This window comes from Methanococcoides orientis, from assembly GCF_021184045.1.
GTDB classification, from domain to species: Archaea; Halobacteriota; Methanosarcinia; order Methanosarcinales; family Methanosarcinaceae; genus Methanococcoides; species Methanococcoides orientis.
Window position 1 is genome coordinate 401,072 of sequence record NZ_CP073710.1, and the last position, 57,321, is coordinate 458,392.

Annotated in this window: 61 protein-coding genes and 2 tRNA genes (2 of these 63 only partly in view); 42 read left to right on the top strand and 21 right to left on the bottom strand. The window is 41.9% G+C overall.

Annotation, left to right across the window (positions count from 1 at the left end):
• The 3 genes in view from J7W08_RS02160 to J7W08_RS02170 are tightly spaced (at most 36 nt apart) and all read right to left on the bottom strand, a layout consistent with a single transcriptional unit that may run on beyond the window.
• Window positions 1–316, bottom strand: partial view of an AMP-binding protein gene (locus tag J7W08_RS02160; protein WP_233085019.1) — the beginning only. 1,328 nt of this gene lie to the left of the window's left edge; only the first 316 of its 1,644 coding nucleotides appear in the window; the start codon lies at window positions 314–316; its stop codon lies off the left edge, out of view.
• 36 nt (window positions 317–352) lie between these two features.
• Window positions 353–754: an acyl-CoA thioesterase gene (locus J7W08_RS02165; RefSeq protein WP_233085020.1), complete on the bottom strand. Its 402-nt coding sequence runs from the start codon at window positions 752–754 to the stop codon at window positions 353–355.
• A gap of 10 nt (window positions 755–764) precedes the next feature.
• The gene (locus J7W08_RS02170; protein ID WP_233085021.1) at window positions 765–1,343 is read right to left on the bottom strand and encodes a helix-turn-helix domain-containing protein; all 579 of its coding nucleotides are present in this window, start codon (window positions 1,341–1,343) and stop codon (window positions 765–767) included.
• A gap of 136 nt (window positions 1,344–1,479) precedes the next feature.
• Between J7W08_RS02170 and J7W08_RS02175 the strand changes: the two genes are divergently transcribed.
• The 4 genes from J7W08_RS02175 to J7W08_RS02190 all read left to right on the top strand — a co-directional run bounded on the left by J7W08_RS02175 (window position 1,480) and on the right by J7W08_RS02190 (window position 4,543).
• Window positions 1,480–1,926: a cupredoxin domain-containing protein gene (locus J7W08_RS02175; RefSeq protein WP_233085022.1), complete on the top strand. Its 447-nt coding sequence runs from the start codon at window positions 1,480–1,482 to the stop codon at window positions 1,924–1,926.
• A gap of 29 nt (window positions 1,927–1,955) precedes the next feature.
• Entirely contained in the window at window positions 1,956–3,116 is a 1,161-nt protein-coding gene (locus J7W08_RS02180) for a tRNA (guanine(10)-N(2))-dimethyltransferase (RefSeq protein WP_233085023.1), read from the top strand.
• Window positions 3,117–3,250: 134 nt separating this feature from the next.
• Window positions 3,251–3,829: a helix-turn-helix domain-containing protein gene (locus J7W08_RS02185; protein ID WP_233085024.1), complete on the top strand. Its 579-nt coding sequence runs from the start codon at window positions 3,251–3,253 to the stop codon at window positions 3,827–3,829.
• Between the two features lie 24 nt (window positions 3,830–3,853).
• Window positions 3,854–4,543: a DUF2110 family protein gene (locus tag J7W08_RS02190; protein WP_233085025.1), complete on the top strand. Its 690-nt coding sequence runs from the start codon at window positions 3,854–3,856 to the stop codon at window positions 4,541–4,543.
• A 2-nt stretch (window positions 4,544–4,545) separates the two neighbouring features.
• On the opposite strand, the gene msvR is transcribed toward J7W08_RS02190, so the two are convergent.
• A complete protein-coding gene (gene msvR, locus J7W08_RS02195) occupies window positions 4,546–5,280 on the bottom strand; it encodes a transcriptional factor MsvR (protein ID WP_233085026.1) in 735 nt (244 codons plus the stop codon).
• A 148-nt stretch (window positions 5,281–5,428) separates the two neighbouring features.
• On the opposite strand from msvR, the gene J7W08_RS02200 reads away from it, so the two are divergent.
• The gene (locus J7W08_RS02200) at window positions 5,429–6,472 is read left to right on the top strand and encodes a class I SAM-dependent methyltransferase (protein ID WP_233085027.1); all 1,044 of its coding nucleotides are present in this window, start codon (window positions 5,429–5,431) and stop codon (window positions 6,470–6,472) included.
• 107 nt (window positions 6,473–6,579) lie between these two features.
• Here the strand turns inward: J7W08_RS02200 and J7W08_RS02205 are convergent, their stop codons facing one another.
• Together J7W08_RS02205 and mch are read right to left on the bottom strand one after the other, a co-directional pair.
• Window positions 6,580–7,053 carry a DUF2124 domain-containing protein gene (locus tag J7W08_RS02205; protein ID WP_233085028.1) on the bottom strand — a complete coding sequence of 158 codons (474 nt, stop codon included), beginning with the start codon at window positions 7,051–7,053 and terminating at the stop codon, window positions 6,580–6,582.
• 63 nt (window positions 7,054–7,116) lie between these two features.
• On the bottom strand, window positions 7,117–8,079 hold the full coding sequence (gene mch / locus J7W08_RS02210) for a methenyltetrahydromethanopterin cyclohydrolase (RefSeq protein WP_048194034.1): 963 nt from the start codon (window positions 8,077–8,079) through the stop codon (window positions 7,117–7,119).
• Between the two features lie 408 nt (window positions 8,080–8,487).
• On the opposite strand from mch, the gene J7W08_RS02215 reads away from it, so the two are divergent.
• Window positions 8,488–11,361, top strand: a complete 2,874-nt coding sequence (locus J7W08_RS02215; RefSeq protein WP_233085029.1) for a NosD domain-containing protein — start codon at window positions 8,488–8,490, stop codon at window positions 11,359–11,361.
• Between the two features lie 156 nt (window positions 11,362–11,517).
• Here J7W08_RS02215 and J7W08_RS02220 read toward each other — a convergent pair whose 3' ends face one another.
• Window positions 11,518–11,874: a hypothetical protein gene (locus J7W08_RS02220; RefSeq protein ID WP_233085030.1), complete on the bottom strand. Its 357-nt coding sequence runs from the start codon at window positions 11,872–11,874 to the stop codon at window positions 11,518–11,520.
• A 149-nt stretch (window positions 11,875–12,023) separates the two neighbouring features.
• Complete coding sequence (locus J7W08_RS02225) at window positions 12,024–12,263, bottom strand: hypothetical protein (RefSeq protein WP_233085031.1); 240 nt, start codon at window positions 12,261–12,263, stop codon at window positions 12,024–12,026.
• A 355-nt stretch (window positions 12,264–12,618) separates the two neighbouring features.
• Here J7W08_RS02225 and J7W08_RS02230 point away from each other — a divergent pair, with 355 nt between their 5' ends.
• Entirely contained in the window at window positions 12,619–13,374 is a 756-nt protein-coding gene (locus J7W08_RS02230; RefSeq protein WP_233085032.1) for a potassium channel family protein, read from the top strand.
• A gap of 546 nt (window positions 13,375–13,920) precedes the next feature.
• Complete coding sequence (locus J7W08_RS02235) at window positions 13,921–14,328, top strand: DUF6864 domain-containing function (protein ID WP_233085033.1); 408 nt, start codon at window positions 13,921–13,923, stop codon at window positions 14,326–14,328.
• 168 nt (window positions 14,329–14,496) lie between these two features.
• Here the strand turns inward: J7W08_RS02235 and J7W08_RS02240 are convergent, their stop codons facing one another.
• Window positions 14,497–15,606 (bottom strand): DUF7544 domain-containing protein, encoded by a 1,110-nt coding sequence (locus J7W08_RS02240; protein WP_233085034.1) that lies wholly within the window; start codon window positions 15,604–15,606, stop codon window positions 14,497–14,499.
• Between the two features lie 129 nt (window positions 15,607–15,735).
• Between J7W08_RS02240 and J7W08_RS02245 the strand changes: the two genes are divergently transcribed.
• The 8 genes from J7W08_RS02245 (at window position 15,736) to J7W08_RS02280 (ending at window position 22,829) form a co-directional block, all read left to right on the top strand.
• Window positions 15,736–16,227 carry a GbsR/MarR family transcriptional regulator gene (locus J7W08_RS02245; protein ID WP_233085035.1) on the top strand — a complete coding sequence of 164 codons (492 nt, stop codon included), beginning with the start codon at window positions 15,736–15,738 and terminating at the stop codon, window positions 16,225–16,227.
• A complete protein-coding gene (locus tag J7W08_RS02250; RefSeq protein WP_233085036.1) occupies window positions 16,224–17,456 on the top strand; it encodes a COG1361 S-layer family protein in 1,233 nt (410 codons plus the stop codon). The genes J7W08_RS02245 and J7W08_RS02250 overlap by 4 nt, the downstream gene beginning before the upstream one ends.
• Window positions 17,457–17,468: 12 nt before the next feature.
• Entirely contained in the window at window positions 17,469–18,680 is a 1,212-nt protein-coding gene (locus tag J7W08_RS02255; protein WP_233085037.1) for an ABC transporter permease, read from the top strand.
• A 1-nt stretch (window position 18,681) separates the two neighbouring features.
• Window positions 18,682–19,377 carry an ABC transporter ATP-binding protein gene (locus J7W08_RS02260; protein WP_233085038.1) on the top strand — a complete coding sequence of 232 codons (696 nt, stop codon included), beginning with the start codon at window positions 18,682–18,684 and terminating at the stop codon, window positions 19,375–19,377.
• A gap of 276 nt (window positions 19,378–19,653) precedes the next feature.
• Window positions 19,654–19,845, top strand: a complete 192-nt coding sequence (locus J7W08_RS02265; protein WP_048194214.1) for a TRAM domain-containing RNA chaperone — start codon at window positions 19,654–19,656, stop codon at window positions 19,843–19,845.
• Between the two features lie 392 nt (window positions 19,846–20,237).
• Window positions 20,238–21,650, top strand: a complete 1,413-nt coding sequence (locus J7W08_RS02270) for a DEAD/DEAH box helicase (RefSeq protein ID WP_233085039.1) — start codon at window positions 20,238–20,240, stop codon at window positions 21,648–21,650.
• Between the two features lie 125 nt (window positions 21,651–21,775).
• Window positions 21,776–22,132, top strand: coding sequence for a CidA/LrgA family protein (locus tag J7W08_RS02275; protein ID WP_233085040.1), 357 nt, complete (start codon window positions 21,776–21,778; stop codon window positions 22,130–22,132).
• A complete protein-coding gene (locus tag J7W08_RS02280; RefSeq protein ID WP_233085041.1) occupies window positions 22,125–22,829 on the top strand; it encodes an LrgB family protein in 705 nt (234 codons plus the stop codon). Before J7W08_RS02275 ends, J7W08_RS02280 begins: the two co-directional genes overlap by 8 nt.
• Before the next feature lie 220 nt (window positions 22,830–23,049).
• Here the strand turns inward: J7W08_RS02280 and J7W08_RS02285 are convergent, their stop codons facing one another.
• From J7W08_RS02285 to J7W08_RS02295, 3 genes are all read right to left on the bottom strand, one after another.
• Window positions 23,050–24,147, bottom strand: a complete 1,098-nt coding sequence (locus J7W08_RS02285; RefSeq protein WP_233085042.1) for a sensor histidine kinase — start codon at window positions 24,145–24,147, stop codon at window positions 23,050–23,052.
• A gap of 304 nt (window positions 24,148–24,451) precedes the next feature.
• Window positions 24,452–24,769: a helix-turn-helix domain-containing protein gene (locus J7W08_RS02290; protein WP_233085043.1), complete on the bottom strand. Its 318-nt coding sequence runs from the start codon at window positions 24,767–24,769 to the stop codon at window positions 24,452–24,454.
• A gap of 116 nt (window positions 24,770–24,885) precedes the next feature.
• On the bottom strand, window positions 24,886–25,506 hold the full coding sequence (locus tag J7W08_RS02295) for a class I SAM-dependent methyltransferase (RefSeq protein ID WP_233085044.1): 621 nt from the start codon (window positions 25,504–25,506) through the stop codon (window positions 24,886–24,888).
• Between the two features lie 118 nt (window positions 25,507–25,624).
• On the opposite strand from J7W08_RS02295, the gene J7W08_RS02300 reads away from it, so the two are divergent.
• Window positions 25,625–26,305 (top strand): molybdopterin-dependent oxidoreductase, encoded by a 681-nt coding sequence (locus tag J7W08_RS02300; RefSeq protein ID WP_233085045.1) that lies wholly within the window; start codon window positions 25,625–25,627, stop codon window positions 26,303–26,305.
• A gap of 22 nt (window positions 26,306–26,327) precedes the next feature.
• Here the strand turns inward: J7W08_RS02300 and J7W08_RS02305 are convergent, their stop codons facing one another.
• Window positions 26,328–26,525 carry a hypothetical protein gene (locus J7W08_RS02305; RefSeq protein ID WP_233085046.1) on the bottom strand — a complete coding sequence of 66 codons (198 nt, stop codon included), beginning with the start codon at window positions 26,523–26,525 and terminating at the stop codon, window positions 26,328–26,330.
• A gap of 206 nt (window positions 26,526–26,731) precedes the next feature.
• Here J7W08_RS02305 and J7W08_RS02310 point away from each other — a divergent pair, with 206 nt between their 5' ends.
• Genes J7W08_RS02310 through J7W08_RS02320 form a run of 3 tightly spaced genes read left to right on the top strand, consistent with a single transcriptional unit; the run spans window position 26,732 to window position 28,134 of the window.
• Window positions 26,732–27,511, top strand: coding sequence for a hypothetical protein (locus J7W08_RS02310; RefSeq protein WP_233085047.1), 780 nt, complete (start codon window positions 26,732–26,734; stop codon window positions 27,509–27,511).
• Between the two features lie 27 nt (window positions 27,512–27,538).
• Window positions 27,539–27,703: a hypothetical protein gene (locus J7W08_RS02315; protein ID WP_233085048.1), complete on the top strand. Its 165-nt coding sequence runs from the start codon at window positions 27,539–27,541 to the stop codon at window positions 27,701–27,703.
• Window positions 27,704–27,723: 20 nt separating this feature from the next.
• The gene (locus tag J7W08_RS02320; RefSeq protein WP_233085049.1) at window positions 27,724–28,134 is read left to right on the top strand and encodes a hypothetical protein; all 411 of its coding nucleotides are present in this window, start codon (window positions 27,724–27,726) and stop codon (window positions 28,132–28,134) included.
• Between the two features lie 134 nt (window positions 28,135–28,268).
• Here J7W08_RS02320 and J7W08_RS02325 read toward each other — a convergent pair whose 3' ends face one another.
• On the bottom strand, window positions 28,269–28,421 hold the full coding sequence (locus tag J7W08_RS02325; RefSeq protein ID WP_233085050.1) for a hypothetical protein: 153 nt from the start codon (window positions 28,419–28,421) through the stop codon (window positions 28,269–28,271).
• A 103-nt stretch (window positions 28,422–28,524) separates the two neighbouring features.
• Between J7W08_RS02325 and J7W08_RS02330 the strand changes: the two genes are divergently transcribed.
• Window positions 28,525–29,202, top strand: a complete 678-nt coding sequence (locus tag J7W08_RS02330) for an ABC transporter permease family protein (RefSeq protein WP_233085051.1) — start codon at window positions 28,525–28,527, stop codon at window positions 29,200–29,202.
• A gap of 145 nt (window positions 29,203–29,347) precedes the next feature.
• Here J7W08_RS02330 and J7W08_RS02335 read toward each other — a convergent pair.
• Both J7W08_RS02335 and J7W08_RS02340 read right to left on the bottom strand, forming a co-directional pair.
• Window positions 29,348–29,433 (bottom strand) — tRNA-Ser (locus J7W08_RS02335).
• 90 nt (window positions 29,434–29,523) lie between these two features.
• The gene (locus J7W08_RS02340; protein WP_233085052.1) at window positions 29,524–30,246 is read right to left on the bottom strand and encodes a peptidylprolyl isomerase; all 723 of its coding nucleotides are present in this window, start codon (window positions 30,244–30,246) and stop codon (window positions 29,524–29,526) included.
• 383 nt (window positions 30,247–30,629) lie between these two features.
• Between J7W08_RS02340 and J7W08_RS02345 the strand changes: the two genes are divergently transcribed.
• From J7W08_RS02345 to J7W08_RS02360, 4 genes are all read left to right on the top strand, one after another.
• Window positions 30,630–32,306 carry an ATP-binding protein gene (locus J7W08_RS02345; RefSeq protein ID WP_233085053.1) on the top strand — a complete coding sequence of 559 codons (1,677 nt, stop codon included), beginning with the start codon at window positions 30,630–30,632 and terminating at the stop codon, window positions 32,304–32,306.
• A 293-nt stretch (window positions 32,307–32,599) separates the two neighbouring features.
• On the top strand, window positions 32,600–34,102 hold the full coding sequence (locus J7W08_RS02350; RefSeq protein WP_233085054.1) for a homocysteine biosynthesis protein: 1,503 nt from the start codon (window positions 32,600–32,602) through the stop codon (window positions 34,100–34,102).
• A gap of 2 nt (window positions 34,103–34,104) precedes the next feature.
• Window positions 34,105–34,491, top strand: a complete 387-nt coding sequence (locus J7W08_RS02355; RefSeq protein ID WP_233085055.1) for a 4Fe-4S binding protein — start codon at window positions 34,105–34,107, stop codon at window positions 34,489–34,491.
• Window positions 34,492–34,500: 9 nt separating this feature from the next.
• Window positions 34,501–35,214 (top strand): UPF0280 family protein, encoded by a 714-nt coding sequence (locus J7W08_RS02360; protein WP_233085056.1) that lies wholly within the window; start codon window positions 34,501–34,503, stop codon window positions 35,212–35,214.
• Window positions 35,215–35,272: 58 nt separating this feature from the next.
• On the opposite strand, the gene J7W08_RS02365 is transcribed toward J7W08_RS02360, so the two are convergent.
• Window positions 35,273–35,971 (bottom strand): AIM24 family protein, encoded by a 699-nt coding sequence (locus J7W08_RS02365; protein WP_048194074.1) that lies wholly within the window; start codon window positions 35,969–35,971, stop codon window positions 35,273–35,275.
• Window positions 35,972–36,672: 701 nt separating this feature from the next.
• Here J7W08_RS02365 and ftsZ point away from each other — a divergent pair.
• The 7 genes from ftsZ (at window position 36,673) to J7W08_RS02400 (ending at window position 42,757) form a co-directional block, all read left to right on the top strand.
• Entirely contained in the window at window positions 36,673–37,863 is a 1,191-nt protein-coding gene (gene ftsZ / locus J7W08_RS02370) for a cell division protein FtsZ (RefSeq protein WP_233085057.1), read from the top strand.
• A gap of 114 nt (window positions 37,864–37,977) precedes the next feature.
• On the top strand, window positions 37,978–39,444 hold the full coding sequence (locus J7W08_RS02375) for a dihydropteroate synthase-like protein (RefSeq protein WP_233085058.1): 1,467 nt from the start codon (window positions 37,978–37,980) through the stop codon (window positions 39,442–39,444).
• A gap of 12 nt (window positions 39,445–39,456) precedes the next feature.
• Entirely contained in the window at window positions 39,457–39,918 is a 462-nt protein-coding gene (locus tag J7W08_RS02380; RefSeq protein WP_310742507.1) for a hypothetical protein, read from the top strand.
• A 209-nt stretch (window positions 39,919–40,127) separates the two neighbouring features.
• Window positions 40,128–40,322: a TRAM domain-containing RNA chaperone gene (locus J7W08_RS02385; RefSeq protein ID WP_048194224.1), complete on the top strand. Its 195-nt coding sequence runs from the start codon at window positions 40,128–40,130 to the stop codon at window positions 40,320–40,322.
• A gap of 256 nt (window positions 40,323–40,578) precedes the next feature.
• Window positions 40,579–41,769 (top strand): geranylgeranyl reductase family protein, encoded by a 1,191-nt coding sequence (locus tag J7W08_RS02390; RefSeq protein WP_233085059.1) that lies wholly within the window; start codon window positions 40,579–40,581, stop codon window positions 41,767–41,769.
• The gene (locus tag J7W08_RS02395) at window positions 41,766–42,125 is read left to right on the top strand and encodes a gamma-glutamylcyclotransferase family protein (protein ID WP_233085060.1); all 360 of its coding nucleotides are present in this window, start codon (window positions 41,766–41,768) and stop codon (window positions 42,123–42,125) included. The genes J7W08_RS02390 and J7W08_RS02395 overlap by 4 nt, the downstream gene beginning before the upstream one ends.
• Window positions 42,126–42,136: 11 nt before the next feature.
• Entirely contained in the window at window positions 42,137–42,757 is a 621-nt protein-coding gene (locus tag J7W08_RS02400) for a TatD family nuclease-associated radical SAM protein (RefSeq protein ID WP_233085061.1), read from the top strand.
• A 200-nt stretch (window positions 42,758–42,957) separates the two neighbouring features.
• Here the strand turns inward: J7W08_RS02400 and engB are convergent, their stop codons facing one another.
• The 3 genes from engB to J7W08_RS02415 all read right to left on the bottom strand — a co-directional run bounded on the left by engB (window position 42,958) and on the right by J7W08_RS02415 (window position 46,508).
• A complete protein-coding gene (gene engB / locus J7W08_RS02405; RefSeq protein WP_233085062.1) occupies window positions 42,958–43,581 on the bottom strand; it encodes a GTP-binding protein EngB in 624 nt (207 codons plus the stop codon).
• Between the two features lie 67 nt (window positions 43,582–43,648).
• A complete protein-coding gene (locus tag J7W08_RS02410) occupies window positions 43,649–44,902 on the bottom strand; it encodes a hypothetical protein (RefSeq protein WP_233085063.1) in 1,254 nt (417 codons plus the stop codon).
• 13 nt (window positions 44,903–44,915) lie between these two features.
• A complete protein-coding gene (locus J7W08_RS02415; RefSeq protein ID WP_233085064.1) occupies window positions 44,916–46,508 on the bottom strand; it encodes a BatD family protein in 1,593 nt (530 codons plus the stop codon).
• A 271-nt stretch (window positions 46,509–46,779) separates the two neighbouring features.
• On the opposite strand from J7W08_RS02415, the gene J7W08_RS02420 reads away from it, so the two are divergent.
• Window positions 46,780–47,100, top strand: a complete 321-nt coding sequence (locus tag J7W08_RS02420) for a transcriptional regulator (RefSeq protein WP_233085065.1) — start codon at window positions 46,780–46,782, stop codon at window positions 47,098–47,100.
• Between the two features lie 53 nt (window positions 47,101–47,153).
• On the opposite strand, the gene J7W08_RS02425 is transcribed toward J7W08_RS02420, so the two are convergent.
• A complete protein-coding gene (locus tag J7W08_RS02425; protein WP_233085066.1) occupies window positions 47,154–49,448 on the bottom strand; it encodes a sensor histidine kinase in 2,295 nt (764 codons plus the stop codon).
• Between the two features lie 344 nt (window positions 49,449–49,792).
• On the opposite strand from J7W08_RS02425, the gene J7W08_RS02430 reads away from it, so the two are divergent.
• The 9 genes from J7W08_RS02430 to J7W08_RS02470 all read left to right on the top strand — a co-directional run.
• Window positions 49,793–49,863: transfer RNA gene (locus J7W08_RS02430), tRNA-Cys, on the top strand.
• Between the two features lie 38 nt (window positions 49,864–49,901).
• A complete protein-coding gene (locus J7W08_RS02435; protein ID WP_233085067.1) occupies window positions 49,902–50,759 on the top strand; it encodes a sulfide-dependent adenosine diphosphate thiazole synthase in 858 nt (285 codons plus the stop codon).
• Window positions 50,760–50,975: 216 nt separating this feature from the next.
• A complete protein-coding gene (locus J7W08_RS02440; RefSeq protein WP_233085068.1) occupies window positions 50,976–52,145 on the top strand; it encodes a cysteine desulfurase family protein in 1,170 nt (389 codons plus the stop codon).
• 31 nt (window positions 52,146–52,176) lie between these two features.
• Window positions 52,177–52,812: an iron-sulfur cluster assembly scaffold protein gene (locus tag J7W08_RS02445; protein WP_233085069.1), complete on the top strand. Its 636-nt coding sequence runs from the start codon at window positions 52,177–52,179 to the stop codon at window positions 52,810–52,812.
• A gap of 59 nt (window positions 52,813–52,871) precedes the next feature.
• A complete protein-coding gene (locus J7W08_RS02450) occupies window positions 52,872–53,159 on the top strand; it encodes a hypothetical protein (RefSeq protein WP_233085070.1) in 288 nt (95 codons plus the stop codon).
• 277 nt (window positions 53,160–53,436) lie between these two features.
• Entirely contained in the window at window positions 53,437–54,030 is a 594-nt protein-coding gene (locus J7W08_RS02455; RefSeq protein ID WP_233085071.1) for an FmdE family protein, read from the top strand.
• Between the two features lie 16 nt (window positions 54,031–54,046).
• Entirely contained in the window at window positions 54,047–55,069 is a 1,023-nt protein-coding gene (locus tag J7W08_RS02460) for a 4Fe-4S binding protein (RefSeq protein ID WP_233085072.1), read from the top strand.
• On the top strand, window positions 55,069–56,823 hold the full coding sequence (locus tag J7W08_RS02465) for a formylmethanofuran dehydrogenase subunit A (RefSeq protein WP_233085073.1): 1,755 nt from the start codon (window positions 55,069–55,071) through the stop codon (window positions 56,821–56,823). Before J7W08_RS02460 ends, J7W08_RS02465 begins: the two co-directional genes overlap by 1 nt.
• A 4-nt stretch (window positions 56,824–56,827) precedes the next feature.
• Window positions 56,828–57,321, top strand: partial view of a formylmethanofuran dehydrogenase subunit C gene (locus J7W08_RS02470; RefSeq protein ID WP_233085074.1) — the 5' portion only. It continues 316 nt past the right edge of the window; 494 of the gene's 810 nt are visible here — the first part of the coding sequence; its start codon is at window positions 56,828–56,830; its stop codon lies beyond the right edge, outside the window.

Here is a 57,321-nt window from a genome sequence, read left to right on the forward strand (position 1 = left end):
TGTCAGACTGCTTCATTACATAGGCAAGCTCATGGCTTTTGTATGCCGTATTAACTGTTACAAGTACGGCTCCTATCTTTGCGGTTGCAAACATGAATGTAAGCCAGTCAGGCACATTACGTGCCCATATGCCGACATGGTCACCTTTTGTGATCCCTATGGACAAGAGTCCTTTTGCAAGGTCATCGACCCTGTCGTTGAACTCATGGTACGAAAAGCGCAGGTTTCGGTCAGGATAGACAATAAAGTCCCTGTCCGGTTCCTTTCTAACCTGTTCCTCAAAGAACTCACCAATAGTAGATTCAGTAAATAGCATGATATCAGGTCCTTTATGTTCTGTTATTCGTTCTTATCAATCTGCGACGAGGTGTTCACTTAATGATTCTCTGATGTCGTCCGGTAAAGGAACTGACTTCTTGTTGATGAAATCATAATGTACTATAACGGCAGTTCCCCTGGTCTTTAGCTCTCCTTTCTGCCAGGCCTCATGTAGCAATGTGAAAGAACTGTTGCCTATTCTCTGGACATATGTCCTTATTTCAACATCTCCGTCAAAGAACATTTCTCCGAGGAAATCAAAGTCTATCCTTGCCATAATAAGGTTCCACTTTTCATGGTTCAGGTCAAGGTTTGGGCTGAACATCCTGAATAAGGGATTTCTTGCCAGTTCGAACCATTCCGGAAGTACGGTGTTGTTTACGTGGCCAAGGCCATCGATATCGCCAAATCGCGGTGTCACAGTTGTAACGAACATTTTTCATCCCTTAGATAGGTGTGTAAACTACTGCCAGTATCCTTGCTTCACTTTCTGTTGCATGTAGGTCATGTGGCACAACGGAGTCATAATAGATGCTGTCACCTGCGGATAATGTATAATTTTCCTTTCCATAGGTCACTTCTATATTGCCGTTAAGCACATAGATGAACTCCTCTCCTTCATGGGATGACAGTTCGTGCTCTTCTTCGGTCTTGAATGGGTGGACATCAATGATGAAAGGCTCCATGTTCCTGTCCTGCTTGTCTGCTGCAAGTGAATGGAAATCGAGTGCGCTTTCTTCAGAGCTTTTGGATTTTCCGGAAAAGCGAACCACGTTGGATGAAGCTCCGTTTCTTACTACGACAGGGCCGGTCTGTGGCATGTCATCAAGGAATGTGCCCAGGCGTACTCCCAGTGCACGTGCGATCTTCAAAAGAGGTGTCAATGATGGAATCAAATCGCCTGCTTCAAGTTTTTCTATAAGTTCCACACTGCTCTGACTTTCTTTGGCCAGCTCTTCCACGGTCATCTCATGATTCTCACGGAACTGGCGTATCTTCTCTCCGACGCTGTTTTTTTCTGTCAATGTATTCACCTCTTTTGCGCAGATCAACGCAAATAAATGGTATTTCAAATTAGAATCGTAACTTAAATAGGTATCTGTTATGGTTTACAGGCAACGTTTATAATATATTGAACACCAAATATCATTGTGAATTCACATGAAAAGTAAAATGCTGATATTGATATTGGTGCTATCATCTTTATTGATGGCAGGGTGTATCGGGGATAATGGGGATGAAGTTCCTGTCGATAATGAAACTCCTGTAGATGTTCCTGATGAGAACATCTCAGAAGATGACGATGTTCCTGTTGATGAGAACGGCGAGGTCATCGAACCGCAAGACTACGTAATAAGGCTTGGAAGGTTGGATAGGTATACTGCCATTCCAAATAATCTAGAGGTCAACAGGGGCGATACTGTCCTCTGGAGAAACGAGATGAAGGAAAGGAAGCTTATATTCCCAGTCATTAGTGAAGATGGCCTCTGGGAAGAGCAGAGGATTGCTCCAGGAATGCAATTCAACTACACCTTTACAGAGTCAGGAACCTATGATTTTACAGTTCCTCCATGGAATGCTATGAACCATACCGTTATTGTTAAATGATGGCGGACTGTACATCGTGAAATATGCAGATGAAGAGCACAAAGGTAACCGAAGGTAATACTACGGTCCTTGTACCGGTACCTCCTGAAGGCGTTCCATTCCCGCCATCAGAAGCACCGGTATTCTACAATCCTCATATGGAACTGAATCGCGATATCTCCGTAGCGGCGACCTTAGCATATGCAAGGAGACTGGCATCCCAGAAGGAGATCGAGATCTCGGATATACGGTATGTTGATACAATGTCCGCATCAGGTATCAGGGGACTTAGGATCGCCAATGAGGTTGGTGTTTCAACAACATTGAATGATTGGAGCGATGAGGCTTTTGAACTTATTCTTGAGAATATTGAATTGACCGGTCTATCGGGGACTGCAGAAGCCACATGCAAGAACGCAAATGTTCTGATGCATGAGAGGCGCTTTAATATTGTGGACCTTGATCCTTTTGGAAGTCCTGCACCTTATCTGGATGCTGCGACAAGGTCAGTTGTTCACCTTCTTGAGGTCACTGCAACTGATACTGCTCCACTTTGCGGTGCACATTTTAATTCAGGGATGCGAAAATACGCTGCTGTGCCTTTGAACAATGAGTTTCATAGCGAGATGGGCGTGCGTATCCTTCTTGGTAAAGTTGCAAGGGAGCTTGCAAAGCATGACAAAGGCATGACTCCACTGCTTTCACATGCTACAAGACACTATGTTCGTGCCTATCTTCAGGTTAAAAAAGGTGCTAAACAGGCCGACAGGTCCCTCAGGGAACTTGGATTCCTGACCCATTGTGAGAAATGCGGTCAAAGGAGATTTTTCCATGGTCTGGCTGTTTCGATCGATGATACATGTCCTTCATGTGAAAACAAAATGCAGATCGCGGGTCCTCTGTGGTTGGGACAACTGCATGAAAAGGAGTTCTGTGATGAGGTTCTGGCAGAGATGGAATCTCTGGATCTTGGTAAGAAAGAGCAGGCAAAGAAGATCATTATTGCCTGTAGGGATGAATTTAACATACCTTTCTTCTATGATCAGCATCTGATATGCAAAAGGATCGGTATTTCGGCACCTGCGATGGAAGGCTTCATTGAAGCGCTCAGGTCAACTGGCGCAAGTGTTTCAAGAACACATTTTAGCGGCACCTCTTTTAAGACCGATGCAGAGCTTGATAGCATAAATGAGGTCCTTAGATCAATGTGATCTAATAGGGCTACATTATCATAGATTCTCATATACGATCGATGTACTATAGAAAGTAATATATATCAAATTAGATAATGATTGTTTAATTCGAAAAATATTGAATTATTTATATATATTCAGAGGAGATTAGATTGGCAAAGGAAAATCCGGAATATTTGTTCTTGCAGGAGAAGCCAACACTTGCTTTATTGGCTATTTGGTTCTATGGAAGAACATATGCCTCTGTTATTACAAAAGAGATCAATTCCACATTCGCACACACAACAAAGATACTGTCAAGAATGGAAGAGGATGGTCTTGTAGTTTTTTCTGTTGAAGGGCGTATCAAGTATGTTGAGTTGACCGAAAAAGGTCACAATGTTGTTTCTCTCCTCAAGGAACTTGTTGTTTCTCTGGGTGGGGAGCTTCCGGATGAATATGATCTTGAGGGCAGGCATGAAGTTAGTGAGGCTGAACTTGATCCTATTTCTGCTGAGATCCTGGATCGGATCAAAAAATTGCGTATCAAGGTTGAGAACATTTACAAGGAACTTGTGGACTCTGATGCCGATGTCGAGACTTCTAAAAGAAAGCTTGGGCCATTTAGCCGTGAATTGGCGATGATAGGTGATGTGATCGATTCTTCTGAAACGCCCGTTAATGACGAGGTTATCAGTGCTTTTGATGCTACAAGAGAAGTATTCCTATCCCTTCTGAACAAAAACGGTTAAATGCTTGCTGTTCAATGAGTAGCCATGGAAACAGCAATCTTAACTATCAAACTATATGCTAATTTAGAACGTGCATTAAGCTCTGCAGCGTTCATGCTGGAAAACGAGCTTAAGGATATTGATGCTACTGTCGAAGTTTCCGTAAATTCAGAAGGCTGGCTTCAGGCAAATGTTTCAGGTGAGGATGAAGTATTTGCAGCCAATTTCCTGATAGATAAATACGGAACTCCTGTTACCAAAGTGGAAGATACTGTTGCCTACAAAGGCTCTATTTCTTCAATTGATGATGATGGAATAACTGTTGATATCGGTACTACTGTAAAGCTCCTGCCGGAGGCTCTAAAAGCCCTTGGTGTGGGTACAGTTTCACAGATCGCATCCCGCTTTGGCTTGATCCCGCATCTTCCTGTTTCTGTCAGGATCGAAGGGCAGGATGATATGATCACAGGCCGTTTTACTAAAGACCAGCTCGATCTTTTCTGGGGATGGAAAAAAGCTGCTACAGACAGGTTGATCGTGAACTCTGTGACACGATCTGAACTGAAAAGTGCCATCAAGAAAAAGGGTCATGGAAGGGATATCTACGGCATCGAGAGGATCGGCCTGCTGGAAAGTATAGTTGTTTGCCGTGAGAAAACTGATGGTCCGGGAATTGTGGCGGAAATAGGTCCTCTTTTAAATGCAGAGATCGGTGTGGTAAGAGGTACTCGTTGAGTTTATTGCATTACAAAAAGGCAGTGGCCATCGCCATTGCCATGACATTCTATCTCCACAAGATTACACTGCATGTTAAGTTTCTGGTATATTATTCCCTGAAGAAGTCCTTCACTAAAAGAGCAGAGTTTTTGTCCGATGTCAGGTGCGCCTTTGCACACAAAGCAATCATCGATCTGTATTGCAAGGGGGTCATAGGATGGAACAGAAAGGTAGCCGAGCTTGTGCGTTTCCCAATAATCTGCGACTTCTTCAAAAAGCCCCTCAAGATTTGTGGATGTAAAATTTTCAGCGACCCGTATGCCGACATCCTGTCCGATGGTTTCCATTATTGGCCTGTGGTTAATGCCCTGAGCCTCAAAGCCGCTTTGCACTGCATGAAGAATAGATGTTAAAAGTTCTCTTTCACTATCGAATGTGGTCGTGAATTTTTTCAGTGCTGCATGGTAGTGCTCCACGATCGGCTTCTGTGAACATGCTGTATACTGGGAACACATCACATAGGTTTTCTTGCGTTTGTCCTTTGGATCGATCCTTTCTTCAAGAAGGTTATTTTGCTTAAGGTCACTCAGGTGCACGGAGATCGTGGATTTTGCTTTCCCTGTATATTTTACGATCTCATCGAACGATCTTGAACTATCTTTCAACAGCTCCATTATCTGGAGCTTTACCGGACCCTCAATGGCAATAATGCCATCCCTGTTTGAAAATAGTGCAGTGTGACCTTCGCTTTTCATATCTAGTAATTACTTAATGGATATATAAAAGTTCGGTAGTATCCGAATGAACCTCTGTTTCTCTCCATATTCTGCTTGTTCCAGGCACACATATCCACCTGTCTGACCGTTAGTTTATTTTCCTCCTACGATAGATTCAGGCAGGTCTATGAAAGCAGTAATAGTTCCTGTCAGGGATGTGGAAAAAGTAAAGACTGAACTTATTTCCATGGGTGTTTTGGATAAAGATAGAAAGATAAGGATAGTTGAACATCCGGATGGCAAATTTGCTGAGATCCCGGTAATTTCTGGTATGGATCTATCTGATATTGATGGATCAAATATTAGTGAATTTGATATTGTTGAGCAGGATGAACCAGATTTCTACCGTTCTACTATGTCCTTAAAAGAGCATCTAAGTGGAACAGTCCCTGAAGAACTGATCGAACGTATTCCATCAGGATGGCAGGTACTCGGTGATATTGTGATCGTGAGCATTCCTGAGGAGCTGAAAAGCTACAGGGAGGACATCGCAAGGAAACTCCTTGTGATCAATCCAAGGTGCAGGTGTGTATTGCAGGACTTTGGTATCAAAGGCACTTTCAGGGAACCTGAACGTGAGGTCATCATCGGCGAAGATACAGAGACTATACAGAAGGAGCATGGTTGTTCTTTCAAGCTGGATGCTACGAAGATCATGTACTCAAAAGGCAATCTTGCTGAAAGAAAGCGCATGAGCAAGCTTGGTAAGGATGAGGTTGTAGTGGATATGTTTGCAGGCATCGGTTACTTCTCGATCCCTCTTGCAGTCCATGGTAAGCCCAAAAAGGTCTATTCAATAGAGCTGAATCCGGTATCCTACCATTATCTGCTTGAGAATATACAGCTGAACTACCTTGAAGGGATCGTTCGGGCAATTAATGGTGATTGTGGTGAGGTCACACCACAGGGGGTTGCTGACAGGGTGATCATGGGTTATGTGGGGATCACTCATCACTATCTGGACAAGGGCATCGGAGCTATTCGAAAGGAAGGTGGTATGCTCCATTATCATGAAACCACTCCAGAGGTCCTTGTGTTCGAGCGTCCTATTCAGAGGATAAAAGATGCTGCTTCTGCTCTTGGCAGGAGTGCCGAGATACGTGCATGTCACCGCATCAAGAAGTATTCTCCTGGCGTCTGGCATGTTGTGGTGGATGCTTTCATTAAATAATGGCTGATGCCGTGATACGTCATAAAATGATGATCGCATAATTGTAGTGATCATTGCCATTGGTAGCCAAAATACTAAAAATAAGAAAGGTAAGTTGTGTCCTTAGTTCACAACTTGATCGTACTTGCGGAAAGGTCGGAATCGATAATATAGTCGAAGTTGATCGGTCCGATCCAGCACTGAGTATCGAACATTGACTGGAAACATATGCCGATCACATTTGTGTTCTCAGCACCTTCGAGAATGTCATCCAGATTTTGTTTTATTGTTTCAACATCGATCTTCATCTTTGGCATTGCAAGGCCGCCAAGCAGGACGACAGTATCTGCATGATAGTCGATGTCATCGCCAATCTGCATGCCACTGGGCGTGGATATTATTGCTTTTGCTTCATGGTGCCTGATGTCAGGAATGAAACCGACTTCAATTGATGCATCCCTTATCACATATGCCATGAGTTCTGCAAAAGGTGTGCAAAAACCGGTTGTTCCGATGAACATCACTTTCTTAGAATCCTTGACCAGCTCTCGGAAGGATGTCAGCAGTCCACCGATTCCACTAGCGTTATTGATTACTTCCATGATCACTCCAATAAAAAAAGAAGTTATGCAGCCGTAAAAAGGCTGCATGTCGAATTATTAAATTTATACGTTCTTGATGCCGAAGGATTCGAGCAGAATGCCAGGGTTGGTGCGTCCGCTTGTGAATGACTTCTTGGTTGCAACATCGTTGATGGTGATCTTTGCAGGGGCGAACATACCAGCATCGACCTTGAAGAAGTCGAAGCCTGCTTCCTTGAAGGTTGTGTAGAATGGCTTACCAAAGTCCCTGGAGGTGTTGGATGGTGCCTTCTTCACGAAGTCCTCGAGCTTCTCTGCGTCTCCGAAGTCAACGGTGTAGTAGGTCTCACCACAGTAGATGATACAGTCATTGGTTGAACCCATGCACTTTGTGTCATCTCCGACGATAGGTGCGATAGGTGCGACACCGAAACCGCTCTTGATGGTGTTGATGTCAAATCCGATGGACTCGAGCTTGTGGATACCTGTCTCAACGACCCTTGCGGATATCTGTACTGAACCTGCGATGGATGAGGTTGGTGCAACTGCGATGTAAACGTTCTGTGGGTCGACACTGCAGTGCTTTGCGATGTACTCAACGATCTCTTCGGTTGGGAGCTTGTCGGATTCCATTACGAGAACTGCTGCATCTGCATCGTCCTTGTAGCCGATCTCTTCGTAGAGCTCTTTTGGCTTAAGACCAAGGCCTCTTGCAGGACCGGAGCCCATGCCGAAGTAGTCCCCGACTGCAATTCTCCAGCCTGCGTACTGGGATGCCATACATGCGATGGTAGGGTGGTCTGTAGCAACCTGAATAGCTGGTACTGGAAGACCATCGAGATCGACCTTTGTGTATGAGATCTCTGCAAGGTCTGCAAGGCAGAGGCGTGAGAGGTACATACCTGCATCGTATCCACCTTCTACATTGACACCACAGTCAATGATGGTAGCGCCGTTTTCAAGTTCCTTTGATTCGACTTTGATCTCTTCTTCCCAGTCTAACATCTCATCAATAATTGCTAATCCCTTTTCGTTGACACTTATCATATTAATCACTCTACACGGTTTGGTGTCAATGATTGGGTTGGTTAGAATATGAATTTATCGGTGTTTGGAAAGTTGGTGGGAGGGTGGTTTTTGGTGATGGTGTAAATAGTTTCCGGGTAAACAAAACAAGAACATTTCTTAGAGGATCCATTTTATTATTTGTTTTGTTTGCAGTGCTACATTTGTATGGTCTCCTATATATTATAGGATATTTTATATTATTTTACAGAATCTTCTTATAATACAAAATGCAATGTTTATACTATGGGTATGTTTGGCTGTGGGGATTGGAAAGTAGCATTGCCTTTATTGTATCTGAAGTTTTTTGGCACTACTGTTTTTTTGATATCAATCTCTCCAGATGTAGATGATTTTTGAAATCTTTGTATTAATAAGGTAGTGGATGAAATGAGTTTGAAACAAAGTATACTGATTTGTTTTGGAATAACTTTAGTATTGATGGCTGCAGGTATTGCTGCTGCAGCGACCCTCAATGTGACCAGCACTGTGGGTCCACAGAATTATACAACTATCCAGCAAGCGGTAAATAACTCTGCGGCTGGCGATACTATTTTGGTGTATCCGGGTACGTATAATGAAAACGTGAACGTGGATAAACAACTGAACATTACGTCAACAGGCGGTGCTGCCGTCACGAATGTCACTGCTTTATTATCTAACGACCATGTTTTCGAGGTTACTGCAGATAATGTTACTATCCGTGGGTTCAATGTGAGTGGTGCTACCGTTGAGGGTAATGCGGGTATCTTTCTATCTTCTTCCAACAACAGCACGCTGACCGACAACACGGTGATGGGTGACTATGAAGGCATCTATCTTGTAGGCTCAAACTACAACATGGTGACAAACAACATGCTGAAGTACTGCGGCAGTGACGGCATCGATATGGATCACTCTAACTACAACTCGTTGATCGATAACACGGCGTCGTACAATGACGACGATGGTATCGAGCTGAGTGACTTTAGCAACTACAACACGGTGACCGACAATACGGCGGAGTACAACAGCAATGACGGCATCTATCTGAATGTATCAAGTAACAACAATCTGATTAGCAACACAGTGTCGAACAACTCTATCGCTGGTATTAAGTTAAAATTGTCTAGCAACAATACGCTGATCGACAACACGGCGTCGAGCGATGATTCCTTGAACAATTACGTCGAGCTTATTCATCTGTTAAATTCTTCCTACAACACGCTGACCGGCAACACGGCTTTTGGTGGCTGGCACGGTATCTATCTGTATATATCCAGTAACAATGACTTAACCAACAACAATGCATCGAACAATGGTAATGACGGTATTGAGCTGGAATGGTCTGGCAACAACACGCTGACCAGTAACACGGTGTCGTACGCTGCCGAAGATGGTATTGAGGTGGACTGGTCTGGTAACAATGACCTGATCAACAACAAGGTCTCAAACAACCATTATGAGGGCATCCGGATAGTTAATTCCAGCTACAACACGCTGACCGGCAACACGGCGGAGTACAACACCAATGACGGCATCGATCTCAAAAACTCCAGCTACAACACGCTGACCGACAACACGGCGGAGTACAACGGCAATGACGGCTTCGATATCAAAGAGTCCAGCAACAACAACATGCTGAGCAACAACACGGCGGAGTACAACGGCAATGATGGCATCTATTTGGGTTATTCCAGCAACAACACCCTGATTGGCAACATGTTGTCGCATAATACTAGGGATGGCATCGATATGGATTACTGCAGCATCAGCAATCTAACCGACAACAAGGTGTCGTACAGCGGCGAGGAAGGCATCGATGTGGATAGCTCCAGCAACAATCGCATCTACAACAACTACTTCAACAACACGATTAATGTTGGATTTATTGGCATCAATGTTGGAAACATATGGAATATCACAAAAACCGCTGGTACAAACGTCGTGGGAGGTCCCTATATTGGAGGTAACTACTGGTCAGATTATAGCGGTGTTGATAATGATGGAGATGGAATCGGCGACTCCCAGATTGATCTTAATGCCAGTAACACAGACTATCTGCCACTGTTGCTGGATACCACGGCTCCTGTGATCGCAGTGGAACTTCCGCAGAACAATGCAGACTATTCCACAAGAACAGTTCCGCTCAACGTTACCGGTGACGGGACCGTGAATAAGTGGTGGTACAGCCTCAATGGCGGAGCCAATGTCACATTCACACCCAACATAACATTGCCTGAACTGCCTGACGATGATTATTTCATCATGGTCTATGCCAATGACACTGTAGGTAATGAGGTTGCATCAGCCCTGATCAATTTCAGTATCGATACCGTACCTCCTGCAAATATTACGAATCTCACGGTTGCATCAAGAACAAGAAGTTCCATCACCCTTTCATGGGACGTTTCTCACGATGCTGATCATGTGGAACTGTGGAGGAACAATGTCTACATTACCGATGTGTTTGGTGTCAGCCATGAAAATACAGGATTGGCTTCTGCAACATCCTACAATTATGGTCTGCGCCCGGTTGATACTGCTGGAAATGTGGGCAACTGGTCAAATATCACGGCATCGACCCAAACCAGTAGCACTTCAGGTAGTACAAAATCCTCTAGTAGTGGGGGTGGTAGTGGATCAAGTGGTGAAGCCTTTGAGAACATCGCCTTCAAGGACGTGAAGACAGAGAACATCATAAGTGGACTTGAAATCAGTTATGTCTTCGATGAAGAACAGAATGCAATTCAGTACATCAACTTCTCTGCATTGAGAAACTACGGAAGGGTTTCAACAACTATCGAAGTGCTTAAGGGCAGATCTACACTGGTTGATGAAAGTGCTCCGGGAATTGTTTATAGCAACCTTAACATCTGGGTTGGTATCTCAGGATTTGCTACAGAAGATAACATTGCTAATCCGGTAATAGGTTTCCGTGTAGCAAAAGAATGGTTGACAGAAAATGGACTTGATGAGAAATCAATTGTATTATATCGTCACAGTGAAGGCAAATGGAATGCTCTTGATACAAAGAAAGTTGGAGAAGATGATAAATTCTTGTACTTCGAGGCAAAAGCAACAGGTTTCTCATCATTTGCAATTTGCGCTTTGAAGATGGATACTACTCCGATTATAGCCCCATTCCCATCTGATGACGATGTAATTACTGAAGTGCCTGAGTTAGAAAATGAGGCAGTGTCTACTGGTCTGCCAGGTTTCAGTTCACTTCTCGCGATTGGAGTTCTCGGTATGGTTTATACCTTATTCAGAAGAAGAACTTAAGTGCAGTGATTAATTCTGCACTTCTTTTTTATTTTTAAAACACTGGCTATTTTATTATTAATTTATATTTATGTTCTTGAGGTTCTTCTGAGGCACGACACTCCTCACAGAAAGTGTAAAGTTCTCATGATCGGAGTTGAAGCATTCTTTTAGATTTCACATTCCTACTACAGCAGATGGTAAATAGCCATCAACCGCATCTAAAACATTCCAAAAGGCCTTTGCATCCTCGAAATTATCAAAGAAAAAAATCTTATCATGGTAAGAGGTTATAAAGAATGTTACACCAAAAGTTATCTCTTGATCGTAGGGTATGGGAGCTTCTCCGCCAAGATGGCAATACTCGATATATTCCGTAACTGGCTCCACAAAAAGTTTTCCTTCGGGGGAATACTTTCCACCATGGCAGGAAACACCTTCTTCACTTTGAAATTTTTGATAAGCCTCTACCGCTTCTTCAAACTTTTCATTGTCAATTCCAAAGTTCACAATCTCTATTTTCTGTTCTCTCATAAATTTCCATCCCTTTCTGAGAACATGTAGGTTTATGTGCATATATATTTATTTGAGTATTCGAATAATTATATACTAATTCGTTTTATTCTATTTATTTTAAAATAGTCTGGAACTTAAGCTTTCATAAAGTGCAAATGGTGCCTATCTCACCAATAACGAATCCCTTTATCCCTTCTTGCCTCGATGTCTTCAATATCTTTGATTGTTTGGGATATTTGTATGCTGCTTTTTAAGTATGATCTAATAAACGCAGAGTCACCAAAAAGTTCCTTTGCTGCTTCCGGATTATCATCAATTGCTTTAAGATGTTTTGACAGACCCTCAATGGTTTTGTCAATTTCACCCTTATCCGAAATCCCTAATAATTCACGTATCCAATCTAACATCGTATTCATTCCTGTAATTCAACTGTTTTATTCACATCACTATCTTAACTTCATTGTATTTTTTTCGGTTTTTTACTGATAGCAATAGAACCATCTGTATATTTTCGATTCTTGTGCACAAAAATAGCAATTCTACATTTAAAGCTTTTGAAGAATACTCCTGTTGTGTTTCTTTTTTGAAATATCTATCTCCTTGGAAGATTATATGGCGAGGAATATATTCGAACCTCAAGCTTCCGGGAAATACAGATGCTACCTATTCGGATGTTACATGTCTAGTTCAATCTTCATATTTCGAATAGATTAGCAATAAAAAACATTACTTTTAAATACTTTTGTACAGTTCGGGAGTTTGATGGCTTTAAAAAATGATACATTGGCAAACAAGATTGAAAGCAAGTTAGAAACTCCAATGATCATCATTGCTATTTTTGTATTGCCTCTTGTTCTTATAGAGTTAGAAATCGTACGGACAACTCCTCAAATAGTTCTGACAGCACAATTGTTAGATGATGCAATATGGTTTATTTTTCTTGCAGAATTTGTATTGTTATTTAGCCTTCACTCAATGAAGGTGGAGTATGCAAAAAGTAATTGGTTCATGCTGTTGTTGTTAATACTTACTCCACCAATTGTTGTACCAGAAGGTTTCTCTTCACTTAGATCTTTGAGATCATTGCGTATTTTTCGAGCTTTAAGGAGTTTTAGAGTCATTATCGCAATAAAGAGAGGGATAAGTCCAATATATCAAATATTTCAAAAAAATTCTATGCAGTATGTCACAGCTTATTCTTTAGTTTTAATTGTTTTGTCTGGAACACTTTTTAGTCGCATCGAAAATCTGAAGTTTTCAGAAGGTGTATGGTGGTCACTTACAACTGTAACAACCGTAGGTTATGGTGATTTATATCCCGAAACTTTAGCTGGTAAGTTTTTAGCATTTTTTGTTATGATTGTTGGGATTGGATTTGTTTCAGTACTGACAGCAAATGTAGCTGCATATTTTGTAGAAAATGATCTTGAGAATGAAAGTAATGGCATGCTTATGGAAAAAATAAATGAGTTGTCTGATAAAATAGATGAACTTGATAGGAAAATATCAGATAAATAATTTTCAAGCTTCCACGAAATACAGATGCTACCTATTCGGATGTTACATATACAACTCTATCTTCATCTTCTGAATCCGATCACAATAATACCTCGCAGCAACTCCAAGATGCTTCTTTGGTAACTTACCGAACTTATCAATCGTAATCTCATCATACATGTAACTGGTCATCTTGTGAAAGGTACAAATCACATTTTTCCAAAAAAATAATACAAAAAAATCATAGCAAAAAAATCATAGCAAAAAAATCATAGCAAAAAAATCATAGCAAAAAAAGAAGGATGCATTACCTCCTCTTTTCATAAATCTCTTCTTCATGGTTTCCTTTGGTGTTATGTAACTCCTATAAATGAAAATCCACTTTTGCAAAATATTTGATAATGCCCACTGTTTTGACAAATCTGATCTGCAATCAATATCTTCCAATAACCTCCTAGTTTGAAGCGCAAAAAATATATCTTGTAAAATTATAATTTATATGTTGTGGAAAATAGTCATCAATGTTTGATGGATTATTTAATAAGAAATCATAGGTGAGGGTAAATTATGCAGAGCATTGCTATTGAATCAGGTCCTGTTAGAGTAATATCATCCGGTACGGTTATTTCTTTTGACAAGAATCCGATCGAGATAACGATGGGAGGTTCGGGCAGATGCAAGGTTATCATGATCTTTCATGATGAAGATGGAGAAGGCAAATCATTTGTCAGGCCAAGAGTTATAGGTTCCAGGACCATTGAATTAACATTTGTTAACTTCAAGGATCCTCTGGGTTCCGGGAACGTAAAGCCGATCCATTTTGCAACTATTGGTGGGCGTACTATATTTATGAATTACAGGATATATTCTTATTTGGATAGCGATAAAACAGTTCACTATACATTCTATTGTTCACAGGAAGACTCCCTGGACAAAGTGCATACAGAAGGCTTCAATGAATGGATAGTTGAGTGATAAAATGAATTGGTCGGTGGACAAATTTACTCTGAATTTATGAGTTAATATGCAATTGCAGGGGATGGCAGGAGCATCCCTTGCAAGCCGCAGCTATTTGTGTGACATGTGGGCATATATTCATATGCTGTTTCTGTGATACTCAAGCATTGATCTCAGTAACTTCTGTTATATGTCCTCTGATCGATCTTCTATGGCTGTATCCTCTTCTTCTTTTTCTTCTCTTGCTTCTTTCTCATCGATCTGCTCCACATCAAACACAGGTATCTCCATTTCAGGATACCATTGTTGCAGGAACGTTATCATGTGATACTTCATGAATACCCTTCCAGGCAGAGCGATAAATGCAAGCAGAAATATGAGGGAGACCAGCTCGATCAGGATTATCGGTGCGAGGAAAATCCATATGGCGAGATCTGATCCGGGCAGGACTGTTGAAAGGATAAAGTATAACAACAGATCTGCAAGCAGAAGGAAGAGACCAACTGCGATCATCACTATCAGCATAAGTATGCCTATTATGATCGCAACGGCAATTCCGAGAATAATTCTTCCAAACCAATAGCCGATTATTTGCTTCCAGTCTTTCCTGAACTGTCCAAAGACGTTGACAAATGCGCGGAAGATGCCGGTCTCGGTGTAAATGGCAACAGGGATTGAGAGATTAACAAATGAACTGATGATGCCTCCGATTATTGCTACCACCAGAATTATGCCGATCAGCAGGAAGATTGCGGAAATAATGGCAACTATTATGGTCTCTTCTAAGTTCTGGCCTGAAGAGGCTATCAATGGCAGTACAATTGGAAGGGCCATGGCCACAATGATGGCAAGCAGAAGAATGCCTGCCAATAGCCTGAATGCGAATAGTCCCAGGCCTTTTCTCAGGTACTTGCGGGAGTATTCCCAGAATTTTACTTCGTTGCTCACAAGGGAGTCAACGAATACGAATTCCATCACGCTTGAGACGTATGAGAAGAACAGGATCAGGGCAAATATGAGTAGTATTATTGCGATTATCAATCCCAGTTCCGGGGCACTGGTGGGGATCTGGTCGCTCAGTCCTCCGAACGAGTCGGCGAATCCTTCGAACGGACCTGAATCCTGAAGGTTGTAATTATTGGATGAGTAGCTATTACTGCCACCACCTCCGCTTCCGCCGATAAGCATAATGATGATCGCAAGTTTCATCCATTTCCAGAAATCAAAGGGTTCAAACAGGCATTTCTTTGTTCTGGATACTGCTTTATCCACAGCTTCGACTACAAACCAGTCCATATGGCTATATATCGCAAGATGGCATAAGTAGTTTATGATGTAATGTCTAATCTTTTATTATCGTAACATATATATCCCACATTCACAATATCTATTAATTACTGGAAATAGCAAAAATAAGGTATTGAAATGGAAACTGCAAAGAAAGAATTTCAGAATCTTGTATACCAGAGCATGAAGTCCTATGGACTTGATGAGCTATCTTCTAAGTTACTTGCAGCACTTTATTCCGCACCGGAGCCACTTACTCTTGATGACCTTTCTAAAAATTCCGGGTATAGTTTTTCAGCGGTTAGCGCGGCAATGAAACTGCTTACCGGAGTAAAATTGGTGGAGAAGTCAAAGCGTTCCGGTTCCAAGAAACTGTATTTCTCGATCCAGCGGGATATGCTGACACTGAGCATCAATGCGATTCGGTCCAAGAATGAATGCATGGTGGTTCCTGCGCTCCAGACTCTCCCTTCAATGATAGAAAGGTGCAGGGATAGTGAAGCTGAGGACTCTGAAGAGATGCTCAACATCATCGAGAACTATTACCAGCAGATGGTTGCACTGGAATTGATCTTCAAGAAATTGATCGAATATACAGAAATTATCAGGGCTGAGGTGAATAAAAGATGAATCCGAAAGTAAGACCTTTATGTTTGTTCCTGTTCGTTCTTGCTATTGTTTTAACAGGAGTGGCTGCAGCTGAATTTACCGGCGGGGAGATATGCGTAAACGCAGAGATAAAGGAATTAATTCCCAGTTCGGTAGGCATTGATGAAGAATTCACCCTTGCTATTGATCTTGAGAGCTGTGGTTCCAAAGCCCCTGAAGACATTACCTTTGAAATCATCAGTATTCCTCCGGATATCATCGTCACAGAATCTCTGGTCACCAGAATTGCTGAATTCTCATATCCTACAAGTGAAAGGCACCTGGTATACCACATGAGGACAACTCCTGGTGCAAATCCCGGCCCTCACATTATCAAGATGAAACTGACATATGCAAATAAAGAACTTGAAACCACAAAATATTATGAAGTTGATGTCAGAGTGACAGGTGAGGATGCAGAACCAAGGATCTCATCGATCACTACTAATCCTGAATATATCTATGAAGGGGAGACTGTCGATCTGACACTGGGTATCGAGAACTTCGGAGAAGCTATTGCAAAATCCGTCTCCGTTAGCGTTGATCATGGTTTTAAAGGGATCAAGAACTCTACGATCGGAACCCTTGACCTGAATGGCAGTCAAACTGCATTGTTCAAGTTCAAGGCAGACCGTGCCGGGGAATTTAACATCCCTGTAATCATTAAATATGAGGATGATTTCGGAAAGCAAAGCGATGAATATGACATTACAATAACCATACTTGACAAAAAAGGAAGCCTTAACCTTGCATCTGTAAAGGTCGATCCTGTTATACCTTATGTTGATGACACTGTCGAGCTGACTATGAGGATCGAGAATTCCGGTGACCGGAAAATAAATTCGATAAGGGTCTATGCCGACCATCCATTCATGGGTTTAAAAGAATCCTTTATCGGAACCCTTGATCCTAATGAGGATGGCCCTGCAGTTATCACTTTCATAGCTGATGAGGCAGGGGAATACGAGATCCCTGTTACCATAACCTATATCGATGATTTTGGTGAAGAGCAGGTTGAAACGAAGATCAGCATCATCGTAATGGAAAGCAATAGCGGGATAGGGTCAGCTGTGCTCGTTCTGCTCGTTCTGGCAGTTATTGGAGGATTGGTCTACTATAATTACAGGACAAAAAGGTCAAAGGATGAGATTATCAAGCAGTTAATGGAAGGTAGTAATAATTCTGCTGGCAAAAAAGAAGATGAAGAATAAGAGGTCTTCAATATGATGGACGATATAAGGGTGGGAGCTCTCATTGCAGCAAGTACTGTAAAAAGAGGGAACAAAAAAACACTTATGTTCATAGTTTTTGTTCTCTCGCTCATTTTTATGAACTTAGTGTTCCTCCCATCAATGATAGGGGGAATGATGGTTCTATTTACTGGTATAATGCAGGACTATCCTTACGGGGACATTGTAATTGAACCATCGGGCGACAATGCATACATTAATGATGCAGATAGCGTTTTGCAGAAGGCGCGGGCTGTGGAAGGAGTAAGGGCTGCAACAAAAAGACTGGATGTTGGAGCATCCATTGAGCATAAACAAAACGTTGTGGGGGTGACGATAACGGGTTTAGTTCCCACAGAGGAGTATGAGATATCACAATACCCCTATAGTATCATTGAAGGAGATTTTCTGGGGGAGCTTTCCCAGGGTGAGATCATCATTGGTGCTGCAATCGCAGGCACAAGTACAATCTTTGGAGATATATATGATGATCTGGGTGAAGCCAGAGTTGGATCACTTGTTGAAGTAACATACAGTAACGGTGTGAAAAGGACCTATAAGGTCAAGGGTATCATGGAAGGAACATTTGAACTTGTTGACCTTAATGCATTGGTCCATTACAAAGAGATCGAAGATGTATATGGTCTGGAAGGGGGAGAAGCTACCAGTGTGGTTGTAAGGGTTGATCAACCGGGGAGTGAAGATCAGGTGAAGTACAAGATAAGGGACGCCGGAGTGAACGAGCAGGTTTTCACGTGGGCTGATAAATCCGAGACCATCATAAGACAAGCATTACAAAGTCTTGGTGCTCTGGACATAATGTCAAAGTTTGTGGGTTTGATCGTAGGGGCAGCATTGATTCTGATCATAATCTACATCAACATACTTAACAGGAAAAAAGAGATCGGCATATTAAAAGCAATAGGCATTACTCCAAGATCGATAGTACTGTCTTATGCTTTCCTTAGCATGTTCTATGTTTCTTTAGGGATACTAGCGGGATTGGTCCTATACCTCTCACTTATGCTTTACTTCCAGGCAAATCCTGTGTCATTCTATGAGACCATGGAAATAAGACCTGTGATAGATCCTATACTGGTGATCCGGAGCATGCTTTCCATGCTAATAATATCTGTGATAGCTGGCACACTTCCTGCATGGAGTGTATCAAAAGAGAGCATACTCAAAGCTATATGGGGTAGATGATATGATCGTTGTGAAGGATCTCAAAAGGTACTATGGATCAGGGGTGACTACTGTCAAGGCTCTGGATGGTGTTTCTTTCGAGATAAAGAAAGGTCAGTTCGTAGCGATAATGGGTGCCTCCGGTAGTGGAAAGACGACGGTCCTAAGGATACTGGCACTACTGGATGATGCAACTGATGGTGAATATACCATCAGGGGATTGGAGGTTTCCAAGCTTCCTGAAGCAGAACGAAGTTATTACAGACTGACGCAGGTAGGTTATGTGTTCCAGGACTATGCGCTCATCAATGAAATGACGGCTGCAGAGAATGTCTATGTTCTTTCTATGATGGAAGGTAAGTCCAAAAAGGAATCCTATGAAACTGCTCTTGAAGCACTGGACAAGGTCGGGCTGAAGGACAAACACGACAGGATCCCTGATGAACTGTCCGGCGGAGAAAAGCAAAGGGTGGCCATTGCAAGGGCCATTGCAAAGAAACCAGACATCATGTTTGCTGACGAGCCGTGTGCAAATCTGGACACAAGAAACTCAAAACAGGTTCTGGAAGTGTTCAAGGATCTGAATGATAATTATGGTCAGACAATTGTAATGGTAACACATGAGCCATGGCATGTTGAGTATGTTGACAGGGTTATCACTCTTGAAGACGGGAAGCTGGTCAGTGACGAGCTGACTGAAGAAAGCGGTAGTGACTGAAAATAACTTCAGACACCTGCCTTTAATTTCATAAAAGTTTAAGGATTCGATAGATGTATTTCTAACAAGCAAGCAAGATATGTGTACTCTGTACGAAAAGGCTTATATAACATCATTACTTGGTAAGAGTGCTTTTAGAGGCAAAAACTAATTTAATAAATTATAGGTCTAGATGGTATTTCCTTAACTGTATTTACTATTTTTTCGTATGTTTACTAGAGTCTGTTTATTATCTTTTTAAGCACTTTAAAGGAAGTGAAATATTTGTTCAACAACATGGAATCAACTGCTCCAGTAGAAGCTGGCGAAACATACGACGTAACAATTGAAGATACCGCAAGAGAAGGCGATGGAATCGCTAGAGTAAGCGGTTTTGTAATCTTTGTCCCAAGCACAAAAGTTGGCGATGAAGTAACAATCAAGGTTACCAAAGTAATGAGAAAATTCGCATTCGGCGAACTCGTTTAATTACTTTAATTAATTAAACATGTTTGGAAGATCAAGTTTTTGATCTTCCATTCTTATTTTTCTTACATTTTTATTATTTTTATCTGGGCATCTTGTCCTGTTAAACATTTACTTATCAGAATCAACAAGCAAAAAGTGATCGATCATTTACTCATGAGGGAGATATAAGTATACATATGGTAACTTTTAATGATCGGACCTATAGGATCTGCTTTGTGATTCCTGTTAGATATTATTAAAAGTGTTCAATAATATTATCATTAAATTCATAGGCCTTTACTGTGCGCAATTAACTGTGAGGGTTTACCCATAAATCAGCATGATCTTTTCTTATCATATAAGATGAGTCAGATCAATTTCCAACGAGTTTTAACTTTAACCCGAGGTATAACGTGTCATTTGATAATCTAAATTTAATATTCCCGCTTCAGCGGGCATTGTCCGAGGAAGGATATACTACACCTACTCCTATACAGAAACTATCCATACCCCATCTGTTGAATGGCAGGGATATGATAGGTATTGCTCAGACAGGTACGGGCAAGACAGCTGCATTCATATTACCAATTCTTCACAATATGTCTGCATCCTACAAGGCACCACGTCCGAGATTCCCTCGAGTGCTTGTGCTTGCACCTACCAGGGAGCTTGCAGCACAGATAGGGGATAGCTTTGCCACTTATGGCAAATTCACCCGCTTCAAACATACTGTGATATTCGGAGGTGTTGGTCAGACACCACAGGTAAGAGCTCTCTCAAAGGGTGTGGATTCCCTTGTGGCAACTCCTGGCAGACTCCTGGACCTGGTACAGCAGGGTCATGTCAACCTTGCTAATGTGGAATATTTTGTACTTGATGAAGCGGACAGGATGCTTGACATGGGCTTTCTCAATGATGTATACAAAGTTGTTGGAATGTTGCCACAAAAGCGTCAGTCGCTTTTCTTTTCAGCTACCATGTCCCCGGAGATATCCACGCTTGCCAGAAAACTACTAACGAATCCTGCACATGTAGAGGTCACCCCTCAGGCAACAACTGTTGAACGCATAGACCAGTTCATCTTTTTCGTGGATTCTGAGGACAAGAACGAATTACTGCTACAATTACTAAGAGGCAAGCATCTGGAGTGTGTTCTCATATTCACACGTACAAAGCATCGTGCTAACAAGGTCACTGAGATGCTCAACAAGAACAATGTCCCTGCAGGTGCTATTCACGGCAACAAGTCCCAGACCCACCGTACAAAAACACTTCAGAGCTTCAAGTCCGGACAACTGCGTGTACTGGTTGCAACAGACATAGCTGCTCGTGGGATCGATATCGAGGACATATCACATGTAATAAACTATGACCTGCCGAATATCCCTGAGAGCTACGTGCACCGCATAGGACGTACAGCAAGAGCAGGAGCTGATGGAACAGCATACTCTTTCTGTGCAGCTGATGAGCGAGACTTCTTGCGTGATATCGAAAAACTCACTAATATGGATATCGAGGTCGCTGAACACAATTATCATTCAGAAAAGGCGAAAAATGCCACAGGTGATGCAGCAAAGCCAGCTCCAAAACAACAGAGGGGGCGAAAGGGAAGCACCGGAACTAAAGGCAGAGGCAGGGGTAAAAAGGGAGAAGGCAAAGCTAAAGCTAAAAAGGGAGATAGCAAGCCTAAAAAAGTAGAAGGTAAAAATGGGCGATCAGAAAATACCAATAGGGGCCAGGGTAGGAATCAGACAAAGAAAAAGTCTGGTCAAAACCCAAATAAGGGCTCTGGTCGAAACTCCGGTAAGCCCAGAAACCAGAAGTAACTGAGCATTTTCTTTGATCAGGTCCATGAATCAATTCATGGACCGATACTACTATTATCTACTACCTACTTTACACCCGCTTATACCAAAGGCTTCTCCTTACCTAATAAATAAAAGTGATCTTAATGAAGCGTATCATTCAGTTCGCAATAATTCTTTCTATATGCTTTATGGGTGATCTCATCCATGATTTCCTTAATCTTCCTATCCCCGGAAGTGTGTTGGGAATGTTGTTATTACTGGCTCTTTTACTATCTGGTGTCCTCAAACTATCTATGATAGAAGATGTAAGCAACTTCCTGCTGAAGCATCTTTCATTTTTTTTCATACCAGCGGCTGTGGGATTGATAACGTGTTTCTCCATACTTGAAGGAAAATGGATTGCCCTGTTGTTCATATCCGTGGTCTCGACCATTATCATTGTAGTAGTGACCGGCATAACGGTACAGATATTAATGAAAAGGAGGCGATCATTTGAGTGAAATAATTTCTTCTCTGGTTGGATCTCCGATCTTTGGTATCGGTATATCCCTCTTAACATTCTATGCAGGCAGTCTGCTCTATAAAAAGACAGGCTCTCCTTTGCTAAACCCACTTGTGCTGAGCATGCTGGTGATAATGGCCTTTCTACTAAGCTTCCATATCACCTTTGATGATTATAACAGGGGAGGGCAGTTCATATCTTTCTTCCTTGGCCCTGCTACGGTCATCCTGGCTGTGCCTCTATATAAGAAAATCAGCATTTTTAAGGAGAATATCATTCCAATACTCGCAGGGATCATTATAGGATCGACAGCAGGCATTGTGAGCATCATCGTCATGTGCAAGATGTTCGGACTTGATCATCTACTAAGCATCTCTATGATTCCTAAATCTGTCACAACTCCAATTGGGATAGAGATATCGAATCAGCTTGGAGGTTTACCATCCATAACTGTTGCATGTATTATTTTCACAGGAATAGCAGGTATTCTGCTGGGTCCCATGATCTGCAAGTTATTCAGAATAGAAGACAAGGTAGCGATTGGAATTGCCATAGGAACTTCTTCCCATGCCCTCGGTACGACCAAGGCCGTTGAGATGGGAGAGGCCGAAGGTGCCATGAGTGGGCTTGCTATTGGCATTGCCGGATTGGTGACTGTGTTCCTTGCTCCGATACTGGCTAAGATCCTTCTGTAAGGCAAATTAGTAATTTTCAAGTAAAATAATTGACGTTGCTTTCTTGGATTAATCTAGCTTATATGAACATAGTATGAACTCTGACTTCAGTATTGAATCGATAATAATGGTTCGATTGTCTACGACATCATATGACTTATCTTAGGTATGATCATGGTAGCCACTAAAACTTTGTAACTGGTATTGCAGGTTTTTAGATCGAGGTAGAAAAAGAGAATGATCAATTGGGTTTAATTTCTAAATTTGTTGGTATACTAAACCCGAAGGTACTTCCTTTTCCAACTTCACTATCTACCCAAACATCACCACCATGCATCTCGACAAAATATTTTGTAAGAACGAGGCCAAGGCCTGTGCCACTGTATTCCTTTGAGAGTGATGAATCCACCTGGATAAATGGATCGAAGAGTTTCTTTTGATCATTTTGTGAGATCCCTAATCCGTTGTCTTCTACAAAAATAGAGATTTGCTCATCAGATCTGTCTAATCCGATCGTCACAGATCCTCCCTTATTTGTGAATTTAATAGCGTTACTCACGAGGTTATAGATGATCTGCTTGAATTTCAATACATCTGCAACTATTATGGAATCTTCTATATTGCTGCTGCACTTAAGATCAATCTCTTTCTTTTTTGCAAGAGGCATCATTGTTGTTTTTATTCCATTGATGGTATCAAGGACAACAAATTCTTCAGGAAATAGCTCCATCTTGCCAGCTTCGATCTTTGATAGGTCCAGCATATCATTGATCAGTTCCAAAAGATGCTTACCACTTTTATTAACATTATATATGTAGTGTTTCTGAGTTTCATTTAAGGAACCAAAGCTCTCACTACAAAGTATATCTGAGAATCCGATGATCGAATTGAGGGGGGTTCTCAGTTCATGGCTCATATTTGTGAGAAATTCTGATTTAGCCTGGTTAGCAGCTTCCGCAGCAAGTTTGGAATTGAGCATTGCTTCTTCTGCTTTCTTGCGTTCGGTTATATTTCTGACAACGGCTAAAATAGCGGGATTTCCTTTGTATTCAATTGGTCGAATACTGAATTCAATTGGTATCAATGAACCGTCTTTGCATTGTCCCATAGTTTCAATAATTCCACCACCTTGATTCATTTTTTCAAATATTTGTCCAATGAATTTTTCTCCAAGTTCTGGGGGTATTATGTCCATTCCCGTCATTTGCAACAATTCATCCTTTTGATATCCCAGATCATCACAAGTTATCTGGTTTACTTCCAAAAAATGTCCTTTAAGGTCGTAGATAAGAATTCCATCGTTTACGGAATTGAATATGGTTTCAAATAATTTCTCCATTTATTCCACCAGCTCATAAAAAGAAAATAAATTTCTAGCAAAGTATCTCTGGCAGCAAATATATAGATTTCCTAACTTGGACTCTATGGAAATCCTCTTTCCGAATCCCCAATTTTAAAATATTTCACACTTTTATAAAATACAAATGCTGTTTATCTGGACAATAAATCTCTTTTTTCTGAAGCAAATCACAACAATAGTTAGCAGCAACTCCAAAGTGCTTCTTTAGCAATCATGTGGTATAGAAAAATAATTAACAAAAAAAGAAGGATGCCACACCATCCTCCTTTCATCAACCGCTTTTTCAGGATTCTCTGTGGTGTTCGGTTGCTGCCAGCAGGTCAACGCCGGCATCAGTAAGCCTGTATATGTCTTCTTTTATCGTAACGATATTGGCATTTTTCAGGAAATCCATGTGATACTTGAATGCATTGTCGTCAACGCCGACTTCGGCCTTGAGCTCTTCTTCCGGTTTCCCGAAAACTCCTATGGCACCGACCATTTTCCTTCTTACGGGGTGGGATGCGGCTTTGTCAAGCATTTCGTGCTCTTTCTTTACTCTTTCTCCTTCTGAAGGTTTCTGCATTATAAAATCATCAAGTTCATCGTAATCGTCTTCCATTTACTTTTCACCTCTTCAGTTCTTTAGTTGAGCGAAAATATCTATAATGATTAATCATTTATAACACTATCGTTTTCGCTCTGTTTACATCTATTGCTTATGAGTTGCTTTTTTAGTTACTTATTTGGTTTGCTGACGAAAAGCCTGAATATGTCCGTAATGGTCATATGCTTGTCCTCTATGACCGTTGTTCCGCCTTTTTCTATATTGGTCCTTGTGTCCCGGTTCATATTAAAGCCGAAAAATCCGTTGGTTATCGGATTCATAAGGTCCTGCATAAAAGCTATCAGGCGGTTCCTGGTACGAACATGCTCCATGTTTATGATCTTTCCATCAGGTTTGCAAACTCTCACGAATTCTTCTACACCTTTTACCGGGTCAGGGATCGAGCAAAGGACAAAGGTCGTCACAACAGAATCGAACACGTTGTCCTTGAAAGCAAGATGCTGTGCATCCATTAATATCATGTCCACATCAACTCCTGTTGTTCTCTTTTTTGATTTTGCTGCCATTCCCGGGGAGAGGTCGATGGCTACCATTTGCACATCTTTGTCTTTTGGATAGTGGCTGAAGTTCTTGCCGGTTCCAAACCCGACCTCAAGACACCTTCCTTCAACCTTTGAAAATACTTCTGGTCTCCACTTTTTAAAGGCGATCTCTTCCATTATGATCTCAAAAATATCATAGACATGCGAGTAACGGTTATACCGATGAAGTACTTCTTTTGTTTCTGTCACCCTGATTCCCCATGTAAATTTTGTTCGTATGGTATATTTAGTTTCTTAAAGCTTCTTCATACATCTCACAAAGATATTTTATTAATCAGAAACAATCCTATTTAGGGAGGGTTAGAATATGAAGTGGATATCGACTACAATTCTGGTAATTCTTGTATCTGTGATAATAAGTTCATCTGGCTGTGTTTCTTCAGATTCGGATACTGAAGGCGATGGAAGTGATGGTATCTATGGGGATGAAGTGGAAACCCTTGAATATCAGGGAGTGGAGCTGACTCCTATTAATGAACAGAGGAACAACGCAATAAAAGGAACTCAGCGGATAAATGAGGACACATACCTTCTAAGGATCGATGGTATGGTTGACACTCCTGAATCTTTTACCTATGGTCAGGTCACTTCATACCCGAACGTTTCGAAAGTAGTGATCCTTGATTGTGTCGAAGGCTGGGGTTTTACTGCAAAATGGACTGGTGTTCCAGTAAAGACACTTCTTGATGAAGTAGGTGTGCAGGAAGGGGCTAGCACTGTGATATTCTATTCAGAAGATGGCTATTCCACGGCTCATGATCTGGATTATCTTGTTGAAAACAACATCATACTTGGCTATAAACTCAATGATGTGACACTTCCGGAGGACCGGGGTTTCCCATTCCAGCTTGTGGCAGAAGGCAAGTACGGCTACAAATGGGGAAAATGGATAACCAGCATCGAGGTCACGGATGAACCTTATGAAGGGTACTGGGAATCCAGGGGCTACAATAATAATGCTGATGTGGGAGGACCTCGGTTTGGCTGAAACTCCTCTACGCTTTTTCCTTTTAGTCCTTTGAGTAGATCGTATATTCCACGATCAGCAAGAACAGTGGGAATAAAGCGCTTAACAGGATCTGAGTATCCGCTCCGATCACTTCGACCTCGCTGATCGTGTTCAGTGATCTGAAGATCAGGAAGATTATTGCTCCTAATGTCATGCTCTGCAAGATTCCAAAGATCCAGAAGATATTCCTGTTTTCCATTTATAATCCCTCACACTTTCATTTTTGTTTTCCTGTATCTTAACATTTTCTGCACAGCACATTCTGATCAACTTGCTGGTTGTTTTGCTTTATGGCTGATCAGCTGAGTTTATGGATAATGAATGAAATGTGAATGAACCATAATTTTATATTATTTATAGTAATATTTTTAAATTGTTTCGAAGTTGATATGGGGTTCTTTTAACATGGCAAAGTTGGGGGCGCAGGAGAAATACCTGATAATTTTTGGAGTGCTGCTGGTATGTGTAATGATCTTGGCATCAGCAGGACTCGAGATCGCAAAACAGAATGAGGCTAAAACTGGAACTGATCCTCTGGTCGAAGGGTCTGATGAGGTCCATGCTGAAAACATTGAAACAGTGTCTACAGTAGAGGCGTCAGGTGATGGTCCTCTTAATGTCAGCACTAGCACAGAGGTCGACCAAATCACTGGATCAGCAACAGAGCCAACGAGCGATAAGACAAGTGCTAACGGTGATAAAGTTACGCTTAGTGTCAGTGGTAGTCTCGAATACGTATCTCCTGAAGAGATGAGTAGTATGTCTGATGTTATTATTATTGGCACGGTAAAAGAGGTCCTGCCAAGCGAATGGAATACCGAGGATGGGGAGAGGCCGACCGATGATACCTATGAAATGGAGTGGTATGATATCTATACGGATGTGGTGATAACTGTGGACGAGTACCTCAAAAACCCACTAGCTGAAAAGGAGGTCATAATAAGGACACTTGGTGGTGAAAAAGATGTCATCTTTATTGATGTTGAAGATGAGCCTTCTTTTACTCCTGGGGAAAAAGTATTCCTTTACCTGATAAATGACACATGGCCTCGTACTATGGATCATGGTCCTGAGCACTTTGTGGTCACTGGTGTTTCACAGGGGAAATTTACACTAACGGATGATGGCAGAGCTATCCATTTCGGTGAATCATTTACTCTGGATAAACTTCTGGAGACGATATGATTTAAGCAGTGTTTACCGGAGGATATAATGACTTTTTCATATCTATATCCATTGTTCATGGGAATTATCATGTTCCTTTTTTGTCTCCCTGTCAACTATTTCATGTTCCACGAAATAAAGTGGAAGTACACATTGGTCATGGCGATCAGCATGGCCATTGGAACGTTCATAGGCATCTTATTGTTTGAGTGAGATGGAGCTTAGGTGGAATTATGCAAAGAAGAAATCCGGTAATTGTTGCAATTGTGATGATAGCGATCGTTGGACTCATCCTTCTTGCTTTTATGATTGCTGTCCCCAAAATACAGATCGATGATGCAGTGCTAAGCATTGAGAATGAAGATATTGAAGACCATGAAGTGCGAGTGGAGATAATTGATCCGCAGGATGTGCGGCTTTATGATGAGGTGTATGTGATAGAAGCAGATACCCGGATAGGGATCAGAAAATCAGTTCCTGAATTGGGTATGTACACTTACAGGCTCACACTGGATAATGGTTTTATCATAACTCAAAATGGCAGTGTTGAATATTCTACCAACGTAGGAAGTTCAGAAAATCTGGAATTTGTGATTCCTTCCGGAGGGGTATGCATCGTTTTTGATGGTGCTACGATTGCTTGATAAGGTTGGTGTAGTATGCAGATCAAAAGTAAGGATATAAATGAAAATCTAATTGGTGGCTTTGTTGTTCTCGGAACGCTTGGGGTGTATCATTTGCTCTCCATTGAAACAAATATAATTCCCGGTTTGTTCCATTACCTGCCACGAATGTTAGTTCCTTCACTTTTTCTGTTATCTCCTGGTGTTGTTTGTGGGTGTGTATTTGCCATGTTCACAAGGAATATTGTCAAGATAGTACTTGCAGGGGTCATAACGATTATACTGTGGATCTTCTGGTTTTCCGCCATATTTCCGGCTTTAACGCTCTAATGTGGTTAAAAAATCGGATTTCTAAAGGGCTATGTTGCCAGGCAACATTCTATAAAATAGATGATTTCAGGAAGTGTAGGAATGAGAACTATAATTAAATCTAAAAAGTTTAAAAGCATATCTTCACAGTTGTTCTTCCACATTATTCCATTTGGTCTATTGTTTTTATTCTGGGAAATATTGGCAAGAACGGTTCTTACAATATATGAATTTCCACCATTCTCTGTTGTTGTAAAGGCCATCTCACTACCTTTGATCTATCATCTAGGGGTAACACTTGCTTTTTCCTTTTTGGAACTATTGATGATCTCGCTGGTAGGTTTGTCATTAGGGACTATCATAGATAACTCGAATAAGTTAAAATGGACTCTTGCTCCAGTATTCTGGTTCCTGATTTTCACAATTGGAGCTGCGATCGTGATAAAAGCACCCATTTTGATCTTATTTTTTGGTCTTTCAAAACTTTTGATCATCTTGCAATCGATCTTGGTTCCCATTTTACTGGTTGCATTAATTTCTGGCAGTGGTCACAAAATGCTTGCGATCAAAATGGGGTATTTATTGTGTTTGCTTTTTCAGATCATGAGCGAGATGACCTTTGGAGCAACGGATCGGGGAATTGGAGTAATGCTCTTCCAAAATTATCATTTGCACAATATGGTAGCGTTGTATGCAGCACTATTGTTGGTTGGATCTGCTGGAGTTTTTGTTGAAGAAGTTCTTCTCGGGTATGTGGGGAATAGATTGAAAATAGAATGAGAATGGATCACACCATATTGGATCTTTTGATATGCTCTTCCTCAAATTGAAGTAGTATTATGGCTCAAGCGACCAAAAAGTATAGCCTCGATCCAATAAACCAATTGAATTTGAGCTAAAAATGATAACAAAAAAAGAATGTGGACGCTGAGGAGGAGATTCGAACTCCTGCAGCGCGTTAGCACTACCGGTTTTCAAGACCGGCGCCGTAGTCCACTTGGCTACCTCAGCAATTGAATGGTTCCTAAATAGTGTTTTCAGGTATAATACTTTTGCTCCAAAAGGCTTAGATCAGCCTTCCTGAAAAGAATGTGAAGAGGTTTACTCTTCACTTTCTGTGATCTCTTCCTCAGCCTCTGCCTCTACAGCAGGTGCTGGGGTCTCAACTGGGTAGGATTCAATGTAGCTTACTTTGTCAAGGCCTACGTACTCTACAAGTTCGTTTGCAACTCTTCCCTTTGCCATGAGCCAGCGCTGGTTGAATGTAAGCATTGCAGGTACCTCAATAGCTGCTTTGTTATCATTTACCTCTACTTCAAGGTCTGGGACTCCGGTGTAAAGTGCAAGAATGCCTTTTATCTTCTCAGTAACGTCTTCGATCTTCTCATCGATGGTGTACTCGTAGGTAACTTCCTTGCCTGCAAGTGGGTGGTTGAAGTCAACACGTACCCTGCGTCCGATGACCTTTGTGACGGTACCTCTCTTGTTGTCGATCTCGATGTTCATGCCAGGGTATGCTTTCTGGTCTTTGAACTTTGTAAGGGACATGTTCTCAACAAGTTTTGGGTCGTGGTCGCCAAATCCGCCTTCTGGTGGGATAATAACGTTTCCGCTGTATCCAACTTCCTTGCCTTCAAGATCAGCATCAAGACCTGCAATGGTGTGTCCTGCGCCCACGATAACTATGTCGCCACCGTACATGCCGCGTGGGTTGTAGATCTCGTTCTCTTTTGCAAGATCTTCATTGGTTGTATCAAAGATCTGGTCTCCGTTGAACTTTCCGGTGTATGACAGTTTAATAACGTCTCCTTTTTCTATTGCCATTATTATCAACTCGATTAAATTTGTAAGTTTTAGCTAAATCTAAGTGTTTGATTGATCTAAAGAATTTCTTCTGGCTATACTCTTCTGCCTTTAATAAGTTTTTGGGATAACTTCCTAATAGTACTGTTCAATAATTGACTTCCAGTTTTGACTCTGGGGACTTATTTGGGAAATACAGGTTAGTTTTTGATCTCTTTTTTTCAACTATATGCTTTATAGCGACTCCCAATTATAATAATTATAATAATTATTCACGCGGATAACAATCGTTATTAAACTGGTATATATCTGTTGTTATACAAATCGTAACATATACATACTTATATATGTTTATCACAATTGATTATATACAGTCTACAATCTGGCCAATGGGATGAGGTCGTATGAATGAAGAACAAAATGTATCTATGGATATTCGGGGAAAGGTCGATCTGGAGTCGATATTAAAGCGATCACTTAAAGAAATAAAAGATTCAGCTGAGACAAGGGTTCGCCTGGAGTCTATCATTAACAGGAGTCCTGCTGTCATTTTTTTCTGGTCTGCACAAGAAGGTCGTCCTGTAGAATTTGTGACCGAGAATGTTGAAAAGTTCGGATATGCGGAGGAAGACTTTGTATCTGGAACTTTGCTTTACCATAATATATTACATCCTGATGATCGGGACAATGTCCAGAAACTGATCGATGAAGCTGCTTCTAATGGAAAAGAACAGTTCAACTGTGAATACAGGCTTTTGACAGAGTCTAATGATGTCCGGTGGGTATATGAAGGCACTTTGATCGAAAGGAATGCTGATCAAAGCATCAGTCATTTTTATGGTATCATCTTTGACATAACAAGTCGCAAACTTGCTGAACTGGAGATCGCGGACAATGAACGTGATATCTCTGTACTTTATTCTGCAGTCACACTTGCATCTGAGTCACTGGATATCGATGACCTGCTTTCGGAGATACTGATGGAGATCGGTGATCTTCTGGATATAGATGCAGGTGGCGTGTATATTATCGATCACGATAAACGGGAGGCTAATCTCAGGGCACATATTGGACCTGAAGATGATCTTGCATCCAACATTTCTTATTCCAGAGAAGAGGACATGTTCAAGAATGTCGGTGACCTTCCAAAGCATGCTATTATCTCTGAAGAGGTTGTCCGGAAGGATTCTCGCTTTGTAACAAGAAGCAACCTTACATTCTATCTTTATTCAAGGGATAAAGTAGTTGGTTTTGTTCTTCTGCAGATCTCAGACAATGAGTCAATTAATGAGAAGAACATAAAAGTTCTTGAACATGTAGGAAAACATATTGGTATTGCTATCGAGAATGCCCAGTTGTTCGAGAAGACCCAGGGCGATTATGAGGATCTCAGATCCGTTGACAAAATGAAGAATGAGTTCTTTGCAAACCTCAGCCATGAACTAAAGACGCCTATGATATCGATCAAAGGTTTCAGTGAACTTCTGGGTGAGGGGAAATTCGGTCCACTTAGTATCGAACAGAAAAGAGCCAACGATGCTGTTGTAAGAAACGCTGAGAAACTCAGAAGTCTTATCGATTCCTTGCTTTACATGAGCATGGAAAAGGAAGGCAAATACAAATACAATTTCACGACTGTTTCAGTCAGGAGATTTATCGCCAATTCTATTGAAGTTGCACGTGGCCAGGTGGGTGCAAATAATATTGTGTTCAAAGAAGACGTTCCTGATGGTATTCCAAACATCTGTGGTGATGAAGAACGCCTGACAACTGCATTGAACAATATTCTTGACAATGCAGTCAAGTTTATGTCTGAGGGGGAAGTGATAATTTCCGTTCAGGATGAAGCAGATCAGATCCATATCCGCGTGAAGGACAATGGTATTGGAATTCCCAGGGATAAGGTGGATAAGGTCTTTGAAAGTTTTTATCAGGTGGATGGATCTCTTACAAGGATCTATGGCGGCACAGGTTTGGGCTTGCATGTATCTAAGAGGATAGTTAATGTTCACAATGGTAAGATCTGGTTGAAGAGTCTGGAAGGTTTTGGTACTACTGTACATATAACGTTGCCAAAATGATCTCCTTCTTTTCTTTTCTCTTTTAATTTTCAGGGTTTAACTATTATAATTTAATTTTTAAAGTTTAATTTTGAATTAATCTTTCCAGCTTACCAGTTGTACATTTCTTTTTTGATTTCTATTTCCATTTTTATTTTGATTTCCATTCTCTTTCTCATTTCATTTCATTTTCTTTTCCTTTTTCTTTTTCTTTTTCTTTTTTGAACTTGAAGTCAATTTATCCGAATTTTAAATTACCGGAAGTAATATATGCACTATTGATTATTACTCAATATAATGCAGAGGTAATCTATATGGTCAAAAAATCAATTCATGAGATCAATGGCAGGATACGTGATGGCAGCGTTAACGTTGTAACTGCTGAGGAAATGGTGGATATTGTAGGCGAATTAGGGGCAGAAGGTGCTGCTAAAGAGGTAGATGTTGTTACTACAGGTACCTTCGGAGCCATGTGTTCATCTGGTGTATGGCTGAACTTTGGTCATTCTGAACCTCCTATCAGGATCGGCAAGCTATGGCTCAATGATGTGGAAGCATATTCCGGTGTTGCTGCTGTGGATGCTTACATCGGTGCAACACAGCAGTCCCAGTCAAAGGGCATTGAATATGGCGGTGCGCATGTAATTGAGGACCTGATCCGTGGTAATTCCATTGACCTGCACGGTACTTCTCCTGGAACGGACTGCTATCCAAGAAAGGTTATTGATACGACCATCAACATATATGACCTGAATCAGGCTATCATGCTAAATCCACGTAATTCTTATCAGAAGTACAATGCTGCGACCAACAGCACAAATCATACTCTGCACACTTATATGGGTTCACTGCTGCCTCATCATGGAAATGTTACATACTCCGGTGCAGGAGTACTTTCACCTATGCACAATGATCCGAACTATGAGACCATTGGTACTGGTACGCGTATTTTCCTGGGAGGTACTCAGGGTTATATTGTGGGCGAAGGTACGCAGCATTCCCCTGCAGCAGGTTTTGGCACACTGATGCTAAAAGGTGACCTTAAAAATATGAGTTCTGAATACATCCGCGCTGCAACATTCGAAGGCTATGGTACGTCACTTTATGTTGGAATGGGCATCCCGATCCCGATCCTCAATGAAGACCTCGCAAAGGCCACTGCGATAACGGATGATGATATTGTCACTAATCTGCTTGACTATGGAATTCCCAGCAGGGACCGTCCGGTACTCAGGACCGTTACATATGGTGAACTTCGTTCAGGCTCTATAGATATTAATGGAAAAGAAGTTCCTACATCTCCAATGTCAAGTTTCAAGAAATCACGCCAGATAGCCAATGAATTAAAGGATTGGATCAAGGCCGGTGAATTCTTCGTTAGCATGCCTGTGGAACGTCTTCCTACGACCACACCCTGCAATGCAATGAAACAAAGCAATGTGGATCTACTTGTGGTTGACATTATGTCCTCAGATGTTACAACTATCCATGAGGATGCAGGTTTCCATGATGCTGCTAAGATCATCATGGAAAAACAATTCAACCATCTGCCTGTGGTCGATAGTGGAAATCACCTTGTGGGGATTGTCACTGCATGGGACATCTCAAAGGCTGTGGCAAAGGATGAACATGATCTTGTCAAGGATATAATGACCCGAAAGGTTGTCACAACAAGTCCTGACGAAGCTGTCGATATTTCCGCTTTCAAACTGGATAGCAATAATGTTTCGGCACTTCCGGTGATTGATTCTAATAAGCATGTTGTGGGCATAGTCACAAGTGATGATATCAGCAAATTGCTTGCAAGGAGGCACTAACAATGATGATCAAAATAAATATGGCTGCGGATATCGTTACAACACCTATCCTTGCAGAAGCTATTATCGAAACAGGTTCACTACTGAACATATCCCAGGCACACTTCGATCCGATCCATGGCGAAGTTGTGGCTGAGATACCCTCCGATCAGCTTGTGAAGATCCGTGATGCCCTTGTTAGCAGGGGTGCTGAGGTCGTGGTCCTTAACACTCCGATACACCGGGACGAGGAAGAGTGCGTGGAATGTGGTGCCTGTATCTCTGTCTGTCCTGTGAAGGTATTCTCATTCGCAGATGATTGGAGCATTGAGGCTGATTCTGATAAATGTATCCAGTGTGGTACCTGCCTTAAAATGTGTCCGCATAACGCCCTGGCCCTTGGCCAGTGATCCGGGATCATGAAAGAGCATTTTCAGCTCAAGGAGACCATTGTCACCATCGTTGGTGACGATCAGTCTCATATTGATGCAGCAAAGCGTGCGATCGCTCTGCATAGGGCAGAACTGGAAGGGTATATCCTCCGGGATCCTTTTTTTAAGATAACTCTGGAGCCCTATGAATGTAGTGAGGATGCACCGGAAGTCGTCAGGAGACTTGTAAAGGCAGGCAACACTATGGGCATTGGTCCCATGAGCGCCGTCGCCGGTACAATATCAGCGCTTGCCGTTGAAGCAATGGTGGATGCAGGAGCCTCTTACGCTATCGTTGATAATGGTGGGGATATTGCGATCGTTAATGAGCGGCAGGTTATCATTGGCATATATGCAGGAACTTCTTCAATTAAGGATATTGGACTTGTAATTGAACCTTCGTCGAAAATTCGCGGGATCTGCACCTCTTCTGGTACTGTGGGTCCATCCATAAGTTTTGGACAGGCAGATGCTGCTGTCATATTTTCGGATGATGTTTCTCTGGCGGACTCTGCAGCTACAGCTCTTTCAAATGCAACTGATACTGGCAGAGGTGCTGTTGAGCAAGCATTCGATGTTGTAAAAGGCATTCCCGGTATAGGTGGTGCTCTGGTAGTTCAGGGAGAATATATGGGAATGTGGGGCAATGTGCCAAAAATAAGTCGTGCTGATGTGCGATATGAGTGTATTACCAAAGGCTAATTAAGTATAAGGTTGAAGGCGCATTGCTGCACCTTCGCTTATTTTCTCCTCTTTATCTTTAAGAAGGTGGTGCTGCCTGGAATGGAATTTCCTCGTAAGGTTGTATTACGACAAATCCTTCTCCTTTGAAAGCCATCTGTACACTTTCTCCGCTTGTACGTCCGACAAGTGTCTTGAGGGAGATATCGGTCTTAAGGTCCGGTTTCAGGTTGCCTGACCATGCAACTGTTGCATTTGGATCTGTAAAGACCGGCCTGTTCTTTGTTACTTTAAGTGTCAGTGGGTCATAGTGTGTGGTGATCGCTACCATTCCTGTCCCTTCAAGTTTGACATTGAAAAGTCCTCCTGCAAGCATTCCGGTGACCTTTTTCATGATCTTGATGTCCCAGTTTATCCCATCTTCAAAAGCAAGAAGGTCATTACCATTGACAAAAATAGAGTCGTTATCAAGTTTAAGTATGGATATCTTTTTGCCTTCATCTGCAAGGTAAACTTTACCCTGTCCTTCTGCTTTTGTAAGGCTGACACCTTCTCCGGTGACTGCCTTTTTAAGCATTTTTCCAACACCGTGTTCGAGTACCCCTTCTCTTGTGAACTTAACGTCGCCAAGATATGCTACCATTGAACCTCGTTTTGTCCATACCCGGCCGTTGAGGTTAAGTTCAAGCATCCTGTCCCTTTCAAGCTCGAACAAACCTTCTCCAAGGTCTTTTTGTCCGGTCATTTCAATGAATTCATCGACTGAATATCTTCCCATATTATCATTCCTTATTATCTGAGATCTTCTTTTATCCAGGTTTGCTTTTCCTATCTATTCAAGATTTCTTTTTGGTAGCAAGTACTTTTCTGGAACGTTACAAATGATTATTGATCAGGTTATATAATAAAGTTCAGTATAATATATTATTTTGAATTATTTACAATTGGTATGTCTTTCCTATTCTTTCTTTTAAATATCAAAAAATCACAAAAGTTTACAAAAGTTCGACAATATTAGAATTATAAGTCGTATTGAATATCAAATCGAATATAAAATCGATTGCAGTGATGTCCAAGTGCTTTGCGACAATTGTCGATAACCTTATATATCAATATCTATAAATAGTATTTTTAGACGACAGTCATATTGGAACAGGTCGACAAACATTCAGGTGTATGTCATTCAGGTCTGTTTCATATGTCAGATTTATTTCTGACAGCAAGAGAGGGTGATGTGAAGGATGTTATCGGGATTCCCGGTAGTAGTGACTCGGTCAGTGATTACTATAGACTACTTCATTTTTGCCGAAATATAACCGTTCGCTTACAACACGAGCGGCCGCAGGGATGCTTGCGGACAAGAGAGAGTATAAGCCTCCTGTCGTAATTGCAAGGGGCATAACATTGATCTAACTACAGTCAGCGTGTTTAATACGCGCAAATTGCAGCAGAATGCAATATCCAAGAGAGGGGATGAACGTGCAGTCTATAGTACAAGAAGCATTAAGACACACAGAGAAAGAAAAAGAGTACAGGCAATCAGTATCAGCAGACGACCAGTTCGATGGTTTCGGAATGCCCCGGATCACCATAGTTGGTTGTGGCGGTGCTGGAAACAACACCATCAACCGTTTGTACAACATCGGTATTGAAGGTGCAGAAACTATTGCTATTAACACCGATAAACAGCATTTGGATCATATCCGTGCTGACAAGAAGATACTTGTCGGTAAGACACTCACAAGAGGTCTTGGTGCTGGCGGTTATCCTGAAGTTGGCGCAAAAGCTGCAGAGCTTGCACGCGGTACCCTTGAAGAGATCTTCAGGGAAAGTGACCTTGTTTTCGTAACAGCTGGTATGGGTGGAGGAACCGGTACTGGTGTAGCACCTGTTGTTGCAGAGATCGCAAAGGAACAGGGAGCTATCGTAGTAGGTATGGTCTCCAGTCCGTTCAGAGTAGAGCGTGCACGTACCGTAAAAGCAGAGGAAGGTCTTGAGGAATTCCGCAGGGCAGCTGACACAGTTATCGTTCTTGACAACAACAGGCTTCTTGATTACGTTCCAAACCTGCCTATCGAACAGGCATTCTCAGTTATGGACCAGCTTATCGCTGAGACCGTAAAAGGAATCACAGAGACTATCACTCAGCCGTCTCTCATTAACCTTGACTACGCAGATATCCGTGCTATCATGGGTTGCGGTGGCGTTGCTGTCATGCTTGTCGGAGACAGCAAGAACCAGGACAAGAGCAACGACGTTGTTCGCACAGCACTCAATCACCCACTCCTTGATGTTGATTACAGAGGTGCAACAGGCAGCCTTGTACACATCACAGGTGGTCCTGATCTTAGCCTGAAGGAAGCAGAAGAGATCGCAGCATCCCTTACCTATGAGCTTTCGCCAAATGCAAATGTCATCTGGGGAGCACGTATCAGGGACGATTACGAAGGAAAGGTACGTGTCATGGCTATCATGACCGGTGTGCAGTCTGCACAGGTACTTGGTCCTCAGTTCCAATCAGGTATTGTTGAGAACACAAATACTAATACAAACACAAACGCATCGAGGTCCTCCTCTTTTTCTCGGGTCGAACGGGGACGTCGTACCGTAGTTGAACCAATAGGTGCACAGGCATCACATGGTGGTTCAATTATCGACATAATCCAGTAAGTTCATTTTTTATGGGTCGGTGTGAAATACCGCCGGTCCTATTCCACCACTTTTTTATTGATCTGCTTTTCTTCCAATAGATATTCTTTTTTACAATGCAGCTAATCTTAGGTCATGGATATTCTGGTCACAACCGGTAAGCTTGCAGAGAAAACTGTACGTTACTCTGTAGTTGATAACGCCGATGTTCTTGTTCTGGATGTTGAAGTAGCCGCATTTCTCACTCCTCACAGGCTGCTCTCTGCCTTGAAAAATCAGCAGAAGAAGTATGATGTGATCTTTGTACCGGGTCTTTGTACCGGAGATTTTTCACTTGTTGCAAAAGAATTGGGATGTAAGGTATTCCTGGGTCCCAAACATGCTTACGATCTTAGTAGTGTGCTCCGCTTTGTCGACGAGATGGAGTTCTCACTGGAGGTTCCTGCATGTGAACTTCTCTCTGATGTATGGAGGGATATTGCCCTGGAGACTCTTGATGAGGTCGAGGAAAAAGCTGAACCACTTATGGACCTTAAAACTGTTAAGCTTGGTGGCGGTTCTCGAATGAAAGTGATGGCCGAGATTGTGGATGCAACCGGTCTTGATGGGGATGTACTTTCAAAAAGGATAAGTTCGTTCATCAAAAAAGGCGCTGATATCATAGATCTTGGTGCATCACTTACCGCATCTCCGGAGGATGTAAAAAGGGCTGTGGGTGTGGCTCGCAAAGTGTCCACTGTCCCTATAAGCATTGACACGCTGGAGTCGGAGCTGATCAAGGCTGCACTGAATGAGGGTATTGATCTTGTGCTGAGTCTGAATTCCAGTAATATTGATGAAGTGGCAGAAGAAGTTGCTCTCGCAGGGGTTGCAGCAGTCATAATTCCAGATGCTGGGGCAGGTTTTGAGAGCCTTATAAAAAACATTGATGCTGCCAGATCAGCAGGAATTAGTAATATTATCGCTGATCCTGTGCTTGATCCAATAGGGCATGGTATCTCAAGATCGATCGTAAGGTATTCCCGATTCCATGAAGAGTATCCTGATGTTCCTGTATTTTTTGGGGTTGGGAATGTAACTGAGCTCATTGATGCTGATTCTGTAGGAGTCAATGCAACCCTTTGTGGAATTGCTGCGGATGTGGGTTCATGCATTTTGTTTACGCCTGAGTTCAGTGAGAAAACACGTGGTTCTATCAGTGAACTGAACACAGCAGCAAAGATGATGGCTCTTGCAAAGGAAAGGGAAAGTTCTCCAAAGGACCTGGGTCTCGATCTCCTATGCCTTAAAGAAAAACGAAGGCGTCCGGATGTTGAAGTTCCGGAAAAATATGTCATGGCGCAGAAGTTTGCCGGATGGGAACTTGACCCGTTAGGTCCTTTCAGGATTGGTATAGCTGCAGATGATAGTGGTGGCGTTATCGTCGCACAACATGAAAAAGCAACGATCGTGGGACAAAATGCAAGAGATATAATGGACACTATTATGAAGATGAAGCTCATATCAAAGGTGGACCATGCATCTTATCTGGGATGTGAACTTGAAAAAGCTGAAATAGCTCTTCGTCTTGGAAGGAGTTATTCACAGGATGATGATCTTTGATCTTTAGGTGTTATGATGAAACTGGAAATTAACGATAAAGAAGCAATTGTTGAAATACTGGCAGCAAGGTACTTTGCAGACCAGGGCTGGAAATGGATCAGTCTCAGGCGTGATGTGGATCGGATCTACAAGAGCTTTGAAGAGCTTGAAGACCAGTATAATGCATATCCTTATATGAGCAAGGACTGGTATGTGGAGAACTCTGCATCAAAGAATATTCACTTATGTAGCAAATGGGATGAACTCAAAACGTTTGTGGATTTCCTGAAAGCTTATTCAGAAGACTTTGATTTCCTTGTTAGCAACAATGACCGGAAGATGTTCTGCATCGCTACTTCTGATGGTCAGATCACGGACACCCAGAAACGCGCTATTACAGAGGCGAGGAACCTTAAGTGTAATGTCTTTGTTTTCAAGGCAAATGTTCCGGATGAATTGGATTTTGAACTTTTACAGGTAGGCGGCGGTTATTAAAGATACTGTCTTCCTATTGCTTTTTTAGACCAGAACCCTTATATTCCATCCATGCAATTTAATTAATGCTTTAAAGTATAACTTTTTGCTTCAAACGTAAGGTATCAGGTGGTATTTACTCAAGTATCTGCTTCTTTTCCATTATGTTTTCCAGCTTAGTTAGTCCTTTCAAGCATCACAAAAAGGATGTGAAATATTTGTTCAACAACATGGAATCAACTGCTCCAGTAGAAGCTGGCGAAACATACGACGTAACAATTGAAGATATTGCAAAGGAAGGAGACGGCATCGCAAGAGTAAGCGGTTTTGTAATCTTTGTACCTGCCACCTCCGTTGGCGACGAAGTGACCATCAAGGTCACCAAAGTAATGCGCAAGTTCGCTTTCGGTGAAGTAGCTGAGTAATTTCTCAGCTTCTTTTTTGATGTGAAGAATAGATTCATTTATTCTTTACACAACTGTTTTTTTGTAATTTCTTACTTATTTCTCTGATTTTTCTAATTTTTTGAATTTCCTTATTTCCGTCATTGACCTTCCCACTTACATTCCACTCACTTGTTTACTCGCTTTTTCGTCAGTTCCACATTTACCTGCCTATATCTTCGTTGTATGAACCGCTGAAACAGATTTATAATATATCACTCCTATAGAACACATTCCCATGACGCCTGAAAACTCATATGATCTGATCATTGTCGGTGCAGGGCCTGCCGGTTCTACAGCTGCAACCTATGCAGCAAAGGCGGGTGCATCCGTACTTCTCATAGATAAAAAGAAGGATATTGGTATACCACTCCAATGTGGCGGTTTCCTTCCTCATCTTGAAACTCTGCAGGAGCTTGTTCCAAATGCTGAGCTTCCCTTTACTCTTGAGTCAATACCTTCGGAATGCATACATGCTTCAAGTAGTGTGCAGCGTTTTATCGCTCCCAATGGTAATTCCAAGGAATTTGAAGTAGATGCTGATGCGATCGACAGGCGCAGGTTTGATAAGTATCTTGCAAAAGTGGCAGGCAAATGCGGTGCACAGCTCATGGCAGGTACCAACGTCCTTGAGGTAAATGGCACTACTGTTAAGGTCGATGGTGTTTTCGGTGAACATATGATCCACGGTAAAGTTCTCATTGGTGCTGATGGTCCTAATTCGATCGTTGGAAAAGCAAAGGGACTTGTGCGTGATCCTGATCCAATGGGTACAGGGACGGCATTCGAGTATGAGATCAGCGGTGTGGATGTTGACCGGGATGCTGTGGAGATGTACTTTGGAAAAGATTATGTTCCCGGTGGCTATGCCTGGGTTATCTCTCAGGGAGGCGATACTGCCAATATTGGTGTAGGTATCAGGGAAGTCCTTTTCAGGAATGGTATGTCTGCAAGGGATTATCTTGAAAGGTTCATGTATGAGCATCCAATTGCCAGTAAAAAGCTGACTGGCGGCTCTATAATTTCCATTGTTTCCGGGCTTGTGCCTGTTGGTGGTGCTCCAAAAGTGACTGCTACTAAGGATACACTTGTTGCCGGTGATGCTGCCGGCCATATCATAGCCACCAATGGTGGCGGTATCTCCACTGCAATGGTTGGCGGAAAGATCGCTGGCCAGACTGCCGTTGATTCTCTTGAAGGCAAATGCAAGTTGACAGATTATGATGAGCGCTGGAGAAAAGAGATGGGACTTGAGATCAAGACCGCAGTCTATGTGAGAAAGCTAATGGATAACCTCATGCGCTCCGATTCAATGATGTCTGCAGCGATAAAGATGATCGATCCTGAGCATATGAAGGCATTACAGTGCGGTCAGTTGCCGGATGCGGTCAGGAAAGGGCTCATCAAGATGAACTTTGGGATAAAATGAGCCTTTTATTTGTTTACGGCACTTTAAAAAGTGGATATTGTAACCATCATCTACTTGGAGATTCTGTTCTTGTATCTGAGGTCTGTACAAAAGCGAAATTTCGTATGTTGGACATGCAGGATTTTCCCGGTGTGGTGATGAGTGAACCTGCATCAAGGATATCTGGTGAGCTTTTTGATGTGGATGGTGAAACATTGGATGTTATCGATGATCTTGAAGGCAAATGGTTCTTCAGGGGGGAAGTATTGTTGGATAATGGTTCTAAAGCAGGAATGTATTTCCTTTCACCGGATGTTCAACATGAAAGATACTCTGTAATAGAGTCTGGTCTCTGGTCTAATGATGATGAAAATTGAGGAGGGTGCAAATGACAGAAGACGAATTTGATGGATATCTCGCTAATATTGGTACTATTTGTTATGAAGCACATGGTAACCTGTATCTTAACATAACCAATAGGTGCAGTGCAAGTTGTGTATTCTGCATACGCGATGGCACCGATGGTGTTTACGGTTACGACCTTCGCCTCAAAAAAGAGCCTTCTGTCGAAGATATACTGGGTAAGCTGGATTTGATCGATCTGAGTAAATACCGGGAGGTGGTATTTACGGGGTTCGGCGAGGCGACGCTACGATTTGATGTCCTGCTGGAGGTCACTCACTGGCTCAAGGAACGTGGCGTAAAGGTAAGGCTTGATACCAATGGCCATGCCCAGTTGCTTTATCCTGAAAGGAATGTTGTGGCTGAGTTAAAAGAAGCAGGTCTTGATGAGGTGTCTGTGAGCCTTAATGCAGAATCCGAAAGCAAATATAATGAGTTGTGCAGACCTGCTTTTGAGGGTTCCTATAATGCTATGCTGGATTTCACAAGGGATGCCATTGCAGCGGGAATTCAAACCCGTATGACAGTTGTGGGTTTTAATGACATCGATGTTGAAAAATGTGAGAAGATCGCACTTGATATCGGTGCTGCGTTCCACGTAAGGTAATAAATAAAATTTAATAAATAAAACGTAAATGGGTAAGTAAGTAGGTATAGACAAACTTAAGTTGTAGGCAAACGAGGTTAAATTTCATTTACCTATGTTTATCTCATGTTTATTTAATACCCATGATATTTATTTGATAATTCTGCTATAGTTCTGCTATATTTATCTCGTAGCTATTTCCTGCTTATTTCATAGCTATCTCAGATGTATTTGAAAAGGTCATCTCTCTTAATATCGTGGAGACGCTTTCTGAGTAGCCCTTTAAGTGTTTTGATATCTCCTTTTTTTGCACTTGTTGGCGCAATTATGTAATTCCACTGGTCCCACGGAGGGGTAAGGCCAAGTTTTTCAACGATACCATCAAGTCTCTCTTGCTGTTCTACGTCTTTTATTCGATCCATCTTGTTTATGGCGACAATGGTATCAAATCCAAGTTCATTGAATAGATCGAACATTTCGATGTCTATAGGTATCTGATTGCGGCTTTCCCAGCGTTCGACCACATCTATAAATGAAACTGCATCAGTGACAAGGACTGCTATCTTTATTCTGTCGGCATTATCTTCTATGTAACGTACGATCTGGTCCTTCACGATGTCCTGCTTTCGGTCTTTCACACCGCTCATGAACCCGAATCCGGGAAGATCCGTAATTAACAGATCAGAACGCAGGCTATGGGCGGGTTTTAATGTAACTCCCGGACGTTTGCCGACCTTCACTTTTTTACCCGTAAGCTCTCGTATGATGGATGATTTTCCAACATTTGATCTTCCCGAGAGTATTATCTCGAATTTAGCTTTTTCAAATCCTTGTTCTTTTTTCATGTCTCATTCCTGTAGCCTAAACTATTGGGAGGGCTAAAAAGATTTCGTTCTATATGAAGATGAGTTCTCACTTGTATTCAAGCGCTTCATTGATTATTCTAATCGTGTTATCGAGGATGTCCTTTACAGATCGGATCCTTCCGAATGAAGGGTATTCAATGTCCTCTCCACCATTTTCTTCAGTTGAAGTTCCAGAAACTTCTGTATTCTGATCATCTTCTGGGATTTCGATGGGTTCTGGTAAATCTTCCTCTTTTTCAAGTAAGTAGAATTTTTTTGTTTTGAAAGTGTCAGAAAATCCTTTTGAATCTGAGAAGTATACTTTAGCTGAAGGGACTATTAGGTTTCCCTCAATCTCTTCGATCCTTATAGAATATTCCAGGGTTTTTATTTTATCGGGGAAGATGACCATCTCAGTTGCGGTCTTTCCTTGCATGATAACTGAGTTTGGCAACATCTCATCATTGATCTCTACATATGCTGCACGATTGCCTTCATTTTTCACTTTTATGGTGATCTCATAAAGCTGTGGGTCATTTCCATCAACTTTGGCTGTCTTTGTAGCATTGATGTGTGGTCCGTATACAACTAGTTCCGTTGAGTTTGTGTATTGGTAGTACTTTATCCCATTGTCTATTATTTCGATCTCAGTAGGTGGGATGGTGTAGTTCCCGGGACGTAATGCTTTGACAGAATATTGGATCGTGTTCTTTGAATATGGCCTTATATTGACCTTTTGATCCGCATTGATATCAGGGTCCATCAATATATTCTCTGGTAATGTTTCGTTTATTAGGACGCTCTGGAATTCTATATTTCGAAGATTGTTGATCTGGATCGCAATAAAGACCCTTTCATCAATGTAGGTCTCTTTATATCTGGTTTTGGTGACAAAGATGGTGTTGTTGATCCAGCTATCGATATCTTCCTCTGTAACATTAAGTGTGGAAACTCCTATCTTTGTGTAGGGTGCTGGGATATCAATTCCCGTAACGACTTCAAAAGCAGTTATGTTCAACCTTTCCCCAAATATCTTAGTGTTGGGTATCTGGCTGTTGTTGACCGAGAGCAGTGCACTCCATTCTTCCGAGTCATCGGAGTTAATGGTAAGCATTACGTAATCGGTTTCAATATCAAAAGGTCTTGCCTTTGAGAAATCATTTGCCTTGATCAGAAAGCCATCTACCTCGATACTATCCCCCCAGTAAAGGGTATGGTTGACCGAATCGTTCCAGTTCGTATTCTCATCGGAAGAGGCGATGGCTGTATTTGCACATAGGATTATGGCAAATAAAATGATAAGGCAGATTTTTATTCTCACACGCATGATCTATTTATTTTCTCCTTCTTATTGCCAGATATACACCTGCAAGTGCAGTAATTGCGAAGATCGATTCGAAACCAGGTTCCACAACCTCTTCATTTGATTCAGTTCCTGGTTGTGAACTGTCACCATTTGATGGATTACTTGTACTTGATGAAGTTGTGGTCTCTTTCGGTTCAGGAATTTCTACCGTTATCTCAGGCATGTTAGATATTTTTTCACCTTTGTAGCTTTCCATATCGATAAAAGTTGCAGTTGCAGGTGAAAGTTTGAATGTTCCTTCATCATTCATTTTCAGAATGTATGAATAGCTTCCGGATTCACCTTTTCCCAGTACTTTATCAAAGGATGTATCACCACTGACAAAAGTTGAACCTTCCGGGAAATCAGTGGAAGACACTCTTGTGCTTGCATCCCTGTTACCTTCGTTCTTAGCGGTCACAGTGACTTTAACCTCGGCCCCGGGTTCTACTTTTGTTTTATCCATTTTCTGGGATAGGGTTATGTAAGGTCCATTGATCTCGATCTTTGGATCATTTGATTCATATGTATAGGTTTTATCGTTGGAAGCCGTATATGTTGCAACTGCTTCAGGTGATGTGTATTTGCCTGGTTTAATGGGTTTCAGTGCATAGGAGAAAACTTCAATGGTTTCTCCGGGCTTGAATGATACTGTCTTTTCAAGTGTTACACTGTCTTTAAGTTCCATACTGGAAAGTACGGTGTCTTTTATTGTAACTGAGTCCATGCTATAAATGCCATAATTGCGGACAGCTACTGAAACATACGCTGTCTCATCCATATAGAGTTCTTCAATAATTGATTTTGTAAGTATTAGTTCAGCCTTTGGCATTACGGTTATTTCCTTTTTCTCACTGTCTTCATGGATGTCGCCATTGATGTCTTTAGCTCGTACGGTCACTTCAATATCAAGATCGGTCTCTTCCCAAAGGTGGGGTACTTCAAGGTCAACCTCTATGATCTCAGATGTTTCATCTTTAGCTAATGTGGTTATGTGGGTCTTGAGATCTCCATCGGCCAGTTCCATTCCTGCAGGATCTACGATGACCTCAACATCTTGTGCTTCTGCATATCCTTTATTTTTTACAGTGATGGTAGTTACCACTTCTTTTGGATTGCTCGGAGATCTTGGATCATACTCGTTCTTTTCAGTCTTGATATCAATGTCGAAGTCAGGAACACCTCTTCTGTATACTTCTATATTCACAGTAGGATCTTCCATTTTGCCGGTCCACTGATCGACATTGGTCTTTATTTCCTTGATAAAGAGTTTTACATCCTGTCCATTCTCTTCATCCCTGTATTCCCAGCTGTCAGCCAAGCCGAGGGAGGCAATATCTTTGATCTGTCCATCCTTCGAAAGAGATAAGGACACAAACCCATCACTCGAGAAGTCCTCTGCTTTGATCACATATGTGTCATAGGAATCATCTTTTGCTTCTCCGTTTTCAAAACTATGCCCCCAATGAAGTGTGGTTGTTTCTGTAGATTTCCATTCGATATCATCAATTGTGTACGCAGACGCTGTAACTGATAATACACAAAGCACCATTAGTAATATGATCAAAGCTTTCCTGAACATGGGACCCCTCTTTTAACGATTGAGATTATGACCTATAATTCTTATTTATCAATTGACAATATATAATATCATATTTTATTTAACTCTTATACCTATAATATATCTACATGAATTAAATACTTCCAGATGAATCAACCTTTACAAACATCTTTGATTTATATTATTTATCCTATAGAATTTCACAATAGTGAATACATATATATGTTACGAAGCCATATGCTATGAAAGCTGTATGGCATGTAATGTACTATAGCATAGCGTAAGTGATATTATGAATCTGGAAACTCCCTGTCAGGCAGTTGTATGGGATATCCTCCCGGCTATCCGTGCAGCGCTTGCAATGGAACTTGTAAAGAACGGGATCTCACAGAAAGAAGTTGCAAAGATGTTTGGAATGGCTCCTTCTGCTGTATCTCAGTACCTGACAAAAAAACGAGGCTATCGTATAGAATTTGATGACGATGTGAAAGAGTCTATAGCTCGTCTTGCTCTTGAGATACAGGAGGGTAAGGTGGATAATGTCCCTGCAAAGATCTGTGAGATCTGCAGGTATTTAAGAAGAGGTGAGGGTGCCTGCCCTGTGGAAGATTGACCTGTTCTTCCTCTCTGGAAATATTCGAAAACGATTCTGTTCTGTTTCCTCTTTTATTCTTCATTCTGTTCTTTTTCTGAAACTTCCATCTCATCAATTGGCATGATGAAGGTGAATGTACTTCCAGCTTCTTTTTTGCTTTTTACCTCTATATTGCCGCCATGTAGTTCCACAAAGGTTTTGACAAGGACAAGTCCAAGTCCGGTTCCCTGATAATTTCTGGAATTATCTGATTCGATCTGCTCGAATGGCTGGAATATCTTTTCAATATTTTCCTGAGCAATTCCAATACCTGTGTCAGTAACACTGATTTTCAGTTGATTGTCAATACAGGTTACTGTCAGGTGAACTTCTCCTTTTTCATCTGTAAATTTTATCGCATTACTTAGAAGATTGTAGAGGATTTGCTTGAATTTTGTTTTGTCTGCATTTATGGTGGATATGCCTTCTTCAATATTTATCACAAGCTTGATAGCTTTTTTTTGTGCAAGAGGTTTTATGATTGTTACAATATTTGTGACGACCTCTCTCACATAAAAGACCTCATAATGAATATCCATTTTTCCGGCTTCGACTTTTGAAAGATCAAGAATATCATTAATAAGGTTTAGAAGGTGTTTTCCACTATTCAATACATTATAAATGTATTTTTCCTGCCTTTTATTAATTGGGCCTGCAATATTTTCGAGAAGTATGTCTGAAAAACCAATTATTGAATTAAGTGGTGTCCTGAGTTCGTGACTCATGTTTGCAAGGAACATGCTCTTTGTTTGATTGGAGGCTTCTGCTGCCATTTTTGCATTAATTATTTGGTTTTCGGCATTCTTTCTTTCCGTTATATCAACGATAATTCCCTGCATGTAATTTAGATTATTATTTTTATCAATTTGTAAGAGTGTCTGTTCTTCAACCCAACGAATTTCTCCTGATCTTGTTATTATCCGATACTGGCTAAAATGTGGGGTTCTTTTTATAATGCTCTCTGAAAGTATGTCTTCTACGCGTTCAAGATCATCGGGGTGGATGATGTCTGCATAATTTATTTTTTTTGATATGAAATCATCAGCAACATAACCAAATAGTGCTATGTTCCCGGATACAAGTTCTACTGGCCATCCTTTTTTATTCTTCCATTTAAAGACAGTTACGGGACTGTGGTCTATTATATCAGCCATTTCTTCATTAAGTTCGCTTGATCTTTGGAGATTATCAAGCAAATGGTTTAATCTGACTGTAAATTCTCTAAAATCAATGTCAATATCAGTATTTGCTCTGGCATCAAAGTTTCCGGTTAAAGCAGAATCTGAAATGTCTTTAAAGTCATTAACAATATTTTCTATATTTTTACTCACAGTTTTTGCTGTAAGGGAGGCAACAAGTCCCATGAGCAATATTGCGATCATCAATATTGTGATTAATTCATTCTTTAGGTCTATAACTCCTTTGAACATATCATCTTTCGGAACTACAAGTATGAATGAATACTTTCCTTCTTTTGTAGGTTCATAGAATGCGATAACCTGCTTTCCTGTACTCGGATCTACTGTTTCGATGTGACCACTTTTTCCTTCTTTAATGTCATCTGCCATTATAGTGATATCATCATTGAATTCGTAAAGTGTTTTTTCACCGATCCATTCTTTTTTGGTTGGATGTGAAAGGATAAGACCCTCGTTGCTGCTAAGTATGGCATATCCGCTCTGGAATGCTGTAATGTTACTTACAATGCTGTCCATGCCATTGAGAGTTACATCGACACCCCCAATTCCAATGAACTGTCCGTCACGGAATATCGGTGTTGAGTGACTGATGATTATCTTCTCTGAATACCAATATGGCTCCGTTAGCACGTAATTTCCTGTAAGCTTTGGTAATCTGTAGTAATCAAGTTCTTCATAGTTCTGTAAAGGATCAAGGCTAATATTGCCATCCAGCTTATTCCAGTATGGGATAAATCTGCCAGTTGAATCATGGCCTGATGTATTTGCATATTCCATGTCTCTCCCATCATATGCATTGGGTTCAAAACAGACGTATGTCCCGACAAGCTCCGGATTTTTAATAAGTATCTCCTTTAGGACTTTATTTGCTTCCTCCCGATCGTAGATAAGGCTATCAGAGATCGTGTCTGCAATGATTTTTGAAAATGCATGATATTTCATTTGATCTGCATTGAATTCGTTTGCATGCTTGCGGGCAATTTCTATGGATTGCTGGTATGCAAGTTCTTCATGCTGGGATAATGTTGTTGAGATTATTAGCAAAGCTGATACTATAAAAATTAAAAAGGTTCCTGCAACAATATAAACTGTAAGTTTCTTTCTTAAAGAAATGTCTTTTAGATCCATTCAAAAACTCCAATTTTTCTAAAAACAGGATTAAATATTTTGATTCATTGCTAATTATATTATAGTATCTGAAACGATGTTAACATATATTATATTACATAAATGTATGGCAGCGTCACGACTATCGATGTTAAATTTTGCTTAATTTGGCTATAATCTTATGCAAAAACGTTCTAACTATTACTTACTGATTATATTTCAAAATATTTGCAATTAATCTCTCTTTATGAGATGCTGTAAATATTTTACGTTGTCTCCTTCTTTAATTTGCTTACAACATAATCTATATATATAATAAATACAATTCACGATTGTGATTTCACAATAGTGAATCGGTAACAATTGGCTGGATGGCAGAGTGGTTATGTGTCCGACTGCAGATCGGAGTACCTAAATTCGATTCTCACTCCGGCCTTTTAAATAAGATGTAAGGCAAAATGTCTGGCTCTTTTTATGAACCGGCTCAAAATTGCACTTTCTGGCAACTTACAGATCATCTCTATTAAAATGGGTGAAGATATGAATCAATTCGCACAAGCAACTGAAAAAGATATTACGCGTTCGATAGTTGAAGAATTCCTTGGAGATTTCCTTAATCACATAGAAAGTGATGTTATCATTGTTGGCGGAGGGCCAAGTGGACTTGTAGCAGCAAGGGATCTTGCTTCCAAAGGCCTAAAGACCGTTGTGCTTGAGAGCAACAATTACTTTGGTGGCGGCTTCTGGTTAGGTGGTTACCTGATGAACAAGGTTACAGTAAGAGCGCCTGCACAGAGGATCTTTGACCAGCTTGGTGTTCCTTACAAGGAAGTACCTGATATAAAGGAAGGTCTCTATGTTGCAGATGCACCATCTGCCTGTTCCAAGTTGATCTCAGCTGCCTGTGATGCAGGTGCTTTCATGCTGAACATGAACAAGTTCGATGATGTTGTTCTCAGGGACGGACGTGTTTGCGGTGCTGTTACCAACTGGACACCTGTCTCAGCATTACCACGCGCTATAACCTGTGTGGATCCTGTGGCTATCGAGACGAAATGCGTTATTGATGCAACAGGACACGATGCGGTCGTGGCCAACTCACTTGCAAACCGTGGTCTGGTAGACCTTAAAGGCTTCCTGGGAATGGATGTTGATAATTCCGAAGATGCTGTGGTGAACAACACTTCTGAGCTTTACCCGGGACTCGTAGTTACAGGAATGGCCGCAGCTACATGTTTTGGTCTTTCCAGAATGGGTCCTACCTTTGGTGGCATGTTGGAATCCGGTGTAAAAGCTGCAAAGATCGCTGAAGAGATCGTAAGGTCCAGATAATATCTTATGGATAGGCAGTTTATGCTGTTCTATCCTTCCCTCTATTATTTTATGCTGTAATTTTACAGTAAATGGTTAACGCTTTATACAGTTGCCAATATAATCTCTGTATATCATTTAATCTCTGCTAAGGCTGTTTGTGGCAGTCATCGATGGTGTCTTGAGCAGAGCAATTTCACATTAGTATATTTATTTGATCAAAGGAGTGTTTGCCAGATGTTCGACAAAACCGTATATCTTGATAATGCTGCCAGTACTCGATTGGATGAGAGGGTACTTGAAGCAATGAATCCGTATTTTTTTGATACTTATGCAGTTGCTACTTCCGAATTTGGATATTCAATGGGAATTGATTCCAAGGAAGGACTTGAAAGATCCCGAAAGGTAATTGCATCAGCTCTTGGTGCAGATGCCAGTGAGGTCGTGTTTACTTCGGGAAGCACTGAATCGAGCAACATGGCAATAAAAGGGGTTCTTTCTGCGTTGAAAGGCAAGAAGGACGATCACCTGATCGTCTCCCGTCTGGAAGACTTCGATGTTCTGAACACTGCTAAGATGCTCGAAAAACAGGGCTATAAGGTTGATTTCATAAGTGTTGACAGTGAAGGGATCCTCGATCTTGAAATGCTTAAGGCTGCTATCACTCCTCAGACTGCACTGGTCTCTATCCAGCATGCAAACCAGGAGATCGGTACGTTGCAGGATATTAAGTCCATAGCAGACATCTGTAAAGAAAAGGAGGTTTTGCTGCATACTGATGCAACTCACAGTTTCACAAGGATTCCTCTTGACGTAAGCGAGATACCTGTTGATCTTGTCACGGTCTCAGCTCATACTATTCACGGTCCTCGTGGGGTTGGAGCCCTGTACATAAGAGAGGGTACTCCTATCAACAAATGGATGGACGGAGGTTTCCAGGAGTCCGACCGGCGTGCAGGTATTGAGAATATCCCTGGTGCTGTAGGTTTTGCAAAGGCTGTTGAGCTGGTTACTCCTGAGGAGACCGAGCAGCTTAAGGCAATGAGGGATCGCGTTATTGAGAGGATAAGTGCTGAGATACCCAGTGTTACTCTCAATGGTAGTGCTACGAGCAGGCTGCCACAGAATGCTAACATGACATTCCATTATGTTGAAGGTGAATCTATTACGTTACACCTGGATATGATGGGTTTTGCAGTGAGCACGGGGTCTGCATGTTTCAGTCGCTCCCTTGAGGCAAGCCATGTTATACTTGGTATAGGTGGCGACCATGAGCGAGCTCACGGTTCATTGCGTTTCAGCTTCGGAAGATTTAACACTATGGAAGATGCAGATTCTATTATTGATGCGTTGAAGGAAGTTGTTGTTAATCTAAGGGCTATCAGCCCGCTGTCAGCAGATGAGTAAATCAATATCAAGGAATACAAGAGGTGGTTCTATGAATTTCCCTTATAGTAAAGAGGTACTTGAGCATTTCAAAAATCCACATAACGTGGGCAAGATGGATGATCCGGACGGAAAGGGTCTCGAAGGCAGTGCAGCATGTGGGGATATGGTTGCTGTTTACCTGAAAGTGAATCCTGAGACTCTCATCATTGAAGATATTTCCTTCGAATCTTACGGCTGTGCATCCAACATTGCTACAGCTTCTATTATTACTGACCTTGCAAAGGGAAAGACCCTTGATGAGGCCAAGAAGATCACATGGAAGGAGGCTGCAGAGGCACTTGGCGGACTTCCTGCGGTAAAAGCACACTGTTCTGTACTGGCAGTGGAAGGCCTCAGATCTGCTATACGTGACTATGAGGAAAAGCATGGGATGGTCGTAGAGAAAGAGACGACTGACGAGGAAGTTGTCAAAAGGCGCCTGAAACATGTGATGAACCCGATAAAAGGACTGGATATTATAAGGACCGAGCTTGTGATGAAGATAACAGTCGATGAAGGCAATGTACGTGTAGTGCTTGACCTACCTTCCCATCACCAGTTCGCAGCTGCAATAAAAGAGGACGTCATCGAGAAGCTGGAAGCTCTCTGGGATGTTGAAAGTGTCACGGTTGATTTCATCTCCTGATACTTTTCTTTTGACTTTTTTATTTTCAATTTAAACTTTTAAAAAGGGTTTTGATAAGTATGGAAATTAGGTCTATTACTCCCTGTAAGAGCGGTCCGGATATTCAGCATGTGATAGCACAGCTTGATAATGAGATTGATATCTCAAAGGCATGTGAAGCTCTAAAAACAGAAGAAGGGAATTTGATCAAATTCTTGCGTTGTTCTGAGGAGCTTGGAGCCATCCGTTTCACTTCCGGTGCTATGATGATCCTCGTTTATAAGAGTGGCAAGATCACGGTAAGGCATGCTGCGAGTGAGGAAATTGCAAAGGGGTTGCTGGAGAAGATCGCTGAACTTGTGGAATGAGCTGTCTTTGTTGCTGTTGTTGGAAGAACCGTATTGATTATTCTTTTCAAAACTCGTCTTTTCTATTTTTGTTTACTTTTTCAGATCTATCTATATAAGCTACTTATTTGCTTCAGGCCTGAGTATTTAACCACCCCTGCCACGTTTTTACCGGCAACGATAAACTATATATAATTTTCACCGGTATGTTCCTTAGCATTACAAGCGGTTATGTTAAACACCGTTTAAAGGATCCGGCCGATCCGATGCTATACTTTCACATTCAAGAGGTCTTCATATGGATGACGAAATGGATAATATTCTCAAACAGATTAAAGAACAAGATCCAGAGCTATTTTTACAGGTGGAGAAGATCATTCCTTTCCACGGCTACTTGAGCACAGGGGCACTTATTGGCCTGCAGATGCTCAATATGTCAAAGAGACTCCTTGATGTTAAGGAAGGTGAGCGTATCTATGCTACAGCAGAGACATACAACTGTGTTCCTGATCCTTTCCAGATCCTTGAGGGTGCTACCACCGGAAACAAGGGATTAAAGGTAAAGGATTACGGGAAGATGGCTGTTACTGTCAACAAGCGTGGTGCACCGGGTGAGAAAACGATGCCAGCTGTCAGGATCTACCTTGATCCTGAAAAGACAAAGGCATACCCGAAACTTCATGCATGGTACATGAACATTGAGAAAGTACGTCATGAGGTCGTTCTTCCAATAGTCCTTGAGGCTGGAGAGAAGATTTATTCTTATTCTTTTACAGAGATCGAAGTACCGATCAAGAAACGCAAGCAAGTAAAGCTTTGTGACAAGTGTGGAGATAGTTTTGTCTGGTACGAAGGCGAAGCAATTTGTGAAGCATGCAGACATGAGCAATAATTACGGAGTAGATTAGATGAACGAAATAGTGGTTTCGACAAAAGATAACAAGCAAGTGGTCTACATGCCACACAAGTGCATTGGTTGTGGAACCTGTACAATGGTCTGTCCAAAGGACACCCTGATCATAGGTTCTGTTGGACCAGTTGCCAGGGGACTTATCAACAAGGATTTCCTGGACATAAGAGACAACTGCATTACATGCGGAATGTGTACTAAGATATGTCCAACCGGTGCTCTTGAGATGAGGGAAGATGGAAAGCCTGTGTGCGGCGAGAATTATTTGTGCAGCACTATTGCACCAACAACCGTGAACGATGACTGTGTACACTGTGGTCTTTGTGAACAGATCTGTCCACAGGGCGCTATAGAGGTCCAGCAGTGGCTTTCAAATGACAACGATGCACGCATAGATGGTAAGACGATCATCGACAACGAAGAATGTGTACACTGTGGGTGGTGTGGTGAAGTTTGTCCAACAGATGCTATCGCTGTCCAGAAGCCTTTTGCAGGTACCTGGGTACGCGATGAGGATGTCTGTCAGGCATGCCGCACATGTGTGGATGTATGTCCATGCAATGCACTGTTCAACCCAGAATGGGATATTGGTGAGAGGGTCGATAAGGTCGCACAGCGTCCGGATGCATGTCTCTACTGTGGTGCATGTGCAGTCGCATGTCCTGTAGATGCTATCGATGTACAGAAGACCGCGATCCTTACAGATATGGAAAAGAAGACTGTCTTCGAGAAGAAGCTTCTCAACAAACCATCAGCAACAGCTGTCCTGACATCTGTGCTTAAGACCGACGAAGATGCCTGCCTTGGCTGTGGTAACTGTGTTATCGTATGTCCTGTCAATGCAAACTCCTCAAAGTTCATCGCAGCTGGTGCGCTCAACGATGTTGACGAGAAACCATTACTTGAGGTAAGGAACGGTAGCATCAAGGTCATCGATCAGGAAGCATGTGGTTCATGTGGTGCCTGTGCAATGATCTGCCCGACATCCGCAATATGGCTTGAGAAGAGAGAGGTGGAATAATGGCTGGAACTATTGTAATTAAAAATGGATCTGTTTATGACCCGCTCAATGAAGTGAATGGTGACAAGCAGGACATTTTCATCAAAAACGGTAAGGTAGTATCTGAGCTTTCAGATGCTGACATGAAAGATGCTAAAGTAATTGATGCAACAGGCAAGACCGTAATGCCTGGTGGTGTTGACTCCCACTCCCACATTGCCGGTGCAAAGGTCAATGTCGGTAGGATGATGCGTCCGGAGGATGGTTACAAGGCAACCATGACAAAGACAGATATTACACACTCCGGATCAGGAGAGACTGTACCATCTGTTTACATGGAAGGATACGAATACTCACAGATGGGTTACACAACCGTCTTCGAGGCAGCTGTTCCTCCAATGGAAGCTCGCCACACACACGAAGAGATGCGCTCTATCCCAATGCTCGATATGGGTGGATACCTTGTTCTTGGTAACAACTGGTTCATGATGCGCTACCTCAAGGAAGGCGACATCGACAAGGCAGCAGCATACGTTTCATGGATGATGAAGACCCACAAGACCTATGGTATCAAATGTGTAAATCCAGCTGGTGTTGAGAACTGGGGATGGGGTAAGAACGTATCTTCCCTTGATGAAGCAAACATCCACTTCGAGGTCACTCCAAGAGAGATGATCGACGGACTTACTGAGGTCAATGAGATGCTCGGTATGCCAATGTCAATGCACCTTCACGCAAACAATCTTGGTCATCCAGGAAACTTTGAGACAACAAAGGAATCCTTGAAAATGTCCAAAAATGTGAAAGCAAAGCAGGACATGGGTGTCGAATGGGCAGAGACAAAAATCGACCCAAGCAGGGACCAGTCCGTGTACCTCACACATATGATGTTCAACGCATTTGGCGGTACATCCTGGCGTGACTTTGAGTCCGGTGTCAAACCTCTTACTGATTACATCAACAGCACAGACCACATTGTAATTGACAGTGGTTGTGTACCATTCGGTGAAGCAACATGTATGACCGGTGATGGTCCTTCCATCCACGATCTCTCAGTGCTTACCGGTGGTAAATGGTCAAACACAGATGTTGAACTCGAATGTGGTTCAGGTGTCTGTCCATTCACATACCTTAAGAGCAACCCTGTTCACAGTACCCAGTGGGCAATGGGTCTTGAATGCCTCCTCCTGATCGATGATCCATGGAAGGCTATCATGACAACAGACAGTCCAAACGGTGGACCGTTCACCAAATACCCACTTGTTATGAGCTGGTTGATGTCCGAGAAGTTCAGGGACCAGACATTCAGTGAATGCCACCCATGGGCAAACGACAGAAGCACACTCGGTGGGGTCGACAGGGAAATGTCCCTTTACGATATTGCTATCATGACCCGTGCCAACACATCAAAGACGATCGGTATGGCACACAGGAAGGGTAGCTTCGGTATCGGCGCAGATGGTGATGTTACTATCTACGATATTGACCCAAGCAAGATCGACACCAGGGAATACTCTGACCTGATCAACAAGTTCAGCACCGCTGAATACACCGTTAAGGACGGACAGATCGTCTGCCACAACGGTGAGATCACCATGATCCCTGAGAAGAGGACCTACTACACCGATGCGAGTGTTCCGGACGCAAACGAGAAGGAAATGCTCAAGGATGTGCAGGAATGGTTCAGGTATTATTCACACGGTTTCAACCACTATCCAACACCTGAGAAGTACCTCATGAACCCAACAGCGATCAAGGTAAATGCGGAGCAGTGATATCATGGCAGAAGTTATTCTTACAGTAAATACTGAGATCGGTATCAAAGTAGAGGCAGATGTTATTACTCCTGATACTTTCGCCGGTAAAAACAAAAGTGAGATCGAGTCTCTGCTCGTATGGCAGGGACCAAAAGAGTTCCCACTCTCTTCCTTCTTTGATGTAGAGGGTGATGCAGGAAGTTCCGCAGAGGAAACTTCCATTGTTGTCAAAGGTGACACTTCCAGAGTGAAGCGCATCGGTGAAAAGATGACAGCAGGCAAGATCACCGTTGAGGGATCTGTAAGCATGCACGTAGGTTCCCAGATGGAAGGCGGCGAACTCCTTGTCAAAGGTGATGCTGACTCATGGGCAGGAATGGAGATGAAGGGCGGACTCCTCCACATCGAAGGTAATGCAAGGGACCATGTTGGTTGTGCATACCGTGGAAAGTGGGTAGGAATGTCCGGTGGACGCATCGTCGTCGATGGCAATGCAAACAACAACCTTGGTGGCGG

Excerpts from the sequence above, each read along its gene's own strand:
- J7W08_RS02415 (WP_233085064.1), bottom strand. The coding sequence starts at position 46,508 with ATGTTCAGGAAAGCTTTGATCATATTACTAATGGTGCTTTGTGTATTA.
- J7W08_RS02435 (WP_233085067.1), top strand. The coding sequence starts at position 49,902 with ATGAACCGGCTCAAAATTGCACTTTCTGGCAACTTACAGATCATCTCT.
- J7W08_RS02260 (WP_233085038.1), top strand. The coding sequence starts at position 18,682 with ATGATCGTTGTGAAGGATCTCAAAAGGTACTATGGATCAGGGGTGACT.
- J7W08_RS02230 (WP_233085032.1), top strand. The coding sequence starts at position 12,619 with ATGGCTTTAAAAAATGATACATTGGCAAACAAGATTGAAAGCAAGTTA.
- J7W08_RS02275 (WP_233085040.1), top strand. The coding sequence starts at position 21,776 with ATGAAGCGTATCATTCAGTTCGCAATAATTCTTTCTATATGCTTTATG.
- J7W08_RS02175 (WP_233085022.1), top strand. The coding sequence starts at position 1,480 with ATGAAAAGTAAAATGCTGATATTGATATTGGTGCTATCATCTTTATTG.
- J7W08_RS02360 (WP_233085056.1), top strand. The coding sequence starts at position 34,501 with ATGAAAGAGCATTTTCAGCTCAAGGAGACCATTGTCACCATCGTTGGT.
- J7W08_RS02255 (WP_233085037.1), top strand. The coding sequence starts at position 17,469 with ATGATGGACGATATAAGGGTGGGAGCTCTCATTGCAGCAAGTACTGTA.
- J7W08_RS02215 (WP_233085029.1), top strand. The coding sequence starts at position 8,488 with ATGAGTTTGAAACAAAGTATACTGATTTGTTTTGGAATAACTTTAGTA.
- J7W08_RS02395 (WP_233085060.1), top strand. The coding sequence starts at position 41,766 with ATGAGCCTTTTATTTGTTTACGGCACTTTAAAAAGTGGATATTGTAAC.
- J7W08_RS02320 (WP_233085049.1), top strand. The coding sequence starts at position 27,724 with ATGCAAAGAAGAAATCCGGTAATTGTTGCAATTGTGATGATAGCGATC.
- J7W08_RS02465 (WP_233085073.1), top strand. The coding sequence starts at position 55,069 with ATGGCTGGAACTATTGTAATTAAAAATGGATCTGTTTATGACCCGCTC.
- J7W08_RS02455 (WP_233085071.1), top strand. The coding sequence starts at position 53,437 with ATGGATGACGAAATGGATAATATTCTCAAACAGATTAAAGAACAAGAT.
- J7W08_RS02450 (WP_233085070.1), top strand. The coding sequence starts at position 52,872 with ATGGAAATTAGGTCTATTACTCCCTGTAAGAGCGGTCCGGATATTCAG.
- J7W08_RS02235 (WP_233085033.1), top strand. The coding sequence starts at position 13,921 with ATGCAGAGCATTGCTATTGAATCAGGTCCTGTTAGAGTAATATCATCC.
- J7W08_RS02380 (WP_310742507.1), top strand. The coding sequence starts at position 39,457 with ATGATGAAACTGGAAATTAACGATAAAGAAGCAATTGTTGAAATACTG.
- J7W08_RS02180 (WP_233085023.1), top strand. The coding sequence starts at position 1,956 with ATGAAGAGCACAAAGGTAACCGAAGGTAATACTACGGTCCTTGTACCG.
- J7W08_RS02310 (WP_233085047.1), top strand. The coding sequence starts at position 26,732 with ATGGCAAAGTTGGGGGCGCAGGAGAAATACCTGATAATTTTTGGAGTG.
- J7W08_RS02300 (WP_233085045.1), top strand. The coding sequence starts at position 25,625 with ATGAAGTGGATATCGACTACAATTCTGGTAATTCTTGTATCTGTGATA.
- J7W08_RS02400 (WP_233085061.1), top strand. The coding sequence starts at position 42,137 with ATGACAGAAGACGAATTTGATGGATATCTCGCTAATATTGGTACTATT.
- mch (WP_048194034.1), bottom strand. The coding sequence starts at position 8,079 with ATGATAAGTGTCAACGAAAAGGGATTAGCAATTATTGATGAGATGTTA.
- J7W08_RS02375 (WP_233085058.1), top strand. The coding sequence starts at position 37,978 with ATGGATATTCTGGTCACAACCGGTAAGCTTGCAGAGAAAACTGTACGT.
- J7W08_RS02350 (WP_233085054.1), top strand. The coding sequence starts at position 32,600 with ATGGTCAAAAAATCAATTCATGAGATCAATGGCAGGATACGTGATGGC.
- J7W08_RS02250 (WP_233085036.1), top strand. The coding sequence starts at position 16,224 with ATGAATCCGAAAGTAAGACCTTTATGTTTGTTCCTGTTCGTTCTTGCT.
- J7W08_RS02305 (WP_233085046.1), bottom strand. The coding sequence starts at position 26,525 with ATGGAAAACAGGAATATCTTCTGGATCTTTGGAATCTTGCAGAGCATG.
- J7W08_RS02290 (WP_233085043.1), bottom strand. The coding sequence starts at position 24,769 with ATGGAAGACGATTACGATGAACTTGATGATTTTATAATGCAGAAACCT.
- J7W08_RS02330 (WP_233085051.1), top strand. The coding sequence starts at position 28,525 with ATGAGAACTATAATTAAATCTAAAAAGTTTAAAAGCATATCTTCACAG.
- engB (WP_233085062.1), bottom strand. The coding sequence starts at position 43,581 with ATGAAAAAAGAACAAGGATTTGAAAAAGCTAAATTCGAGATAATACTC.
- J7W08_RS02190 (WP_233085025.1), top strand. The coding sequence starts at position 3,854 with ATGGAAACAGCAATCTTAACTATCAAACTATATGCTAATTTAGAACGT.
- J7W08_RS02220 (WP_233085030.1), bottom strand. The coding sequence starts at position 11,874 with ATGAGAGAACAGAAAATAGAGATTGTGAACTTTGGAATTGACAATGAA.
- J7W08_RS02245 (WP_233085035.1), top strand. The coding sequence starts at position 15,736 with ATGGAAACTGCAAAGAAAGAATTTCAGAATCTTGTATACCAGAGCATG.
- J7W08_RS02240 (WP_233085034.1), bottom strand. The coding sequence starts at position 15,606 with ATGGACTGGTTTGTAGTCGAAGCTGTGGATAAAGCAGTATCCAGAACA.
- J7W08_RS02285 (WP_233085042.1), bottom strand. The coding sequence starts at position 24,147 with ATGGAGAAATTATTTGAAACCATATTCAATTCCGTAAACGATGGAATT.
- J7W08_RS02440 (WP_233085068.1), top strand. The coding sequence starts at position 50,976 with ATGTTCGACAAAACCGTATATCTTGATAATGCTGCCAGTACTCGATTG.
- J7W08_RS02420 (WP_233085065.1), top strand. The coding sequence starts at position 46,780 with ATGAATCTGGAAACTCCCTGTCAGGCAGTTGTATGGGATATCCTCCCG.
- J7W08_RS02325 (WP_233085050.1), bottom strand. The coding sequence starts at position 28,421 with ATGGCGGAAAACCAGAAGATCCACAGTATAATCGTTATGACCCCTGCA.
- J7W08_RS02445 (WP_233085069.1), top strand. The coding sequence starts at position 52,177 with ATGAATTTCCCTTATAGTAAAGAGGTACTTGAGCATTTCAAAAATCCA.
- J7W08_RS02265 (WP_048194214.1), top strand. The coding sequence starts at position 19,654 with ATGGAATCAACTGCTCCAGTAGAAGCTGGCGAAACATACGACGTAACA.
- J7W08_RS02390 (WP_233085059.1), top strand. The coding sequence starts at position 40,579 with ATGACGCCTGAAAACTCATATGATCTGATCATTGTCGGTGCAGGGCCT.
- J7W08_RS02385 (WP_048194224.1), top strand. The coding sequence starts at position 40,128 with ATGGAATCAACTGCTCCAGTAGAAGCTGGCGAAACATACGACGTAACA.
- J7W08_RS02345 (WP_233085053.1), top strand. The coding sequence starts at position 30,630 with ATGAATGAAGAACAAAATGTATCTATGGATATTCGGGGAAAGGTCGAT.
- J7W08_RS02225 (WP_233085031.1), bottom strand. The coding sequence starts at position 12,263 with ATGTTAGATTGGATACGTGAATTATTAGGGATTTCGGATAAGGGTGAA.
- J7W08_RS02205 (WP_233085028.1), bottom strand. The coding sequence starts at position 7,053 with ATGGAAGTAATCAATAACGCTAGTGGAATCGGTGGACTGCTGACATCC.
- msvR (WP_233085026.1), bottom strand. The coding sequence starts at position 5,280 with ATGAAAAGCGAAGGTCACACTGCACTATTTTCAAACAGGGATGGCATT.
- J7W08_RS02365 (WP_048194074.1), bottom strand. The coding sequence starts at position 35,971 with ATGGGAAGATATTCAGTCGATGAATTCATTGAAATGACCGGACAAAAA.
- J7W08_RS02355 (WP_233085055.1), top strand. The coding sequence starts at position 34,105 with ATGATGATCAAAATAAATATGGCTGCGGATATCGTTACAACACCTATC.
- J7W08_RS02200 (WP_233085027.1), top strand. The coding sequence starts at position 5,429 with ATGAAAGCAGTAATAGTTCCTGTCAGGGATGTGGAAAAAGTAAAGACT.
- J7W08_RS02460 (WP_233085072.1), top strand. The coding sequence starts at position 54,047 with ATGAACGAAATAGTGGTTTCGACAAAAGATAACAAGCAAGTGGTCTAC.
- J7W08_RS02165 (WP_233085020.1), bottom strand. The coding sequence starts at position 754 with ATGTTCGTTACAACTGTGACACCGCGATTTGGCGATATCGATGGCCTT.
- J7W08_RS02315 (WP_233085048.1), top strand. The coding sequence starts at position 27,539 with ATGACTTTTTCATATCTATATCCATTGTTCATGGGAATTATCATGTTC.
- J7W08_RS02425 (WP_233085066.1), bottom strand. The coding sequence starts at position 49,448 with ATGGATCTAAAAGACATTTCTTTAAGAAAGAAACTTACAGTTTATATT.
- J7W08_RS02340 (WP_233085052.1), bottom strand. The coding sequence starts at position 30,246 with ATGGCAATAGAAAAAGGAGACGTTATTAAACTGTCATACACCGGAAAG.